The sequence below is a fragment of the Bradyrhizobium sp. ORS 86 genome (genome assembly GCF_045571475.1).
In the GTDB taxonomy this organism is placed as follows: domain Bacteria; phylum Pseudomonadota; class Alphaproteobacteria; order Rhizobiales; family Xanthobacteraceae; genus Bradyrhizobium.
Window position 1 is genome coordinate 5973139 of record NZ_CP120699.1, and the last position, 56943, is coordinate 6030081.

The 56943-nt window shown below is 64.6% G+C and carries 52 protein-coding genes and 1 other RNA gene (1 of these 53 only partly in view); 18 read left to right on the top strand and 35 right to left on the bottom strand.

Going from position 1 to position 56943, the window contains the following annotated elements:
• Together P6U25_RS27535 and P6U25_RS27540 are read right to left on the bottom strand one after the other, a co-directional pair.
• On the bottom strand, nt 1-530 hold the 5' portion of the coding sequence (locus P6U25_RS27535) for a hypothetical protein (protein WP_407147898.1). Its footprint begins 139 nt before the window's first position; 530 of the gene's 669 nt are visible here — the first part of the coding sequence; it begins with the start codon at nt 528-530; the stop codon falls past the left edge of the window.
• A 156-nt stretch (nt 531-686) separates the two neighbouring features.
• A complete protein-coding gene (locus tag P6U25_RS27540; protein ID WP_407147899.1) occupies nt 687-1523 on the bottom strand; it encodes a metal-dependent phosphohydrolase in 837 nt (278 codons plus the stop codon).
• Between the two features lie 228 nt (nt 1524-1751).
• Here P6U25_RS27540 and P6U25_RS27545 point away from each other — a divergent pair, with 228 nt between their 5' ends.
• The 3 genes from P6U25_RS27545 (at nt 1752) to P6U25_RS27555 (ending at nt 4469) form a co-directional block, all read left to right on the top strand.
• Nucleotides 1752-1967, top strand: coding sequence for a hypothetical protein (locus P6U25_RS27545; RefSeq protein ID WP_407147900.1), 216 nt, complete (start codon nt 1752-1754; stop codon nt 1965-1967).
• A 157-nt stretch (nt 1968-2124) separates the two neighbouring features.
• Nucleotides 2125-2913, top strand: coding sequence for an ATP-binding cassette domain-containing protein (locus tag P6U25_RS27550; protein WP_407147901.1), 789 nt, complete (start codon nt 2125-2127; stop codon nt 2911-2913).
• On the top strand, nt 2910-4469 hold the full coding sequence (locus tag P6U25_RS27555; RefSeq protein WP_407147902.1) for an ABC transporter permease/substrate-binding protein: 1560 nt from the start codon (nt 2910-2912) through the stop codon (nt 4467-4469). The genes P6U25_RS27550 and P6U25_RS27555 overlap by 4 nt, the downstream gene beginning before the upstream one ends.
• Before the next feature lie 14 nt (nt 4470-4483).
• Here the strand turns inward: P6U25_RS27555 and P6U25_RS27560 are convergent, their stop codons facing one another.
• The 5 genes from P6U25_RS27560 to P6U25_RS27580 all read right to left on the bottom strand — a co-directional run bounded on the left by P6U25_RS27560 (nt 4484) and on the right by P6U25_RS27580 (nt 10091).
• Nucleotides 4484-5446, bottom strand: a complete 963-nt coding sequence (locus P6U25_RS27560) for an ABC transporter permease (protein ID WP_407147903.1) — start codon at nt 5444-5446, stop codon at nt 4484-4486.
• On the bottom strand, nt 5436-6422 hold the full coding sequence (locus P6U25_RS27565; protein WP_407147904.1) for an ABC transporter ATP-binding protein: 987 nt from the start codon (nt 6420-6422) through the stop codon (nt 5436-5438). Before P6U25_RS27565 ends, P6U25_RS27560 begins: the two co-directional genes overlap by 11 nt.
• Complete coding sequence (locus P6U25_RS27570) at nt 6419-7585, bottom strand: NEW3 domain-containing protein (RefSeq protein WP_407147905.1); 1167 nt, start codon at nt 7583-7585, stop codon at nt 6419-6421. Before P6U25_RS27570 ends, P6U25_RS27565 begins: the two co-directional genes overlap by 4 nt.
• 257 nt (nt 7586-7842) lie before the next feature.
• A complete protein-coding gene (locus tag P6U25_RS27575) occupies nt 7843-9555 on the bottom strand; it encodes a sulfatase-like hydrolase/transferase (protein ID WP_407147906.1) in 1713 nt (570 codons plus the stop codon).
• Between the two features lie 302 nt (nt 9556-9857).
• Complete coding sequence (locus P6U25_RS27580) at nt 9858-10091, bottom strand: hypothetical protein (RefSeq protein ID WP_407147907.1); 234 nt, start codon at nt 10089-10091, stop codon at nt 9858-9860.
• A 267-nt stretch (nt 10092-10358) separates the two neighbouring features.
• On the opposite strand from P6U25_RS27580, the gene P6U25_RS27585 reads away from it, so the two are divergent.
• Nucleotides 10359-11402: an adenylate/guanylate cyclase domain-containing protein gene (locus tag P6U25_RS27585; RefSeq protein WP_407147908.1), complete on the top strand. Its 1044-nt coding sequence runs from the start codon at nt 10359-10361 to the stop codon at nt 11400-11402.
• 171 nt (nt 11403-11573) lie between these two features.
• Nucleotides 11574-12680, top strand: coding sequence for a DUF2336 domain-containing protein (locus P6U25_RS27590; RefSeq protein WP_407147909.1), 1107 nt, complete (start codon nt 11574-11576; stop codon nt 12678-12680).
• Between the two features lie 115 nt (nt 12681-12795).
• Here the strand turns inward: P6U25_RS27590 and ilvC are convergent, their stop codons facing one another.
• The 8 genes from ilvC to miaA all read right to left on the bottom strand — a co-directional run bounded on the left by ilvC (nt 12796) and on the right by miaA (nt 21092).
• Nucleotides 12796-13815, bottom strand: coding sequence for a ketol-acid reductoisomerase (ilvC, locus tag P6U25_RS27595; RefSeq protein WP_280976383.1), 1020 nt, complete (start codon nt 13813-13815; stop codon nt 12796-12798).
• A gap of 153 nt (nt 13816-13968) precedes the next feature.
• A complete protein-coding gene (locus P6U25_RS27600) occupies nt 13969-14577 on the bottom strand; it encodes a LysE family translocator (protein ID WP_407147910.1) in 609 nt (202 codons plus the stop codon).
• 7 nt (nt 14578-14584) lie between these two features.
• Nucleotides 14585-15478, bottom strand: coding sequence for an EamA family transporter (locus tag P6U25_RS27605; protein WP_407147911.1), 894 nt, complete (start codon nt 15476-15478; stop codon nt 14585-14587).
• A 43-nt stretch (nt 15479-15521) separates the two neighbouring features.
• On the bottom strand, nt 15522-16217 hold the full coding sequence (locus tag P6U25_RS27610) for a class I SAM-dependent methyltransferase (protein WP_407147912.1): 696 nt from the start codon (nt 16215-16217) through the stop codon (nt 15522-15524).
• A gap of 3 nt (nt 16218-16220) precedes the next feature.
• Complete coding sequence (gene ilvN / locus P6U25_RS27615; RefSeq protein WP_407147913.1) at nt 16221-16763, bottom strand: acetolactate synthase small subunit; 543 nt, start codon at nt 16761-16763, stop codon at nt 16221-16223.
• Between the two features lie 150 nt (nt 16764-16913).
• On the bottom strand, nt 16914-17897 hold the full coding sequence (locus tag P6U25_RS27620) for a threonine dehydratase (RefSeq protein ID WP_407147914.1): 984 nt from the start codon (nt 17895-17897) through the stop codon (nt 16914-16916).
• 152 nt (nt 17898-18049) lie between these two features.
• A complete protein-coding gene (locus P6U25_RS27625) occupies nt 18050-19825 on the bottom strand; it encodes an acetolactate synthase 3 large subunit (RefSeq protein WP_407147915.1) in 1776 nt (591 codons plus the stop codon).
• A 337-nt stretch (nt 19826-20162) separates the two neighbouring features.
• Nucleotides 20163-21092, bottom strand: a complete 930-nt coding sequence (gene miaA / locus P6U25_RS27630; protein ID WP_407152626.1) for a tRNA (adenosine(37)-N6)-dimethylallyltransferase MiaA — start codon at nt 21090-21092, stop codon at nt 20163-20165.
• Between miaA and serB the strand changes: the two genes are divergently transcribed.
• Complete coding sequence (serB, locus tag P6U25_RS27635; RefSeq protein ID WP_407147916.1) at nt 21091-21996, top strand: phosphoserine phosphatase SerB; 906 nt, start codon at nt 21091-21093, stop codon at nt 21994-21996. The two genes, miaA and serB, sit on opposite strands and share 2 nt — an antisense overlap.
• 139 nt (nt 21997-22135) lie before the next feature.
• Here serB and P6U25_RS27640 read toward each other — a convergent pair whose 3' ends face one another.
• The 12 genes from P6U25_RS27640 to P6U25_RS27695 all read right to left on the bottom strand — a co-directional run bounded on the left by P6U25_RS27640 (nt 22136) and on the right by P6U25_RS27695 (nt 32675).
• The gene (locus tag P6U25_RS27640; protein ID WP_407147917.1) at nt 22136-23632 is read right to left on the bottom strand and encodes a Do family serine endopeptidase; all 1497 of its coding nucleotides are present in this window, start codon (nt 23630-23632) and stop codon (nt 22136-22138) included.
• Nucleotides 23633-23876: 244 nt separating this feature from the next.
• The gene (locus P6U25_RS27645; RefSeq protein ID WP_407147918.1) at nt 23877-24077 is read right to left on the bottom strand and encodes a DUF2065 domain-containing protein; all 201 of its coding nucleotides are present in this window, start codon (nt 24075-24077) and stop codon (nt 23877-23879) included.
• Between the two features lie 77 nt (nt 24078-24154).
• A complete protein-coding gene (gene hflC, locus P6U25_RS27650) occupies nt 24155-25057 on the bottom strand; it encodes a protease modulator HflC (protein WP_407147919.1) in 903 nt (300 codons plus the stop codon).
• Nucleotides 25054-26193 (bottom strand): FtsH protease activity modulator HflK, encoded by a 1140-nt coding sequence (hflK, locus tag P6U25_RS27655; RefSeq protein ID WP_407147920.1) that lies wholly within the window; start codon nt 26191-26193, stop codon nt 25054-25056. The genes hflC and hflK overlap by 4 nt, the downstream gene beginning before the upstream one ends.
• A gap of 145 nt (nt 26194-26338) precedes the next feature.
• Nucleotides 26339-26851 (bottom strand): dihydrofolate reductase, encoded by a 513-nt coding sequence (locus tag P6U25_RS27660; protein ID WP_407147921.1) that lies wholly within the window; start codon nt 26849-26851, stop codon nt 26339-26341.
• A complete protein-coding gene (locus P6U25_RS27665) occupies nt 26851-27336 on the bottom strand; it encodes a GNAT family N-acetyltransferase (RefSeq protein ID WP_407147922.1) in 486 nt (161 codons plus the stop codon). Before P6U25_RS27665 ends, P6U25_RS27660 begins: the two co-directional genes overlap by 1 nt.
• Nucleotides 27337-27344: 8 nt before the next feature.
• Complete coding sequence (locus P6U25_RS27670) at nt 27345-28139, bottom strand: thymidylate synthase (RefSeq protein ID WP_407147923.1); 795 nt, start codon at nt 28137-28139, stop codon at nt 27345-27347.
• A 173-nt stretch (nt 28140-28312) separates the two neighbouring features.
• On the bottom strand, nt 28313-29293 hold the full coding sequence (locus P6U25_RS27675; protein WP_407147924.1) for a tripartite tricarboxylate transporter substrate-binding protein: 981 nt from the start codon (nt 29291-29293) through the stop codon (nt 28313-28315).
• 133 nt (nt 29294-29426) lie between these two features.
• Entirely contained in the window at nt 29427-30941 is a 1515-nt protein-coding gene (locus tag P6U25_RS27680) for a tripartite tricarboxylate transporter permease (protein ID WP_407147925.1), read from the bottom strand.
• Nucleotides 30942-30948: 7 nt separating this feature from the next.
• Nucleotides 30949-31449, bottom strand: a complete 501-nt coding sequence (locus P6U25_RS27685) for a tripartite tricarboxylate transporter TctB family protein (RefSeq protein WP_407147926.1) — start codon at nt 31447-31449, stop codon at nt 30949-30951.
• Nucleotides 31450-31533: 84 nt separating this feature from the next.
• Nucleotides 31534-32067, bottom strand: coding sequence for a chromate transporter (locus P6U25_RS27690; protein ID WP_407147927.1), 534 nt, complete (start codon nt 32065-32067; stop codon nt 31534-31536).
• Nucleotides 32064-32675: a chromate transporter gene (locus P6U25_RS27695; RefSeq protein ID WP_407147928.1), complete on the bottom strand. Its 612-nt coding sequence runs from the start codon at nt 32673-32675 to the stop codon at nt 32064-32066. The genes P6U25_RS27690 and P6U25_RS27695 overlap by 4 nt, the downstream gene beginning before the upstream one ends.
• Before the next feature lie 77 nt (nt 32676-32752).
• On the opposite strand from P6U25_RS27695, the gene ssrA reads away from it, so the two are divergent.
• From ssrA to P6U25_RS27725, 6 genes are all read left to right on the top strand, one after another.
• Nucleotides 32753-33107, top strand: a transfer-messenger RNA (tmRNA) gene (gene ssrA, locus P6U25_RS27700).
• A 141-nt stretch (nt 33108-33248) separates the two neighbouring features.
• A complete protein-coding gene (locus P6U25_RS27705; RefSeq protein ID WP_407147929.1) occupies nt 33249-33779 on the top strand; it encodes an SspB family protein in 531 nt (176 codons plus the stop codon).
• A gap of 165 nt (nt 33780-33944) precedes the next feature.
• Entirely contained in the window at nt 33945-35360 is a 1416-nt protein-coding gene (gene fumC / locus P6U25_RS27710; RefSeq protein WP_407147930.1) for a class II fumarate hydratase, read from the top strand.
• A 280-nt stretch (nt 35361-35640) separates the two neighbouring features.
• The gene (locus P6U25_RS27715) at nt 35641-35829 is read left to right on the top strand and encodes a DUF4169 family protein (protein WP_407147931.1); all 189 of its coding nucleotides are present in this window, start codon (nt 35641-35643) and stop codon (nt 35827-35829) included.
• On the top strand, nt 35826-36101 hold the full coding sequence (locus P6U25_RS27720) for a ribbon-helix-helix domain-containing protein (RefSeq protein WP_066499077.1): 276 nt from the start codon (nt 35826-35828) through the stop codon (nt 36099-36101). The genes P6U25_RS27715 and P6U25_RS27720 overlap by 4 nt, the downstream gene beginning before the upstream one ends.
• A 76-nt stretch (nt 36102-36177) precedes the next feature.
• Nucleotides 36178-36528 carry a VOC family protein gene (locus tag P6U25_RS27725; RefSeq protein WP_407147932.1) on the top strand — a complete coding sequence of 117 codons (351 nt, stop codon included), beginning with the start codon at nt 36178-36180 and terminating at the stop codon, nt 36526-36528.
• Nucleotides 36529-36586: 58 nt separating this feature from the next.
• On the opposite strand, the gene P6U25_RS27730 is transcribed toward P6U25_RS27725, so the two are convergent.
• On the bottom strand, nt 36587-40285 hold the full coding sequence (locus tag P6U25_RS27730; protein ID WP_407147933.1) for an AsmA-like C-terminal region-containing protein: 3699 nt from the start codon (nt 40283-40285) through the stop codon (nt 36587-36589).
• A gap of 201 nt (nt 40286-40486) precedes the next feature.
• Entirely contained in the window at nt 40487-41719 is a 1233-nt protein-coding gene (locus P6U25_RS27735; RefSeq protein ID WP_407147934.1) for a cytochrome P450, read from the bottom strand.
• A 149-nt stretch (nt 41720-41868) separates the two neighbouring features.
• Here P6U25_RS27735 and P6U25_RS27740 point away from each other — a divergent pair, with 149 nt between their 5' ends.
• On the top strand, nt 41869-42480 hold the full coding sequence (locus P6U25_RS27740; protein ID WP_407147935.1) for a TetR/AcrR family transcriptional regulator: 612 nt from the start codon (nt 41869-41871) through the stop codon (nt 42478-42480).
• 6 nt (nt 42481-42486) lie between these two features.
• On the opposite strand, the gene P6U25_RS27745 is transcribed toward P6U25_RS27740, so the two are convergent.
• A complete protein-coding gene (locus P6U25_RS27745; RefSeq protein WP_407147936.1) occupies nt 42487-43779 on the bottom strand; it encodes an MFS transporter in 1293 nt (430 codons plus the stop codon).
• Between the two features lie 254 nt (nt 43780-44033).
• On the opposite strand from P6U25_RS27745, the gene P6U25_RS27750 reads away from it, so the two are divergent.
• The 4 genes from P6U25_RS27750 to P6U25_RS27765 all read left to right on the top strand — a co-directional run bounded on the left by P6U25_RS27750 (nt 44034) and on the right by P6U25_RS27765 (nt 49465).
• Nucleotides 44034-44345 (top strand): hypothetical protein, encoded by a 312-nt coding sequence (locus P6U25_RS27750; RefSeq protein ID WP_407147937.1) that lies wholly within the window; start codon nt 44034-44036, stop codon nt 44343-44345.
• Complete coding sequence (locus tag P6U25_RS27755; protein WP_407147938.1) at nt 44338-46245, top strand: adenylate/guanylate cyclase domain-containing protein; 1908 nt, start codon at nt 44338-44340, stop codon at nt 46243-46245. Before P6U25_RS27750 ends, P6U25_RS27755 begins: the two co-directional genes overlap by 8 nt.
• Nucleotides 46246-46441: 196 nt before the next feature.
• Nucleotides 46442-47404, top strand: a complete 963-nt coding sequence (locus P6U25_RS27760; protein ID WP_407147939.1) for a phosphatase PAP2 family protein — start codon at nt 46442-46444, stop codon at nt 47402-47404.
• A 39-nt stretch (nt 47405-47443) separates the two neighbouring features.
• Nucleotides 47444-49465, top strand: a complete 2022-nt coding sequence (locus P6U25_RS27765) for a hypothetical protein (RefSeq protein WP_407147940.1) — start codon at nt 47444-47446, stop codon at nt 49463-49465.
• 26 nt (nt 49466-49491) lie between these two features.
• On the opposite strand, the gene P6U25_RS27770 is transcribed toward P6U25_RS27765, so the two are convergent.
• From P6U25_RS27770 to P6U25_RS27790, 5 genes are all read right to left on the bottom strand, one after another.
• The gene (locus tag P6U25_RS27770; RefSeq protein ID WP_407147941.1) at nt 49492-50235 is read right to left on the bottom strand and encodes an ABC transporter ATP-binding protein; all 744 of its coding nucleotides are present in this window, start codon (nt 50233-50235) and stop codon (nt 49492-49494) included.
• A complete protein-coding gene (locus tag P6U25_RS27775) occupies nt 50216-52015 on the bottom strand; it encodes an ABC transporter permease subunit (protein ID WP_407147942.1) in 1800 nt (599 codons plus the stop codon). Before P6U25_RS27775 ends, P6U25_RS27770 begins: the two co-directional genes overlap by 20 nt.
• Complete coding sequence (locus tag P6U25_RS27780; protein WP_407147943.1) at nt 52015-52872, bottom strand: branched-chain amino acid ABC transporter permease; 858 nt, start codon at nt 52870-52872, stop codon at nt 52015-52017. The genes P6U25_RS27775 and P6U25_RS27780 overlap by 1 nt, the downstream gene beginning before the upstream one ends.
• A 22-nt stretch (nt 52873-52894) precedes the next feature.
• Nucleotides 52895-54091, bottom strand: coding sequence for an ABC transporter substrate-binding protein (locus tag P6U25_RS27785; protein ID WP_407147944.1), 1197 nt, complete (start codon nt 54089-54091; stop codon nt 52895-52897).
• Between the two features lie 524 nt (nt 54092-54615).
• Nucleotides 54616-55587: a transposase gene (locus P6U25_RS27790; protein ID WP_407146425.1), complete on the bottom strand. Its 972-nt coding sequence runs from the start codon at nt 55585-55587 to the stop codon at nt 54616-54618.
• Nucleotides 55588-56153: 566 nt separating this feature from the next.
• On the opposite strand from P6U25_RS27790, the gene P6U25_RS27795 reads away from it, so the two are divergent.
• Nucleotides 56154-56885: a cytochrome c biogenesis CcdA family protein gene (locus P6U25_RS27795; RefSeq protein WP_407147945.1), complete on the top strand. Its 732-nt coding sequence runs from the start codon at nt 56154-56156 to the stop codon at nt 56883-56885.
• Nucleotides 56886-56943: the final 58 nt, after the last annotated feature.

The following is a 56943-nucleotide window of genomic DNA, read 5'->3' on the forward strand; positions in this document are numbered from 1 at the left end:
CGCTCGCTCGGCAGCGACGACTGGCGCAACCGGCGCAGCGTCATCGGCGAGCCGTCGGATTCGAAGCTCAGCTCGTATTTCTTGCCGCCACGGTCAGTGGCGGCGCAGGTGATGCTGGAGACCTGTCGCGTGACGAAGCTCCCGACCTGGCGGCACGAGCCGGTCGACATTTCCACCAGCGGCACCGGCAAGCCGTCGACCCGCGGCCGGTCGCTTGACTTCAGCAGCATGCGGTCGACCGCGAGCTCGAACACATTGTCCTGCGTCCGCGCCGCGCTCTCGCCGGAGAACGAGACGATGTGGCTCTTGTCGGTGGGATCGTCGAGCACGACGACGAATTCGGAACGGCCGCGCAGGGTATGGAAATAAGCCACCGCCTTGCAGGTGTAGCTGCGTCCGGCGATGTTGACGTTGCGGCAGGTGCCGGACATCAACGCGTACAGATCGACGTCGTAGACCGGACCGGCCGCGGCGAGAGCGGGCCAGCAGGCGATCGCGACCGCAATCAGCCGCGCGAACAGGGGTGTCATACTGGTTCGATCGAAAATGCGGCCGGCAGGCAGGTCCATGGTTCAGCGTCGCCGATTTGCACCATCAGTGCAACCAGTGAAAACGAGCACAAATGTGGACGTGGCAAGCGAACAGAGGCGAAAGTCGGCTCGCCAGCCGCCGATCTGGCTCCATGATCAGATTTGCGGGCCGGACAGCGTGACCTCGCGCTCGGCGCGGAAGATATTGCTGTAGAGATTGGCGATCCACTGCCGGCCGCTTGCGGTCATGTTGAGACTGTTGATGGCGCCCTGGATGTGCGGGGCCACCATGCTCCAGTAGAATTGGGGATAGCGATCCACGATGTCGGCCGGCGATTCATAGCCGAGCTGGCGATTCATGCCGACCTCCTCGAACTCATGGTAGAGCGCGTTGGCCTTCCTGATATAGTTGGGATCGCCGAGCTGACCGATGAAATCGGCGGCACGCACGATCGCCGCCTCGTCGTCATATTCCTGGCCTTCGAGCGCTGGAAAGCGGGTCCCCTCGATGTTGCGCGCGATCCGCTCGCGATCGATTGGAATGACGGCCGCGAGGCGATCGAGAACGTAGAGCTTAGAGCGGTCGACATGGTAGGGCATCAAGCCCGCATCCGACGACCCCCGGGGCAGTATTACCTTCTTGCCGCTCGCATCGATCACGTAACCATCCGGTCCATCCCCCTTCAGCAGGCCGCGGACATAGCCGATATCGTGGGTCAGGCAGGCAATGATCGTATGCGTGTAGTCCTCGGCAGTAACATGAGTGTGCAACGCGCGGCCGCGGATAATGTCATGACCGGCCAGCGTCACGAGCATCGTGTGTTCGACATTGTGATAGAGCGCATCGCTGTTGCCGATGCATTCCAGCGCAATGCGGGCCGCGGCGGGGAGGAGCTCGCCAAAGCGCGCCTGGGCGGCCCCGAACGTGCGGCTCACATGCGTCGCAAGAAACTTCTCCAGAGCGCGTGCTGCCAACTCAGGCAACGTCATCATCGATGTAGCCCCCGACCACGCAACGTTCCTCGTCGGCCCCGATCTCGCGTCGTAGTTGGATGAGAAGTATAGCGTATCCGCAGGCGGGCGGCTATGCGCCGCCTGATGTCGCGACCGCTTCGAGCGTACCTTCCCGGCCTTACTCATCGCGATGCCGCAGGCGCCGATAGTGGCATGAACCCTGCATGAGTCGGCTCAGACCGGGTTATCCCACCGATAAGGGCCGTTATGCTCGTCACGCTCGTCGCCATCCTCTGCAATGCCCAACTCTGCATGGAAAAGGTCGTCACCACCAGTGACCAATCCGGCATCACCATGAGCGCCTGCGCAGTCAATGCACAGATCGGCATCGCCGATTGGCTCGCCAAGGGCCCGTATCACGCGTGGCGCCTGCAAAGCTATAGGTGCACTATGGGCAAATACGTGCCCAAGAATGAAGTGTGATGTACTCACAGGTCCGCTGAGCCCAACCTGATTCGCAGTAACGTTGAACCGGGAAAGGCCGCCCTGTCCCGGGCGGCGCGGCTGTCCAAGGCGTGAGTCAAAGCCCTCTTTGGGTTATCACTGTCATTGACGACAATGAGACCTGAGGTCCTCCGGAATGCCTGCAACGCCGCTGATCGCCTACGCGCATGTCGGCAAGAGTTTTGACGGCGGCCGGGTGGTGGCCGTCGCCGACGTCTCCCTCGATGTGGCCGAGGGTGAATTCCTTGCGGTTGTCGGCAGCTCGGGCTCGGGCAAGAGCACGCTGCTCAGGCTTGCCAACCGGCTGATCGAGGCCGACCGCGGCCGGATCGCGGTCGATGGCGAGGACGTCAGCGATGTGGACCCGATCCTGCTGCGCCGCCGCATCGGTTATGTCTTTCAGAGCGGCGCATTGTTTCCGCATCTGACCGTCGCGGACAATATCGGCATCACGCCGAGACTGCTGGGCTGGCCCGCGGCAGACATCGCGGCGCGGGTCGACGAACTGCTCGACCTCGTGCGGCTCGACCGCGCGCAACATCGCGACCGCATGCCGCATGAACTTTCCGGCGGCCAGCGCCAGCGCGTCGGCGTGGCGCGCGCGCTCGCCGCCAAGCCGCGCATCGTGCTGATGGACGAGCCGTTCGGTTCGCTCGATCCCCTCACCCGCGATGCACTGGGTGAGGATTACCGCACCCTGCACCGCAGGCTCGGCCTGACCACGATCATGATCACCCACGACATGACGGAGGCGATCTTGCTGGCCGATCGTGTCGCGGTGATGCGGGCCGGCCGGCTGCTGGCACAGGGCACGCCGGCGGAGCTGTCGGCCAGCACCGATGCCTATGTCGGCGAGCTCCTGCATACGCCGCGGCGGCAGGCCGAGCGGCTGGGCGCGCTGCTGCCGCGGGACGGCGCGGCATGAGCCTGCTTGCCGATCCGCGCTGGAGTGAGGCGCTTGCGCATCTGCCGGACTATCTTGGCAACCATGTGCGGGTCAGCGTCACCGCGCTCGCGCTCGGGCTCATTGTCAGCCTGCCGCTGGCGATCGCCGCTCGCCGCCGGCCGATGCTGCGCGGCGCTTTGCTCGGGCTCGCCAGCGTCGTGCAGACCGTGCCGGGTCTCGCCTTGCTCGCGCTGTTCTATCCGCTGCTGCTCGCCCTCGCCGCGCTGACCGCCGGATGGCTCGGCTTCAGTTTTTCCGCCTTCGGCTTCCTGCCGGCGGTGCTGGCGCTCGCGCTCTATTCGATGCTGCCGGTGCTGCGCAACACCATCACGGGTCTGTCCGGCGTCGATCCGGAGATCGTGGAGGCGGCGCAGGGCGTCGGCATGACGGCGCGACAATCGCTGCTGATGGTCGAGCTGCCGCTCGCGCTGCCGGTGATGATGGCCGGGATCCGCACCGCTGCGGTGTGGGTGATCGGCACTGCGACGCTGTCGACGCCGATCGGCCAGACCAGCCTCGGCAACTACATCTTCGCAGGGTTGCAGACCCAGAACTGGGTGTTCGTGCTGTTCGGCTGCGTGGCCGCGGCGGTGCTTGCGCTCGCCGTCGACCAGTTGCTTGCGCTGATCGAGAATGGCCTGCGCAACCGCAGCCGGGCGCGGGCCGGGCTCGGCGGCCTCGGGATTGTGGCGCTGATCGTGGCGACGCTGGTGCCGGCGATCGCGCGGCCGCATGCGGGCTATGTCGTTGGCGCCAAGACCTTCACCGAGCAATATGTGCTTTCGGCGCTGATAGCCGAGCAGCTCCGGGCCGCGGGGCTGCCGGCCACGACGCGCGCCGGCCTCGGCTCCAACGTGATCTTCGATGCGCTCACGGCGGGCGACATCGACGTCTATGTCGATTATTCCGGCACGCTGTGGGCCAACCAGTTCCACAATAGCGACATCAGGCCGCGGGCCGAGCTGCTGGCCGCGCTCAAGAGCACGCTGGGGGCGCAGAACATCACGCTGCTCGGCGAGCTCGGTTTCGAGAATGCCTATGCGCTGGTGATGCCGCGCAAACGTGCCGCAGCGCTCGGCATCCACTCGATCTCGGATCTCGCGGCACGGGCGCCGACCATGTCGATCGCCGGCGACTATGAATTCTTCTCGCGGCCGGAATGGGCCGGCATCCAGAAAGCCTATGGCCTGTCGTTCCGTGCCCAGCGGCAGATGCAGCCGGACTTCATGTATGCGGCGGTCGCGTCCGGCGAGGTCGACGTGATCGCGGGCTACACCAGCGACGGCCTGATCGCGAAATACGACCTGGTCACGCTCGAGGACGACCGGCACGCGATCCCGCCCTACGACGCGATCGTGCTGCTGTCGCCAAAGCGGCGCGACGACGAGACGCTGAAATCGGCGCTGCAACCGCTGCTCGGCCGGATCGATATTGCTGAGATGCGCGAGGCCAACCTGCGTGCGTCGGGCAACGATGCCTCCTCGTCGCCCGACGCCGTGGCGCGCTGGTTAGGGGAGAAGATCAGGGCGCGCTGAGCAGTCCGCCCTCCTCAGGCGCGGACCTCTTGCCGCTGGAACAGGATGTAACCGGCGACGAACAGCACGATCGTGCAGGCGATCAGCCCCACCGTCTGCGGCCAGGCAATCATCACGCTCTCGCCGAAGGGCAGTGGCGCGCCCATCACGGCACCGCGCAACTGATCGAGGAACACCGGGCCGAGCGTGCGTGTCGTCGGCGACAGCACCGCGAGCATCGCTTCCCCGAACAAATCGTTCGGCGAGAACCGCTGCAGGAGCTGGGTCCAGATCGCGGTGTCCGGCGTGTCGAGGCCGAGCGCGGCAAAGCGCGGATCGGGCGGCGCGATCACCTGCGCGAACGCCGGCGCCAGCATCGGCCACAGCACGGTCAGGAACAGCCAGATGCCGAGCGCCACCAAGGCTGCGGTCGCCGGCGAGCGAAATACGATCGAGAGCAGCATGGCGAGCGACAGCCAGACGCCGGCATAGAAGATCGCGATCACCAGGAAGGCAAGCGAGCGGGCGATCTCCTCACCGCCCGGCGGCACGCCGAGGAAGATCAGGCCGAGCCCGATCACCATCAGCCACAGCGCCGTCAGGCTGATCGCGATCGTGGCAAGACCGGCGAGATATTTGCCGAGCAGCAGCGCATCGCGATAGATCGGCTGCGCCAGGATGCGCGACAGCGTGCGCCGGTTGTGCTCGCTGTTGACCAGGTCGAAGCCGAGCCCGATCGCCATCAGCGGGATCAGGAAGCCGAGGATGGCGACAAAGGACGGCAGCGGCGCACGGCTCACCGTGAACAGGCGCAGCAGCAGGAACGGATCCTCGGCGGTGTTCTGGCGCAGCGTATCGATCGCCTCATAAAGCGCCGCCATCGCAGTAAGCACGATCAGAAGCTCGAGCATCAGCATGCGGACGCTCGAGATATTGTCCGACAGCTCCTTGATGAAGACGGCGCCGGCGCCCTGGAATGCTGAACCTTCACGCCGCATCACGCACTCCTCCGGACTGCGATGCCTGGAAATAATGAGCGTAGATCGCTTCGAGGCTCGGTTCGTCGACCGAGAGCCGCCGCAACGCGCCGTTGGCCGCGACCACCGCGCGCGCCGCGTCGGGCCGCACGTCGCGGTCCGCGGTCATGCGGAAGCGGTCCTCGGCGATCGTCTCGACATTGCTGACGCCTGGGATCGCCGCCAGCCGCCGGGCGATGCCAGCGCCATCGGCCTCGACCTCGACCACGAAGCCCGCGCCGAGCACCTGCACCGCGAGCTCGGCCACCGAGCCCATCATCACGATCCGCCCCGTGCGGAACAGCGCGACGCGATCGCAGACACGCTGCACCTGATCGAGCATGTGCGACGACAGCAACACGGTGACGCCTTCGGCCTTCAATTCCCTGATCAGGTTGAGGAATTCGAGTGTCGCCTGCGGATCGAGGCCGGAGGTCGGCTCGTCGAGGATCGCGATCTCGGCGCGCTTGACGATGATCTCGGCAAGCCCGAGCCGCTGCCGCATGCCGCGCGAGAAGGTCGCGACGCGCTTGTTGGCGACATCGAGCAGACGCACGCGGGTGAGCGCGGCCACGATCCGCTGCGACCGTTCGGCGACCGACAGGCCCATCAGCTTGGCGACGTAGGCAAGGTTCTCGACCGCCGTCAGGTGGTCGTAGAACCCGACCGCATCGGGCAGATAGCCGACGCGCCGCTTCACCTGCAGCGGCGAGCGCGCCGGATCGAAGCCGAGCACGCTGACCCGGCCGCCCGAAATCTCGGTGAGGCCGAGCATCATCAGGATGGTCGTGGTCTTGCCGGCGCCGTTCGGACCGAGCAGCCCGAACACCTCGCCCTTGGCGATGTCGAAGTTGATGGCGTCCACGACACTGGTCTTGCCATAGCGCCTGGTGAGATCGCGCGCCGCGATGACGACGTCGGGCGACGCCGTACCGCCTTCGGGTTTCTGTTCGCTCATCGCCGTCCGAACCTTGCAACAGCACCAAGCATCAACAGCAGCGCGACGCCGATCACGCCGGCTCCCGCCATGCCCCACACCGTCGACGTGTTGACAGTGACGCGGAACTGGCTCGATGCGGTCTCGCCACGCGAGGTGGCCCGCATCGAGAGTTGGTAGTCGCCGGCGAGCGACTTGTCGCTCGGCGTCACCAGCGCCTGGACCTCGGCATCCTTGCCAGGCACCAGCCGCTCGATGGTGGTAGGCTGGAACGTCACCTTCCAGCCGCTCGGCGCGGTCGCGGCAAGCGCGATGTTCTCGGCCGGCGCGGTGCCGTTGTTGGTGACGACGATCGGGATCGTGCTCTGCTCCGCGGCGACCGCGCGCGCACTCAACAGCCCGTCACGACCCGAGAGCTGAAGCTGCGGCTGGCCGGCGATATCGAGCGCCACCTCGGTCTGCGCGGATGCATCCTCCGCATTGACCGTCACCTTGACCGGGAAATGCCCGGCATCGACCGCGCTCGGCGGACGAACCTTGAGCTTGATGTCCTTGGATTGGCCGGCCTCGATCGGGATCGAGGACAATTCCTGCGTGCCATAGGCCTCGGTGAACGAGGTCTCGAAGTTCGCGGGCGCCGCCGCGGCGAAGCTTGCCACGATGTTGCGGCCACTGTCGTTCTTGATGGTCAGCGTATAGTCGAAATTCGATTTCGGGCTGCCACGCAGTTCGGGCAGCTTCGACGACACCGACAGCTTCGCCGGCAATTCCTTGGCGAGGGCAACCGCGATCGGCAGCGTCGCCTCGCTGCCCTGCCCTTCGGCCTTGACGGTCAACGTCTGCTCGGCGAGCGAGCTGTTGGCGGGCACGTCGAGCCGAAGCTGCAGCGGCACGCTGGAGTCGGGCGCCGGCATCGCGGCGGCAACCGGCTGACCGCCGCCGAGCAACGTTGCGGTCCAGCCGCTCGGCACGCCTTCGATCGAGAGCTTGTAGCGCTGCGGACCGAGGCCGTAGTTCTGAAGACGCAGAGAGATGTTGGAGGTGGTACCGGGCCTGATGGTAACGGCCGGATAGTCCGTCATCATGTAGAGCCCCTTGATGTCGTGGGGCGGCTCTGCGGCGTAGGCTGAGGGAATGACAAATCCGAAGGCGACAGCAAGGCGCGCAAGGTCGAGCGCTCGCATGGGCAAACACTCCTGCAAGAGTAGCAAGATTGGCGGGGTTGACGCTGCGCGTTGATGAAGACCGTGGCAGCGGCGCGACCGATCATGGAAACAATCGTGACGAAATCTCGGCGAAGCAATTACAAATGAGTAATGCTGCGTGCGCGCCGGCGCGACCTTCGTCTAACGACGTTCGTCGAGCTCATGCCGCGATCACGAGATCATGAATTCATCGCGCTCGTACAGGATTCCGCTTCGCACCGTCCCGGGCATCGACCTCATAGTCCTTTGATCATGCCGGCATCGATCAGCAGCCGGTTGAAGCGGCGCGCCTCGGCGCCACCCTTGCAGGAATAGAACATGCCGCCGCAGCGGAGCATGATGGCCTTCTGCTCCTCGAACGACGGATCGAGCGGAATGCCGGCGGCCTCCTGGATCACCAGCGGCAGATAAGCCGCGTCGATCGTATCCATCACCGCGGGACTCTTCACCGGTTCGAAATTGATGGCGTCGATCGCGTAATAGGTTGCGTAGTAGCGCGGGTCATAATCCAGAAGCTTCTTGCCGATGCCAGCTTCGTCGAGCTCGGGATCAAGCAGTTGCGGCGAGAACTCCGGCTGATGGTCGCCATAGCGCACGATCAGAAACGGCTGCGCGGGAAACTTTTTCTTTAGCGCGGCCACGAAGCCGGCATAGTCGTTGGCGCTCATCGTCTGCCGGCGCAGATATTCGTCGACGAGCGGCATATTGCCGGGCCGCTTCCATGACGGCAGCAGGTCGGGACGGAATGTCGTCTCCCACGGGAAATGATTGGCGGCGAGGTAGACGAAGGTGAACAGCGGCGTACCCAGCGTCTTCTGCTCCGCCATCAGCTTCAGCGCCTTGCCGTAGAAGAAGCTGTCGGGCTCGACGTCCTTGGCGTGCAGGTCATGCGCATCGTAGAAATTCTGGATGCCGGTGGTCGTCTGGAAGCTGCGGGCGCTCATGAAGCCGCCATACGCGGGATAGAGCGAGAGCGTGTCGTAGCCGCAGCGGCGCAAGGCGAGCGGCAGACCGCGCTCGACCCGGCCCGACGCGATGCGGGTGACGAAGTAGGCGAAGCGGCCGAACGAGCGCGACGACAATCCCGCGAGCACATTGTACTCGGTGAACCAGCTTGGCCCGCCATTGCTCTCGGCCAGGAATTTCCGCTCGATCCCATCATAGGACTTGAACTGATTGCCATAGCCCGGCGGCACCTTCACGCCGGCAGCCGCGCGGATGTCGAAGCTCGACTCGTCATGGATCATGATGATGTTCGGCCGCCGTCCGGCGGGGTGGCAGGCATCGACCAGCGGTACCTTGAGCTCTTCGCTCGCGGCCGGATCCGATTCCATGAAGCCGTGGGCGATGAAATCGGACACCGACGTCACGCCGGAGCGCGCGAATTTCGACAGATAGCCGTCGTCGTAATAACCGCGCCAGGCCTCATCCGGCCAGGTGAAGGCATAGGCCGAAAGCGCCGCGGTGCAGGCAAGGCAGGCGGCCGCGGCTGGCAGCCGGCGGATGCGGAATGGGTCGAGCCACCACGACGCGTACATCAAAGGCAGCGTGACCAGCCCGGCGCCGACAATCGACCAGCGCAGGTTCGGGAAGATCGTGAGCAGAAACGTCGCGGTGTCGCGGTCGATCACCATCAGGTCGACGAAGTTCGCGGTCATCTGCACCACGTCGTGCTTGAACCGCGACAGCACCACAAGCACCATGACCAGCGCCAGGGATAGCACCGCCGACAGCGCCGGCCTGCGCAGCAGCGCGATGAACAGGAAATTCAGGATCCCCCAGGTGAGCAGGAAGCAGATCCGCGAGCCGAGATCGGTCTCGGTCTGCAGCATCACGATCAGCGCGCCGAGATGCGGCGCGACGACCGCCATCAGCCGCCAGATGCCAATCGCAATGAGGCCGCCGGCAAGTGCGGCGACAGAGGAATTCTGCTGTGGCGCGGGCGCCATGGGTGAGACGCAATACGATCCCGGCGCAATGCACGGCCTTGGCTGGCGAAGGCCAGGAGGCACACTGCACAGCCGGTACCTGCGCCGTGTCACAAAATCGTAATAGAATTGTCATGAACGCGCAATGAATTTGCCCCGAGCGAGCGGGCGTCGGTCTGGCGCGGCGCGCTCTCGACTTTCGCACCAGGTCACGCACCTTGCCTGCAGACAGATCGATGATCGCGGCGGCTCTCTGGTCGTCCGGCATCGCGACGCCCCGGGGGTGGCGCAAGCGGGTCAAGCCCCCAAGAGCGCCGCGCCGTTCACGCTAGATGGAACTTGCGGCCAAGCTGGCGATGCACCGACATGACGGCGCGATCAATGTCGCTGATCAGGCTATCGCCCAGCACCACGTTCGGAATCTCCCAGTTGCGGCCAACCCGGACATGCGGCAACGCGGCGACTGTCGGCACGTGCGCGGTCTCGCATCCGGGATGGGCGCGCAGCGCCTCTTCCGCAAGCAGGGTCAATTCGTCCTGGCTCTTTGCATCGGTCATGACGCCGGGTGGTGACTCCGGAAAGTGGCTCACTGATGACCAAGGTCTTCCAATTCCCCGGCGCGTCCCAATCCGCGGTCTCGGCGTTCAGGCATTCGACCATCTCGAACGTGCTCCCTCGCAGGACTGTTCTCGTCTCGCCGACCCGAATGCAGTTGGGCGTACATTGGCGCAACGGCAGCAACTCCCGTTGAGGGCCTCTCGCTCCATGACGTAACCGCTGGCCTTCCCGATCGACGCAGGATATCTCAAAGGCCTGGAGGGATCATGCGGCGGCGCACCGTGACGCCTGCGGTCGTTCTGGCCTTGTTTGGCCTGCTCGTCGGCGGGTTGTTTCGCTATGCCCTGGACGACCCCAACGAGGCCTCCGTCGGGAATTATCTGCGCAGCGCCCTCGAAGGCGCCGCCATCACCCTCATCATCTGGAGCACACATCTCTATCTGACCGCGCGCGGTGGCTTGTTGCGACGCCTGCCGCTTGCCGTCGAACTCATTGCGCGCTCGGTCATCCTGGCGGTCGTCGCCGCGGTCGCCGCGGTGCTGCTGGAGATCGTTCTGTACGAGCATCGGCTCGGGCCGAACTGGCTCCGCGAAACCTTCCTCAAGATCATCGGCGTCTCCCTGCTGTTGTCGATCCCGATCACGACAATCTACGAGTTGGTTCGCATGATCGGCGGACGCACCCTGCTCAATGTCGCGCTCGGACGCTATCGCCAGCCGGTGCGCGAGCAGCGTGTATTGCTGTTTCTCGACCTGATCGGCTCGACCACGCTCGCGGAAACCATGGGCGAGCTGCGCGTGCAGGAGCTCCTGACGCGCTTCTTCTTCGACATCGACGAAGCCATCGTAACGCATGGCGGAGAGGTTCACGCCTATGTCGGCGACGAGGTGATCGTGACATGGCCGGTCGTCACCGGGCAGTCGCCGCATCGCTGTCTCGACTGCGTGTTCGCCATTGAGGATCGCCTCGCCGAGGGCGCCGATCGCTACCTGAAGGAATTCGGCGTGGTGCCGGCGTTTCGCGCCGGGATGCACGCCGGACCGGTGGTCATCAGCGAATGCGGCGACTCGCGCCGGCAGGTCGCCTATTTCGGCGACACCGTGAACGTCACGGCGCGATTGCAGCAGCATTGCAAGGAGGCCAGCCGCCCGCTGCTGGTGTCGGGCGAGCTGCTTGCCCTGCTGCCGCGCCACGACTTCGTCATCGAGCCGCTCGGCGCCACCCGGCTGCGCGGACGCGCCGCGCCGATCGATGTGTTCGCCGTCGTGCGATCATCGTCCGCCGAGACGGCTCGACAGGCCGCATCCTAAAGAAACCATTAAAGCAGGTCCGCGGCGCCTCGAATGTCCGGGACATTGTTCGCTGCCCGTTAAGGATGCAATGCACCTGTATCGGCACAAGGTTCCAGCTTAACGCACGCGTAAGCTCGCCTGCTGCATGGTCCGCGCAGGTGTCATCCAACAACAACAGGCTGCCGATCAATGGCGCAACAGCCGGCACAATCGATCATTGCCGAACTCGAAGATGCAGTCCGGGACGGGACGACCGCAAAGCGCGTGCAGACGCTGCGGCGGGTCACCGACCTGTTCCTGAATGACGGCGACCGCCTCAACGACGAACAGGTCAAGGTGTTCGACGACGTGCTCTGCCTCCTGGTCGCACGCGTCGAGACGCGTGCGCGGGCCGAGCTCAGCAAGCGGCTGGCGCCGCTCGACTACGCGCCGTTCGAGGTGATTCAATATCTCGCCTGGGACGACGACATCAGCGTGGCCGGCGAGGTGCTGACGCATTCCAGCCGTCTCAGCCGCGAGGCGCTGCTCGAGATCGCCGGCACCAAGGGACAGGACCATCTATTCGCGATCTCCGCGCGGGAGAACCTGCCCGAGCCCGTCACCGATGTGATCATCAACCGTGGCGAAGACCGGGTGATCCGGCGCCTCGCCAAGAATGCCAGCGCGCGGTTCTCCGACGACGGCTATTCCAACATTGTCGCCCGCGCCGAGGGCGACGACGAGCTGATCGAGATCCTCGGCCTGCGCCTCGATCTTCCGGCCAAGCTGCTGCGCGACCTGCTGCGCCGCGCCAAGGATACGGTGCGTGCCCGCCTGCTGGCGATTGCGCCGCCTGCGGTGCGTGACGAAATCCAGAAGGTGTTGAATGACATCGCCCGGGAGGGAGCGGCCGCGCCCCGCCGCAACTACGGCGTGGCCGAAGAACTGGTCAAACTGATGAAGCAGTTGAACGAGCTCGACGACGCCGCGGTCTACAACTTCGCCGAGGCCGGCAAGTTCGACGAGGTCACCGTTTCGCTTGCCGTCCTCAACGATATGCCAATCGAGATGATCGAACGGCTGATGCTGGGTCCCCGTTCCGACTTGCTGCTGATCCCCTGCCGGTCCGCACGCCTGAACTGGCCAACGGTCGAAGCCATCCTGTGCAGGCGGCCGATGACGCATCCGATCGACGAGGTGACGCTCAAGGTCGCCGAACGGGATTACCGCCGGTTGTCGATGGAAACCGCGCAGCGCACGGTGCGGTTTTGGCAGCTCCACAACAGGCTCGAGAAGCAACCGGCGGCGGTCGGATAGCCGGCGTTAGATTTCGCGACTCCACAAACGAAAGGGTGGCCAGGCGCCAGACGCCTGTCCACCCTGCTGCTTTAGTGCGAAGGGTGGGCACATGTGCCCACCCTTCGATTTCGGCTTAGTTCTTGGTCTTGTCGACCAGCGCGCCCTTCTTGATCCAGGGCATCATGTCACGCAGCTTGGCGCCGACTTCCTCGATCGGATGCGCGGCGAGCTTGGCGCGGGTCGCCTTGAACGAAGTCTGGTTGACCTTGTTCTCCAGCATCCAGTCGCGCGCGAACTTGCCGGACTGGATGTCGTTGAGCACGCGCTTCATCTCCTTCTTGGTTTCGTCGGTGACGATGCGCGGACCGGTGACGTACTCGCCGTACTCGGCGGTGTTGGAGATCGAGTAGTTCATGTTGGCGATGCCGCCTTCATAGATCAGGTCGACGATCAGCTTCACTTCGTGCAGGCACTCGAAATAGGCCATCTCCGGCGCGTAGCCGGCCTCGACCAGCGTCTCGTAGCCGCCCTTGATCAGCTCGACCAGGCCGCCGCAGAGCACCACCTGCTCGCCGAACAAGTCGGTCTCGCACTCTTCCTTGAAGGTGGTCTCGATGATGCCGGCGCGGCCGCCGCCGATCGCCGAGGCGTAGGAGAGGCCGAGGTCATGCGCGTTGCCGGAGGAATCCTTGGCAATCGCGATCAGGCAGGGCACGCCGCCGCCACGCTGATATTCCGAGCGCACGGTGTGGCCGGGGCCCTTCGGCGCGATCATCAGCACGTCGAGATCGGGACGCGGATCGAGCAGGTTGAAGTGCACGTTGAGGCCGTGCGCGAACACGAGGGCGGCGCCCTTCTTCATGTTGTCGTGCAGGTGCTCGCGATAGATGTCGCCCTGCAGTTCGTCCGGGGTCAGCATCATCACGAGGTCGGCCCACTTGGCAGCCTCGGCGACTTCCATCACCTTGAAGCCTGCGTTCTCGGCCTTCTTGGCCGAGGCCGAACCCTTACGCAGCGCAATCGCCACTTCCTTGACGCCGGAATCCTTCAGGTTCAGCGCGTGGGCGTGACCCTGGCTGCCATAGCCGACGATGGCGACCTTCTTGCCCTTGATCAGGTTCAGGTCGGCATCGCGATCGTAGTAAACTCGCATCTTGGTTTTCCTCGTTTGCAAAAGTGGGCCGAAATCGGCCGATGGATCAGGCTATCGGAAGGACAAACCGCCGGCCGCCCGTGAATTTCCGGCGTTGTCTAGAGCATTTTTCCCGTCAGGGGAAACCCTCATCTCGCATGGCGCGGTGCGGCATCATGCGTCCATGAAGACCGGATAGAGCGAGGCCAGCAGCAGGATGGCCATCACCGCGTTGAAGATGCGGATCGCCAGGGGCGAGGTCAGGATCGGCCGTAGCGCGGTGCCGAACAGCGCCCATACGGTACAGGACACGGTCCCCAGGATCAGGCTCAGGGTGACCTGGATCGCGATGTTCCAGGGGAAGGCGGCAATCGCCGCGTAGGCCGTGATGGTGCCGATCACCATCACCCAGCCCTTGGCGTTGATCCACTGGAACATGGCCGCACCCCAGAAGGTCATCGGGCCGCGGCCTGCCGTCGCGTCCTTGTCGGCCGAGGGCGGCTCGGCCATGGCGATGACCGCGGCGAGATAGATCAGGTAGACGACGCCGCCATATTTCAGGATCGTCTGCAGTACCGGATAGGCGATGAAGACGGCGCCGAGCCCGACACCGACCGCGCCGACCATGAAGGCGAAGCCGACCGTGATGCCGGCGATATGCGGCAGCGTGCGGCGGAAGCCGTAGGTCAGCCCCGACGACAGCAGCATGATGTTGTTCGGACCCGGGGTGAAAAACATCACCACGGCGAACACCACGAAGGCGAGCATCAACGAATTCGACATGATCCCCTCACACGACCTCCGGCAGAGGCTTTTTGGGTAAGGTCTTGGGCCGTCGTGACAGCAGCATCACGGCGATGCCGCCGACGACAGTGATCATGCCCGCGAGCCGCAGCGGCCCGAACGTCTCGCCGAACACGATGCTTGAGGCCGCCGACCCGACGAACGGCACCAGCAGCGCGAACGGCACCACCTGCGCCGCCGGATGATCCCGCAGCAGCCGTCCCCAGAGCCAATAGGCGATGCTGGTCGAGATGGCGCCAACAAACAGCATCGAGATGATGCCGCGCGGCGACAGATGCGAGAGCGCCTGCCACACTGGCTGCGCCCCCAGCGTCAGCAGCGACAGGACGACTAGCGGCACCGCCGCGCACAGGCACAGCCAGGCGAACAGGTCGAACATCGGCGCGCCCTGCGCCGGCCGCAGCAGCAGGTTGCCGACTGCAAACGAGATCGGCGAGATCATCAGGATGGCGAAGGCCGCGACACTGAAGTCGTAGCCGACGGTGCCGCAGATCATCAGCAAGCCGACTCCGGCGATGGCAATGCCGATCGCCTGCATTCGGGACGGCAGCTCGCCGAACAGAAGCGCCGCAAAGCCGATGGTGAACAGCGCCTGGCTCTGCACGATCACGCTGGTGAGCCCGACCGGCACGCCATGGGCAATGGCGATGGACTGCGCCAGGAACTGGCCGAGAAACAGCGTGAAGCTGATGCCGATCAGGAGCAGCCACGAGACCTGCCTCGGCTTGGGCAGGAACAGGCACGGCACCGCCGCGATGCCGAAGCGCAACGCCGTCATCAATTCGGGCGGTAGTTCATCGAGCGCAATCCGGCTTGCGACGAATGCAAGTCCCCAGATCACCGCGACCATGACGGCGATGCCAACATCGGCCGGCTTCATTGTTGTTCTTCTTTTGGTTCGGTTTCGCTCGGTTGGTCGGGATCTAGATCTGTTCGTCCGGCTTCGGCTTGCGCAAGAGATAGGTGCCGTGCAACGGCGCGTGATAATCGGCGGAGACCAGTGTGAAGCCGGTCTCGGTCAGCATCCGCTCCATCACCCAGCCAAAGGTCGAATATTCGTCGCGCATGTGGGTCATCACGCTTTCGCGCTCGAAATCGTGGTTCTTGATCGAGAAATCGGCCCAGCCCTCGACGTCGCGCTCGACGCCGTCGGGCATGCTGACGAACACCATGTCGCGCAGGTAGAAGTTCGCGCCGGGCTTGAGCGCGTTGAAGATCCGCGACACCGCGACCGCCTTCCAGAAATCGGGCAGATGATGCAGCGTGAACTCGCTGACGATCAGGTCGTAGGAATTCGGCTGGTAGGCGAAGGAGAGCAACCCTGCTGGCTGGGTCCGGATCCGAGCCTTGCGGTCGCGCGCATAGATCTCGGCGAGCCCGAGCATCGCGGGCGAGATATCGATGGCGTCGACCTCTGCCCCCATCAGCGCCGCCTCGGTCGCCAGCACGCCGTTGCCGCAGCCGATGTCGGCAAGCCGCCAGCCCGGCTTGACGCCGAGCATAGTCAGCGCCTGACGGGCGCGGACATCGCTGTCCTCGCTGACGTCATAGATCGAGGCGACCGCGGTATCGAGGCCGACCCGCCGCCGTTGCGTGTAGTACCAGTCGCGCGCCAACATGATTCACATCCCTTCCGGCCCACGCGTGATGGCGGCCACCCCGGTTCGTGACACCTCGATCAGGCCCAGCGGGCGCATCAGGTCGATGAACTGATTGATCTTGGAGGAATTGCCCGTGATCTCGAACACGAAGCTCTCGGTCGTGGCGTCGATCACCCGGGCGCGGAACGCATCGGCCAGCCGCAGCGCCTCGACGCGGTGATCGCCGGTGCCCCTGACCTTGACCATCGCGAGCTCCCGCTCGATCGAGCGTCCCGTCAGCGTCATGTCGACGACGCGATAAACCGGGATCATGCGATCGAGCTGATGCTTGATCTGCTGGATCACCATCGGCGTCCCTGTCGTGACGATCGTGATCCGCGACAGATGCTTCTGGTTCTCGGTCTCCGACACCGTGAGACTGTCGATGTTATAGCCGCGGCCGGAGAATAGGCCGATCACGCGCGCGAGCACGCCGGGCTCGTTCTGCACGAGCACGGACAGCGTATGCGTCTCGTTGGGATCGTGGCGCTCTTCGAGGAAATAGGCGGATGCAGGTTGGTTCATTGTCGTTCCCTCAATCATTGCTCGTCATGCCCGCGAAAGCGGGCATCCAGTAATCACCGGCGCCTGCGGTTCCCATGACCGCCGCGGCGTACTGGATCGTCCAGTCAAGCCGGACGATGACAGCGGAGTTCTTGGCTGGCGCTCGCATCATCATGCGACCACCCTTCGGGCCGACGGCACATCCGCCATGACCCACTTACCAAACAGATCGAAATCGATGTTGCCGCCGGTCAGGATCAGACCAACCCGCTTGCCGGCGAGCCCGCCTTTTTCCTGCAACGCCGCAGCGAGTGCGGCCGCGCCGGCGCCCTCGGCGAGATTGTGGGTGTCGGTCCAGTAGGCGCGGATCGCCTGCCCGACCTCGTCGTCGGTGACCTGCACGATGCGGGACGTGCCCTTGCGGATCAGCGCGAACGCGTCCGCATCCGGAATCCGCGTCGCCATGCCGTCGGCGCGCGTGTTGCTGGTCGCGGTGGTCACGATCTTTCCGGCGGCGAACGACAGCGCGTAGGACGGCGCTTCGGTCGACTGCACGCCGACGATCTCGGTCTTCAGGCCCAGCAGGTCGCGCGCCATGATGCAACCGCAGATGCCGGAGCCCTGCCCGATTGGCACGTAGAGAATGTCGAGATCGGGCGCAGAACGAAACAGTTCGAGCGCGTAGGTCGCAACGCCGAGCACCAGGTCCGGGTGAAACGACGGCACCATGTGGAGGCCGGCGAACTGCGCGCGGCGCTCGGCCTCTTCGCGCGCGGCCTGAAAGTCCTCGCCATGCTCGACCAGTTCGGCGCCGAACGCGCGCATTGCGCGGTTCTTCTCCACCGAATTGCTCCGCGGCACGTAAATCACCGCCGGCACGCCGTGTCGACCAGCGGCGAAGGCTAGGCTCTGGCCGTGATTGCCGCGCGTCGCCGAGATGATGCCGGGCACGTCGGGCCGCTCGCGCTTGAGCCGCTCGATATAGACCAGACCGCCGCGCACCTTGAAGGCGCCGATCGGCGTGTGGTTCTCATGTTTGACCACAACGCGCGTGCCGAGCCGCTCGGCGAGCAGCGGCCAGGCATGGACTGGCGTCGGCGGCACCGCAGTGCCGACGATCCGATGCGCACGCTCGAGCTCGTTGAGGTCAAACATCGTGGCTTCCCGTCTATCTTCCCTCACTCATGTCATCCCCGCGAAAGTGGGGATCCAGTCTTCCAGAGACGTCCGAGATCGATCGAGACGCCGCGGCGCACTGGATCGCCCGATCAGCCGGGCGATGACAGTGGAATTTGTGGCCAGCATCATCACACCAGCGCCTTGCCGCCGGCGAACGCGCTCGCGGTGGCGTCGCTGGTCGCCTCTTCCGGCAGCAGCATCTCGTTGTGCGCCTTGCCCGACGGGATCATCGGGAAGCAATTCTCCAATGCCGCGACCCGACAGTCGAACAACACCGGGCGCTTGATCGAGATCATTTCCTTGATCGCGCCGTCGAGATCGGACGGCTTGGTCGCCCGCAGGCCGACGCCGCCATAGGCCTCGGCGAGCTTGACGAAATCAGGCAACGCCTCGGAGTAGGAGTGCGACAGGCGGTTGCCGTGCAGAAGCTGCTGCCACTGCCGCACCATGCCCATGTACTGGTTGTTCAGGATGAAGATCTTGATCGGCAGCTCGTACTGCACCGCCGTCGACATCTCCTGGATCGTCATCTGCACGGAGGCGTCGCCGGCGATGTCGATCACAAGGCTGTCGCGATGCGCCACCTGCACGCCGACCGCCGCCGGCAGGCCGTAGCCCATGGTGCCGAGACCACCGGAGGTCATCCAGCGGTGCGGCTCCTCGAAGCCGAAGAACTGCGCGGCCCACATCTGATGCTGACCGACCTCGGTCGTGATATAGGTATCCTTGCCGCGGGTCAGCTCGAACAGGCGCTGGATCGCGTATTGCGGCAGGATGATATCGTTGTTCTTCTTGTAGGACAGCGAATTGCGCGCGCGCCACAGCGCGATCTGCTGCCACCACGCCTTGATATCGGGCTTCTTCGCCTCCGCCTTGAACGCCTGCAGGAGGTCGCCGAGCACGTTGGCGGCATCACCGATGATCGGCACGTCGACGCGGATGTTCTTGTTGATCGACGACGGATCGATATCAATGTGGATCTTCTTCGATCCCGGCGAGAACGCATCGACGCGGCCGGTGATGCGGTCGTCGAAGCGCGCGCCGACGCACAGCATGATGTCGCAATCATGCATGGTCATGTTGGCTTCGTAGGTCCCGTGCATGCCGAGCATGCCGAGCCAGTTCGGCCCGGAGGCCGGATAGGCTCCCAAGCCCATCAGCGTCGAGGTGATCGGGAAGCCCGTCGTCTCGACCAGTTGGCGCAACAGCTTGGAGGCTTCCGGCCCCGAATTGATCACGCCGCCGCCGCTGTAGATCACCGGACGCTTGGCGGACGCCAGCATCGCGATCGCCTTGCGGATCTGCGTCGCGTCGCCCTTCACCTGCGGCGTGTAGGAGACATGCACATCCGCCTTGCGCGGCGGATGATAGGTGCCGGTGGCGAACTGCACGTCCTTCGGCACATCGACCAGCACCGGACCGGGCCGGCCGGAGGTCGCCACGTAGAAGGCTTCGTGCAGCACCTTGGCGAGATCGTTGACGTCGCGCACCAGCCAGTTGTGCTTGGTGGAAGGACGGGTAATGCCGACCGTGTCGCACTCTTGGAAGGCATCGTTGCCGATCAGATGCGTCGGCACCTGGCCGGTGATGCAGACCAGCGGGATCGAATCCATCAGCGCGTCGGTCAGCGGCGTCACCATGTTGGTGGCGCCGGGACCCGACGTCACCAGCACCACGCCCGGCTTGCCGGTGGAGCGGGCATAGCCCTCGGCGGCATGGCCGGCGCCCTGCTCGTGGCGCACCAGGATGTGCTCGACCTCGCTCTGCTGGAAGATCTCGTCGTAAATCGGAAGTACCGCGCCGCCGGGATAGCCGAAGACATGCTGCACGCCGTGATCGATGAGTGCGCGCACGATCATCGCGGCGCCGGTCATCTGATTGGGATCGTGGCTCTTGTCGGTCATGGTTCGCTCCGGATGCGCTTGATTCTGCGCGACTTTTGTCAGTTCTCGTGATTCTGCTTCAGGAAATAAAAAAGGGCCCGAGAGGCCCCATGCACACCGCCTGTCTTTAGGATGGCCGCTAGCCATCCCCGGCGGTGTGCCTGGGTACGACGGCGATAAGGAGTTTGCTAATAATGTTGCGCACTGGACTGCTCAGGCTTCCCAAAGGTTGCGCGAACATAACGGCCAAAGCCCGAATGTCAAGGCAAGGCAGATACTTTCGCGATTTCTGCAGTGTAACGGGGTTCCTGTCGCTCCGCGAGTGTTTTTGCGCAGCGAAACATGCATGGCTGATTGGCTAGGAGATCGCCGCAAGCAGCCAGTCGCGCGCCGCCTCCGGCCTGATCCAGGCGAATTCCGGAAGCTGGTGGCGGAACCAGGTGAACTGGCGCTTGGCGTAATGGCGCGTGTCAGCCCGGCCGATCTCGGCAGCCTCCTCCCGGCTGATTTCCCCTTTTAGGTGCCGGATCAGCACCGGCACACCATGAGCCTTCATCGCCGGCAACAGCGGATCGAGCCCGCGTGCTGCCAGCGCAGCGACCTCGTCGAGCGCGCCGGAATCGAGCATCGCGCCGAACCGCGCATCGATCCGCGCATAGAGGGTCTCCCGCTCCGGCGCGAGAAACAGCGCGCGGAATTCACCCGGTGGCAGCAGCGGCGGCAGGCCCTCGCGGTGCCAGTCGGGTAGCGGCCGCCCGGTCGCCTCGACCACCTCGAGCGCGCGCGCGATCCGGGTGCGATCGCGCGGCTTCAGTCGCGCGGCAGACACGGGGTCGCGCTGCGCCAGTTCGGCATGCAGCGCCTCGACACCGTCACGCTCGAGCCGCGCGCGGACGCCTTCGCGCACCGCGTCCGGGATCGGCGGCACCGCCGAGAGCCCCTGCGTCAGGGCCTTGAAATACAGGCCGGAGCCGCCGACGAAGATCGGCAGGCGGCCCTGCGCTCGCGCCTCGCCGAGCGTCTTGGCCGCATCACCGACCCAGGCGCCGGCGGAGAAATTCACGCCGGCATCGACATGGCCGTAGAGTCGATGCGGAACCTGAGCCTCCTCCTCCGCGGTCGGCCGCGCCGTAATGATCCTGAGGTCGCGATAGACCTGCATGGAGTCGGCATTGATCACGACCCCACCGGTTCTTTGCGCAAGTTCGAGCGCCAGCGCCGACTTGCCGCTGGCGGTCGGCCCTGCGATAAGCACGGCCCTGTCCAACAATCCCGAATGCGCCTGCATGTCCCTCGTTGCCACGCTGATCTGCAATCCCGCAAGCCCCGCACTCGACTCCACCATCGTCGACGGCGCGCGGGCCGTGCTGCCCTCTCCGGGGCCGGCGCAGTGGCTGTTCAACGAGGTCGCCGTCGACATTCCCTTCGAAAGCCAGGACACCGGCAAGGACGACATCAAGGCGATCGAAGCCCGCTTGCGCGAAGCGCGCGTCGACCTGCCGATCGACATTGTGGTGCAGCCTCGGATCGCCCGGCGCAAGAAGCTTTTTCTGGCCGACATGGATTCCACCATGATCGGGCAGGAATGCATCGACGAACTGGCCGATTTCGCCGGGCTAAAGGCCCATGTGGCTGATATCACCGAGCGTGCGATGCGCGGCGAGATCGAGTTCGAGTCGGCGCTGCGCGAGCGCGTGGCGCTGCTCAAAGGCCTGCCGGTCGGCGCGGTCGACGAGGTGTTGGAAAAGCATATCACCCTGACACCGGGCGGCCGCGCGCTGGTCGGGACCATGCGCGCGCACGGCGCCTACACCTGCCTGATCTCGGGCGGCTTCACGCTGTTCAGCAACGTGGTCGCCGCCAAGGTCGGCTTCCAGGAGAACCGGGCCAACCAGCTCCGGGTCGAGGACGGCAAGCTGACCGGCGAGGTGGTCGAACCGATCCTCGGCCGCGCCACCAAGCTCGCCACGCTGGTCGAGCTGATGGAATCCTTCGATCTCGACGACATCGACACGCTGGTGGTCGGCGACGGCGCCAACGATCTCGGCATGATCCAGGCGGCGGGCCTCGGGGTCGCCTATCACGCCAAGCCGGCGGTGGCTGCCGCAGCAGCGGCGCGGATCGATCACGGCGATCTCACCGCGCTGCTCTATGCGCAGGGCTATCGCCGCGACGAATTCGTGGAGGGGTAGCCTCTCAATGGCTGTCGTCACCCGCGCAGGCGGGTGACCCAGTATTCCAGAGACGCCGGTTAATGATCGGGAGGCCGCGGCGTACTGGATCCCCCGCCTTCGCGGGGGATGACAGTGAGAGGTGAGGTCCCAGCGTCCGTTATTGCACGCTCAGCGCGACGAAGCGCAGCTCGCCGTCGCCGTTGGAGACGAGCAACAGCACCGACTTCTTGCCGTCCTTCTTCAGCTTGTCGATCCGGCTCTTGATGTCGGCGGCGCTCGAGACTGTTTCCTGCGCCACCTCGACGATGACGTCGCCGGCCGACAGACGCTTGTCGGCGGCGTCGGAGGCACCATCGACGCCGGTGATGATGACGCCCTTCACGCTGTCCTTGATCTTGTACTTGCTGCGCAGATCCTTGCTCAGCGATGCCAGGTCGAGGCCCAGCGCCTTCTGCGTCACCGGCTTCTCGGCGGTGTCGTCCTTCGGCTTGGCATTGGCCTGCTGAACCTTCTCGGTGTCCTGGAGGCGACCGAGGGTGACCTTGTGGGTCTCCTCGTTGCCCTTGCGGATGACGACGACGTCGACCTCCTTGCCGACCGCGGTATCGGCAACGATCCGGGAGAGATCCTTGGGGTCCTTCACGTCCTTGCCGTCGAACTTAACGACGACGTCGCCGGGCTCGATGCCGGCCGGCTTGGCCGGGCCCTTGTCGTCGATACCTGCGACCAGGGCGCCACGCGCCGGCTTGATGTTGAGGCTGTCGGCGATTTCGTCGGTGACCTGCTGGATGCGCACACCGAGCCAACCGCGGCGCAGCTCGCCGTATTTCTCCAGTTGATCGACGACGCCGGCCACCGTCTTCGACGGCACCGCGAAGCCGAGACCGATCGAGCCGCCGGTCGGCGAGATGATCAGCGTGTTGACGCCGATCACTTCGCCATCGAGGTTGAACAGCGGACCGCCGGAATTGCCGCGGTTGATGGCGGCATCGGTCTGGATGTAGCTGTCATACGGCCCCTGGCTGATGTCGCGGTTCTTGGCCGAGACGATGCCCGCGGTCACGGTGCCGCCGAGGCTGAACGGGTTGCCGATCGCGACCACCCAATCGCCGAGGCGGATCTTGTCGCTGTCGCCGAACTTGACCGCGGTGAGCGGCTTTGGCGGCTTGAACTTCAGGACGGCAAGGTCGGTCTTCTTGTCGACGCCGACGATCTCGGCCTTGACCTTGGTGCCGTCGTTGAGAATGACGTTGATCTCGTCGGCATCAGCGATGACGTGGTTGTTGGTGACGACGATGCCCGACGTATCGACGATGAATCCGGAGCCGAGCGAGTTGGTCTTGCGCGGCTGGAACTCGCCACCCTTGTCGCCGCCCTTGCCGGGCGGTCCGCGGCGGTTCTTGAAGAAGTCGTCGAAAAACTCCTCAAAAGGCGAGCCCGGCGGCAGTTGCGGCATCGCGCCGCCCTTGGCCTCGATCGTCTGCGAAGTCGAGATGTTGACGACGGCATCGATCACCTTCTCGGCGATGTCGGCAATGCCTTCGGGACCGCGCGCGAACGCCGGCACGGAGCTCAGCATGCTTGCAGCACCGATCGAGATCGCAGCCCCCATCAGGCGGAGGCGGCGGCTCAGGGCTGGTCTGGCAGCGGTCATGTCGGAATTTCTCCAGGCAAATAGATCAAAATCGTTAGTCACAGACTGCGCCCGAACGGGCGCGCGGCGCAAGCATCTCAGCCTGCCATTTCGGCGAAAAACCGGACGCGAGAGGCTCACGATTACGTACAGCCTTTGTCGTCGTTCCAGATGGTCCGACAAGTGGCAGCGAGGACGCAATTGCACCCTTTGGGGAGCCTCGAAGTTCCCCGGCCCCGTCCGCGTCAGGAAGGACGATTGACGTTTATCGTCGTACCAGCCAGATCAGAATCAGCCCGCCGACCGCCGAACCGAGGCCGACGACACGCAGGATGTTATCAGGAGTCTCCAGCGCGCTCTTCATGGCCCGGCGCATCCAGGCCGGACTGGCGGCAAACAGGATGCCTTCAAGCACGAACAGGATTCCCAAGCCGATGAGGAAGTCGCCGAACGCTATGGACCTCATCGGATCGCAGCCTCCCGCTTCATGGTTGTTGTTCTGTGACGGCGGCGACGCGTCGCTCGCATCGCCGCCTGGTGGCATTATTGTTTCGGAGCGGCGGCCGCCTCAGGCGGCTTGCCGTTTGCGCTGCTGAAATACTTGAAGAACTCCGAATCCGGCCGCAACAGGAAACGCGTGTCGCTGGACTTCAGGCCATTCTCATAGGCCGTCATCGAGCGATAGAATGCGAAGAAGTCCTGATCCTTGCTGTAGGCCTCGGCGAACAAGCGGTTGCGCTCGGCGTCGCCGGCGCCGCGCGTCTGCTCGGCGGTCGAATTGGCCTCGGCGATGATCACGGTTGCCTCGCGATCGGCCTTGGAGCGGATCTCCTGCCCCTTCTGCCCGCCTTGTGCGCGGAACTCGGCCGCCTCGCGCTGGCGTTCGGTCTGCATGCGCTGATAGACCGCCTGGCTATTCTGCTCCGGCAGATCGGCGCGGCGGATGCGCACGTCGACGACCTGGATGCCGTAGCCATCGGCCTCCTTGTCGAGCTGATCGCGAATCCGCGACATCAGCCTCTCACGCTCGTCGCGGACCACCGCGATGAAGTTGACCTCACCGAGCACGCGGCGCAGCGACGCGTTCAACAGCGTGGTGAGCTGCAGGTTGGCGGCCTGGATCGAGCCGACGCTGGTGTAGAAGCGCAGTGCATCCTTGATGCGATAGCGGGCGAAGGCATCGACCACCAGCCGCTTCTGATCCGACGCGATGACTTCCTGCGACGGGTTTTCGAGATCGAGGATACGCTTGTCGATCGAGATGACGCTGTCGGTGAACGGAACCTTGAAGTTCAGACCCGGCTCGGTGACGATGGCCACCGGCCTGCCGAACCGGACCACGAGCGCCTGCTCGGTCTGCTGCACGGTGAACATCGAGCTGTAGGCAACGATGATCACGACGAACAGCACGACCAGGGCCGCAATGCCCGCAACGGGGGACCTCATCGCGAACCTCCCTGCTGCTGGCCGGTCGCGGCCGGCGCCGCCGGACGCCGCGTCGTCAGTTCACCCAGGGGAAGATACGGCACGATGTTCTGGCCCTTGTCGCCGTCGTAAACCAGCTTGTCGGCGCCACCGAGCACACGCTCCATGGTCTCGAGATAGATGCGTTCGCGCGTCACGTTGGGGGCCTTCTTGTACTCTTCATAGACCTTCAGGAAGCGCGCACTCTGGCCTCTCGCCTCGGCGACCGCCTGTTCCTTGTAACCTTCGGCGGCCTGAATGATCTGCGCGGCACGGCCGCGCGCCTCGGGCACGACGCGGTTGGCGTAGGTCTGCGCCTCGTTCTGCGCGCGCTCGAGATCGGCGCGCGCCGCCTGCACGTCGCGGAATGAATCGATGACCTGCGCCGGCGGGTCGACCTTCTGCATCTGCACCTGCGCAACCTGGATACCGGCGCCGTAGCTGTCGAGCGTCTTCTGCATCAGTTCCTGCACGGTCGTTTCGGTCTGGGTTCGCGCGCCGGTAAGGATCGGCTGAATCTCGGAGCGGCCGATCACCTCGCGCATCGCGCTCTCGGCCACCGCCTTCACAGTGCCCTCGGGGTTCTGAATGTTGAACAGGAATGCGCCGGCCCCACCCGGCTTGATGCGCCACAGCACGGTGAAATCGACGTCGACGATGTTCTCGTCGCCGGTCAGCATCAGGCTCTCCTCTGGCACGTCACGCATGGTGCGGCCGCGCCGGGCGGGATCATCAATCAAGGTCATGCCGATCGAGGTCGTATTCACGCGCAGCGCCTTCGGCAGCAGCACGGTCTCGATCGGATACGGCAGGTGATATCTCAGGCCCGGCTGTGCGTCGCGTACATACTTGCCGAAACGCAGCACGACACCGAGCTCTTCGGACTGAACACGGAAGATGCCGGTCGCGAACCAGATCGCCAGCGCGGCGGCCAGGATCAGCGCGACGCCCACGCCGCTGAAATGGCCACCGGGCAACCATTGCTGCAACCGGTCCTGGCCGCGGCGCAGCAGATCCTCAAGATCCGGCGGCCTCGGCCCGACCGATTGCGGACCAGAGCCCCATGGCCCTTTCGGACCCGAGCCCCACGGCCCCCCGCCCTGATTTTTCCACGGCATCAAACATCTCCTCGGCAAGTCCGGACGGGGACGCCCGGGCTCGAATGTCCGGCCCGGTTATAGGGGACCGTCGGGGCCCTTACAACGCAAGCTTCCTGGCGGGACGAGCTATGCCCCGGGGCATATTTGTCAATGCAAACATTGGTTAACCTCGGCCGCGCCGACGATATGTCACATAGGAGAAGTCGGCGCTGTCGTCAGGCCCGGCCGGATTTCGCACACGCGCGACCTCTTCCCACGCCTTCGCGTCGATGATGTCAAGCCGCGTGTCACCCTCGGGCCTGGCATGGACTTCGGTGACCTCGAGACGGTCGGCGACGTCCATCCACAGTGCATAGATCTCGGCGCCGCCGATGACGGCGATCTCAGTGGCCAAACGCCGCAGTGCGTCGCCATGCGCAATCGCGCGCGCGTTCTCAAACGATGTCGTCACGACGGCGCCTCGTGCCTGATAGTTGGCATCGCGCGTCACCACGATGTTGGTACGTCCCGGAAGCGGCCTGCGCAGCGATTCAAATGTCTTGCGCCCCATGACGACCGGCTTGTTCAACGTGATCGCCTTGAAGCGTTGCTGGTCGGACTTCAGCCGCCACGGAATTGCGTTGTCGCTCCCGATCACGCCGTTCTCGGCGACCGCAACGACGAGCACGATCTCCATCAACGCGCTCCCTTCGCCAGCGTGGCGAGCGCCGTGTCCGAGACGCGGCAGATCGTCCATTCGTCCATCAGCTCGGCACCGAGCGATTTGTAGAACGCGATCGACGGCGCGTTCCAGTCGAGCACGGCCCATTGCAGCCGCGACCAGCTATTGGCGAGACACTCCTTGGCGAGTTGGGCAAGCAGCGCCTTGCCGATGCCTTTGCCGCGCAGCGCCGGGCGCACGAACAGATCCTCCAGATAGATGCCGTGGCTGCCGCCGAAGGTGGAGAAGTTGACGAACCAGACCGCAAAGCCGGCGGGCTCGCCGTTCCACTCCGCGATGTCGCAGAACAACCGCGGATTGGGGCCGAACAGCGCGTCGGCAATGTCGGCCTCGCTGGCGCGAACCTCGTGCAGCAGCTTTTCGTATTCGGCGAGTTCGCGGACCAGGGAGAAGACCAGTCCGGCCTCATCGGGCCGCGCGCGGCGGATGGCGAGAGACATTCAATGCCTCAAACGGCGACTTCGGCCTTGATGTGGGGATGCGGGTCGTACCCTTCGAGTTTGAAGTCCTCGTAGCGGAACGCGAAGATGTCCGTCACGTCGGGATTGATCCGCATCGTCGGCAGCGGCCGCGTCGGCCGGGTCAGTTGCAACCGCGCCTGCTCGAGATGGTTCGAGTAGAGGTGCGCATCGCCGAGCGAATGCACGAAGTCGCCGGGCTTGAGGCCCGTCACCTGCGCGACCATCATGGTCAGCAACGCGTAGGAGGCGATGTTGAAGGGCACACCGAGAAAGACGTCGCCGGAGCGCTGATAGAGCTGGCACGACAATTTGCCATTGGCGACATAGAACTGGAACAAGCAGTGGCACGGCGGCAGCGCCATCTTGTCCACCTCGGCCGGATTCCAGGCGCTGACAATCAGCCGCCGCGAGTCCGGGTTGCGCTTGATCATCTCGATGACGTTGGCAATCTGGTCAATGCTGCGTCCATCCGGCGCGGGCCATGAGCGCCACTGCGAGCCATAGACCGGCCCGAGATCGCCGTTGGCATCGGCCCATTCGTCCCAGATGGTGACGCCGTTGTCGTTGAGATATTTGATGTTGGTGTCGCCGGCGAGGAACCACAATAGCTCGTGCACAATCGCCTTCAGCGGCAGCCGCTTGGTCGTCAGCATCGGAAAGCCGGCCGACAGGTTGAAGCGCATCTGGTGGCCGAAGATCGACAGCGTGCCCGTGCCGGTGCGGTCGTGCTTCTCCGCGCCATCGGCGAGGATGCGTTCGAGCAGATCGTGGTACTGGTTCATGGCGTCTGTTTCGGCTTTCGAGGAAACAGCGAACTTAACGGCCGAAGCCGCCGGCCGACACGCTGATTCGGCCGAATACACTGATTATACCCCGAAAAGTGAGCACTCCGGGTCAAACGACAAGGGGCGGAACTCACGTCCCGCCCCTGCCCTATCCACTTGATCGCGTTGGCTTAAGTTGCCGGCTTGAGCACCGGCGTCCACTTCGCGATCTCGTTTTTGACGAGGGTCGCGAGCGCTTCCGGCGTGCGATTGGCCGGTGCCGGGATCACGCTGCCAAGTTCCAGCAACCGCTTGCGGACCGCCTCGTCGTCGAGCGCCTTCGTGGCCGCCGCGCTCAGCGTCGCGATGACCGAGGGCGGCGTGCCCTTCGGCGCGAAGATCGCGTTCCACGCTTGGGCTTGGTAGCTCGGAAGGCCGGCTTCCGCCGTGGTCGGCACATTGGGCAGCGACGGGTTGCGCTCGGGCGTTGCGATTGCATAGGCCTTGATAGTGCCGGCGTTGATCTGCGGCACCGCATTGACGATCTGGTCGCACATGTAATCGACCTGGCCCGCCACCAGCGCATTCATCGCGGGGCCGGTGCCGTTGAAGGGAACTCCGACCGGCTTGACGTCGAGGATCGAGTTCAACAGTTCGCACGACGCGTGCGAGACCGAGCCGACGCCGGCATGCGCGGCGTTGACCTTCTCGGCATTGGCTTTCACGTAAGCCACGAACTCCTTGAGGTCCTTCGGCGGAAAATCCTTGCGCGCCAGGATCAGGATCGGCGTGCCCGCGAGCAGCGCGACCGGCTCGAAATCCTTTTCCGGATGATAGGCGAGTTTCGGGTAGAGCGGCACGGAGGCGGCGTGCGTGCCCATGTGTCCGGTGATCAGCGTGTAGCCGTCATTGGCAGCGCGCGCGGCGCGCGTGGTCGCGGTGGTACCGCCGGCGCCGACCGCATTCTCGATGACGATGCTCTGTCCCAATGTCTGCGCCATGTTGGCGGTAACGATGCGCGCGATGACATCGGTCGGACCGCCGGCCGCGAACGGCACGATCATGGTGATTGTGCGCGTCGGATAGTTCTGCGCCGCGGCCGGCGCGGCAACCACGCACAGCGAGCCCAGCGCGGCAAGGCATGCGCCCGCGATCGAGCGAACGGACATCATCTCGAATCCCCCCTGGGAACGTCCAAGCAACAAAAATGCCGGCCCAATCGGGCCGGCATTCTCATTTCATGAAGCTGCATCGAAAGTCTACTCGACTTCCGCCTGCGGCGCGCCGACGCAGGCGGACGTGCGATCAGCTCTCCGATTCCACGAACACCTCGTCGCGCTTGGCGCGCAGCGCCGGCAACACCGCCAGCACCAGCAGGCCGCCTGCGATCGCAAGCAACACTGCCGACAGCGGCCGCGAGATGAACACGCTCCAGTCGCCGCGCGAGATCAGAAGTGCGCGACGCAGGTTCTCCTCCATCAGCGGTCCGAGCACCATGCCGAGCAGCAGCGGCGCCGGCTCGAAATCGTGCTTGATCAGCCAGTAGCCGACCAGGCCGAACACCCCGGCCAGGATGACGTCGACCGGCGCATTGTTCACGGAGTAGATGCCGATCGAGCAGAAGATCACGATCGACGGAAACATCAGCCGATACGGCACCCGCAGCAGGCGGACCCAGATGCCGACCAGCGGCAGGTTGATGATGATCAGCATGAGATTGCCGATCCACATCGAGGCGATCATGCCCCAGACCAGATCGGGCTGCTTCTGCATCACCTGCGGGCCCGGCACGATGCCGTGGATGGTCATCGCGCCGACCATCAGCGCCATCACCGCATTCGGCGGAATGCCGAGCGTGAGCAGCGGGATGAACGAGGTCTGCGCCGCGGCATTGTTGGCGCTCTCCGGCGCCGCCACGCCTTCGATCGCGCCGCGGCCGAAGCGCGACGGGTTCTTCGCGAGCTTCTTCTCCAGCGTATAGGCTGCGAACGAGGCGATCACGGCGCCGCCGCCCGGCAGAATGCCGAGAATCGAGCCGAGCACGGTGCCGCGCAGGATCGCGGGCGTGGAATCCGAGATGTCCTTCCGCGTCGGCATCAAGCCGGTGATCTTCTGCTGCACCAGATTGCGGTTCATCTCGGCGCCGTGGTCGAGGTTGCGAATGATCTCCGCGAAGCCGAACACGCCCATCGCCACCGTCGCAAAGCCGAGGCCGTCGGCAAGCTCGGGAATGTTGAATGCCATGCGCGAGGCGCCGGTCTCGATGTCGGATCCGACCATCGAGAGCAACAGGCCGAACACGATCATCGCGATCGCCTTCAGCACCGAGCCCTTGGCCAGTACCACCGCGAAGATCAGGCCGAGCACCATCAGCGAGAAGTATTCAGCCGGACCGAATGCCAGCGCGAGTTTGGTCAGCGGCGCACCGAGCACGGCAATCAGCACGGTGGCAACGCAGCCGGCGAAGAACGAGCCGATCGCGGCGATCGCGAGCGCCGGGCCGGCGCGGCCCTGCTTGGCCATCTGGTGGCCGTCGAGGGCAGTCACGACGGAGGTCGCTTCACCGGGAATGTTGACCAGGATCGAGGTGGTCGAGCCGCCATATTGGGCGCCGTAATAGATGCCGGCGAGCATGATCAGCGCACCGACCGGCGGCAGGCCGAACGTGATCGGCAGCAGCATCGCGACGGTCGCGATGGTTCCGATGCCCGGCAGCACACCGACCAGCGTGCCGACCAGCGCACCGATCAGACACATCAGGAGGTTGATCGGCGAGAACGCGACGGCAAAGCCGTGTGCGAGATTAGCGAAGAGGTCCATCACGTCCTCACTGGATCAGGAAGCGCGGGAACATCGGCATCGGCAGTCCCAGCACGTAAGGGAAAAGGAGCGCGCAGCCGAGCGTCAGGCACGCGCCGACGATGATCGCCTCGAGCCACCTCGTCTCGTGCGAGCCGAGCGCCGCGATCAGGAAGCTCGAGAAGGCCGAGACGACGAGCCCGAGCGGCCGGATCGCCATCGCGAAGAACAGGATCGACAGCACCACAAACAGCGGGCCGCGCCACGAATAGGCCGCGATGGCCGGACCATCCTTGAGGATTCCCATCAGCGCAACGCCGGCGCCAAGCAGCAACAGCAGCACCGCGAAGATGCGCGGCGCGGTGCCGGCGCCGAACGAGAAGCCGTGCATGCCCTGGAGATCGCTGGACGCCCACAGCGCAAACACGGCGAGCGCCATCAAGGCGATGCCGCCGACAAAGTCCTGCGGTCCACGCACCCATTTCGGCAAGATGGAATGGACTGGCGCCCGACTCGGCGTGTCACTCATGATTTCGCTCCCCGGCAGGGTATTCCCGCCCGATCTGATTGGATGGCTTGTGTTGCTGACCCGACGCCTTGCTAGCGATTTTCGTCAGACAACGCCAGCGAAACCAAGAATGCCGCCGGCAAGCAATATCCAAAGCGGATTGACCCGGGTCGCGAAGGCAAGCGTAGCTGCGACAATTGTGATCAGGGCAGCGACCCAACTTTGGTCTGATGTCTGCGCCACGATCAGTCCGCTCGCCGCCATCAGTCCGATCGACAGCGGAACCAGCGCGGCCTGCAGAATCGCGGGCCAGCTTGCATGACGCGAGCGTTCGAGGAAGCGGCTGACATAATAGGCAAGCAGTGCGGTCGGCCCGCACATCGCAACGGTGGCCGCCAATGCACCTGCGACCCCTGCGACAGAATAGCCTATCAGCGTCACGATCAGCACGTTCGGACCCGGCGACAATTGCGAGATCGCAAAGACATCGGCGAACTGCTTGTCGGTCATCCAGTGATGCACGTCGACCGCGGCACGGTGCATTTCCGGAATCGCGGAATTGGCGCCGCCGACTGCAAACAGCGACATCAGGCCGAAGGTCCAGATCAGCGTCGCCGTCGGATTGGGATCTGCGCTCATGCGTTCACCCTGCGGCGCGTCAGGATCGTGATTGCAAGGCTGAGTGGAATCGCGACCAGCAACACGATCTGCATCGGCCATCGCACCAGCCCGATTGCGGTGAACACCGCGGCCATCACGACAAGGCCGACCACGTCGCGCCGCTTGAGCAACGGCATCATCATCTTGAAGACGACGGCGAACAGCAGTCCGACGGCCGCGCAGGACACGCCGGCCAGCGTGCGGCGCAGTGCATCGATCTCGCCGTAGCGCGCGTAGAGCGCGGCGAGCATCGTCGCGATCACGAGCGGCGGGCCGACCAGGCCGGCGAAGGCGGCGAGCCCGCCCGCGATGCCGCGAAACCGCGAGCCGAACACCACCGACAGGTTGACGATGTTCGGACCGGGAAGGAAATGGCAGAGCGCAAAGGTCTCGTTGAATTCCTCCGCCGTCATCCAGCGGTGCTGCTCGACGATGCCCCGCCGGGCCCAGACCAGCACCCCGCCGAAGCCGGCGAGCGACATTTTGGCAAAGGCAAGGAACAGCTCGAGCAGGCCGGGCTCGCTGGGCTGACATGGCAGAGAGGCATCCGGCGCCGGCACGGCGACCGGAGGGGAATCCGGAGGCATGGCCGGAATCTAGAACGGCCTCCGGGCGCCGGCCAACCCCAATCTGGCCGGTTTTCACACCTGAAAGGCCTGAATCGCCTCTGTTTTTCTCCGATCCCGCCGCCTATATTGGGGGTGCCGGTTCGCCGGCTATGGAAATAAATGACCGTCGCAATAAACCATTCGGACCCGGGGGCGGTACCCGGCGCCTCCACCAAAGCCCATCCTAAGGTGGCTTTTGGCGGGGGCGAAATAGGATCGACGAGGGCGTAAAGGGCGTGTTTTTTCTCGGTATGGTTCCGCCGACATCGGGCCATTGCAATAGTTGCCAACGACAACTTTGCTCCGGTTGCTCAGGCTGCGTAAGGCAGTTTGAAAGACCATCTTAAAGTCCTAGTGGGTTAAGCTCCGCTAGGCGGGGTCCGGAGGCACCTGGCAACAGAAGCCTCCACTTCATTTTCGGCCGCGTGCATCCGCGCGCATTGCCAACCGCCTGCTGATTTCCGGCTCCCGGCGGGGTAGCATGGCCCAAAAGGGCGAGTCGGACGGCTCCGCTCCCCTGAACCGGCCGTTTTCGAAAGCAACAGGATTACCATGGCGACCGATCACATCCGATATGACGTGCTGGCGCGGGACGCGCTGCGCGGGGTGCTGCGCCAGGTCCTGGCCGACGCCGCCGAACATGGCCTACCCGGTGAGCATCATTTCTACATCACCTTCCTGTCGACCGCCGCCGGGGTGAAGCTGTCGCCGCGGTTGCTCGCGCAATATCCGGAGGAGATGACGATCATCCTGCAGCACCAGTTCTGGGACCTGGTGGTGACGGAGGATCGGTTCGAGGTCGGCCTGTCGTTCGGTGGAATCCCGGAACGGCTGACTGTGCCGTTCGCGGCCGTGACGCGCTTCCTCGATCCGTCTGCGCCGTTCGACCTGCAGTTCGATGCCTCGGATGCTGTGGCCGAGGCCGCTCCATCCCAACTGCCGGCCGCTCCGCCAGTGAGCCCCGTTCCCGCGTCACCTGCCCGCGCTGCGGCCGAAACCAAGACCGCCGAGGCCGAGGAAGAGCCGGCAAAGCCTAGCGAAGGCGCCGAGGTGGTCCGGCTCGACCGCTTCCGCAAGAAATAATCCAGACACAGACTGGTCCTGGACCCTGTAGGATGCCTGCGAAGACCGGGATGACGGATCGTCATCGCGGATTATCTCCTGCGTGAGCATGACCTCGCGCCGATGCTTCGCGAAAGCCGGTGTCGATAGCCGGCTCATGCGCTGACGACGCAATGGAAAGCATCAATGGCCCGATCGACCAGACCATCCAAGGCAACCACCCGCAGCGAGACCGACAGCTTCGGTCCGATCGACGTTCCCGCCGACCGCTACTGGGGCGCGCAGACCGAGCGCTCGCGGCAGAATTTCAAAATCGGCCACGACCGGATGCCGATCGCGATCATCCATGCGCTCGGCATCGTCAAGCTCGCAGCCGCGATGACCAATCGCGAGCTCGGCCTGCTCGATGCGCGCCGCGCCGGCGCCATCATCCGCGCCGCCAAGGAAGTTGTCGAAGGTAAGCTCGACGATCATTTCCCACTGGTGGTCTGGCAGACCGGCTCGGGCACGCAGACCAACATGAACCTCAACGAGGTGATCGCCAATCGCGCCAACCAGATGCTCGGCGGCGAGCTTGGCGCCAAGAAGCCGGTCCATCCGAACGATCACGTCAATATGAGCCAGTCGTCGAACGATTCATTTCCGACCGCGATGCACATCGCGGCCGCGACGCGGATCATTGCCGACCTCATCCCCGCTTTGACTGAACTACATCGCGAGTTGCGCAAGAAGGAAAAGGCGTTCGCCAAAATCGTCAAGATCGGACGCACGCACACCCAGGACGCGACGCCGCTGACGCTCGGCCAGGAATTCTCCGGCTATGCCGCGCAGGTCGAGAGCGGCATCGCGCGGCTGCGCGTGGCGGTGAAGGATCTGTTTCCGCTGGCGCAGGGCGGCACTGCGGTCGGCACCGGGCTGAACTCGAAGCCGAAATTCGCCAGGATCTTCGCCAGGCACGTCGCTGAGATCACCAGGCTTCCGTTCACCAGCGCCGCGAACAAGTTCGAGGCGCTCGCTTCGAACGACGCCTATGTGCTGGTGCACGGCGCCATCAACTCGGTGGCGACCGGCCTGTTCAAGATCGCCAACGACATCCGCTTCCTCGGTTCGGGTCCGCGCTCGGGTCTCGGCGAACTGATCCTTCCCGAGAATGAGCCGGGCTCGTCGATCATGCCGGGAAAAGTGAACCCGACCCAGTGCGAGGCGGTCACCATGGTCTGCTGCCAGGTGTTCGGCAATCAGACCGCGATCACGATCGCCGGCAGCCAGGGCCATTTCGAGCTGAACGTGTACAAGCCGGTTTTGGCATACTGTATGATAAATTCCATTCAACTGCTGTCCGACGTTATTAGGTCGTTCACCGAGCATTGCGTTGTCGGCATACGCGCAGACGAAAAGCGCATCAGCGAATTGATGCAGCGTTCGCTGATGCTGGTGACGGCGCTCGCGCCGAAGATCGGCTACGACAACGCGGCCAAGGTCGCGAAGGCGGCGCATGCGCGCGGAACGACGTTGAAGGAAGAAGCCTTGCGGCTTGGCTTTGTATCTGCAGATGAATTTGATCGCCTCGTGCAGCCGGACAAAATGACACATCCGGGATAGGTGAGCGTCGACGAGCCCGCAAAATTGCGGTCGGCGCGGGTGATATAATTATGAAACATAACGCCTAAAGACTAAGGCAGGTGATCTATCAGCTCTGCGCTGACGCATGGTACAGCAATCAGACGTCAAGTTTTCGCAGAGCGAAACCGATTCTTTGGTGCTATCACGAAGCATCAAAACGGGGATTCTGGATGGATATCGAGCCAGGCGCACACCGCGACCACTCTTGCTTTCGTCACGATGCATCACCAATTCGGATGAAGGGACGATGAGGACGAGCATGGGCGACGTGGTCAACTTGAAACGATTCAGAAAGCGCAACGAGCGCGAACAAGCAGCGAAGCAGGCCGACGCCAACCGTGCGCTATTTGGTCGCACCAAGGCCGAACGCGCACGTGACGAGTTTCTCGCCGAGCGCAGTGCCAGCCTGCTCGATCAGCATCACATCGACGGCGGAGAAGCATCATGAAGTCTCCGGTCGTCAAACGCTCGATCGTCGTTGCCGGACACAAGACCAGCGTCAGCCTCGAAGAGGCGTTCTGGAACGGCATGAAGGAGATTTCCGGCCTCCGAAACATGACGCTGTCGGAACTGGTCGGCGAGATCGACAGCAATCGCCAGCAGGGCAATCTTTCCTCGGCGATCCGGCTCTTCGTGCTGGATTATTTCCGCTCGCGCGCCACGCCGGCGGTGCCGGCAGACGTCAGGCCGCAACAGGTCGATACGCGCCAGCAGGCCTGATGGTTGCTCCGGTCTCCGCGGCTGGATCGCTGCCGTGCTATGCAGCAGGCGATCCTGTCGCGGCGCGGACACCAGCATGAAAGTCAAACGCATCGTTGCCAACATCGCCACCGCCGACGTGACAGCGGCGGCGCGATTCTACCGGGATATCCTCGGGCTCGAACCGCTGATGGATTTCGGTTGGATTGCGACCTACGGCTCATCCGAAACGATGCGGGTTCAAATCAGTATCGCATCCGAAGGTGGCTCCGGCGCGCCGGTCCCCGATCTCTCGATCGAAGTCGACGATCTCGACGAGGCGCTCCGTCGCGTGACAACGGCCCGCATCCCGATCGAATACGGACCCGCGGACGAGCCATGGGGCGTGCGGCGGTTCTTCGTCCGCGATCCCTTCGGCCGGCTGGTCAATATCCTCCAGCATCATTAAGCCACCGCATTCTCGCTCCGAGCGAAGGCCGCCTCGCGTCGCGAAACGCGCGCTGGGCCTAGTTCTGCATTGCTGGCCGCTGCGGCGGATTGGCAACCTGTGGCGTCAGCGACAATGGCGGCCGCAGCTTTGGCTTGGCTGTGCCGGGCGGTGGCTTGATCTCGATCGGCGGCGGCAGCGGCGCGACCTGCGGCTGCCCTGCGGTCGGCGCCGACGGCGCAACAGCAGGTGCCGTCGCGACCGGAGGAATGGCCGGCGAATGCGGCGGCGCACCGGTCTTCGGCTTCGGCGCCACCGCGCGGCGCGGAACGCGACCGAGCAGCGGCACATCCGCAGGCGACGATGCCGCCGGATTGGCATTCGGAGCGGCGGGTTGCGGAATCGCCGCGGGCACGGGGTCCGGTGGTGGTGGCGGTTCGCCGCGCTCGATTGCGTCAAGCCGCCGCGTCTCGCGATCGATCGCGCGCACCGCAAGCCAGGACGACAGCGCCGCAATGTCGATACTGCGCGTCAGTCCGTCGGGCGTGCCCATCGCAAACAACTGGATTTCCGGACGGCTGCTGGCCGTGCCGATTTGCGTTGGCGCCAGCGCGGCACGGATGTCGGCCTGGTCGGCCGGAATGTCGTAGCCGCCCGATACGGTGGCATTGGCGCCGTTGGCCGCGAGCGTCGTGGCGCCGACGCGGATGCGGCCGTCGCGGATGTTGAACGGAATTTGCGCCGACGCGATCGACAGCGCTCCGCCCGCGAGCACCGGCTCGACGATCTGCTTCAGCCGCGCATCATCGGTCGCCTGCCCGCTGTCGCTGGCGCGGATCGCGACATCGAACGCCCGCGGATCGAGGCCTGGGAGGTTCATCCCCTCCAGCGTCACCGCGCCGCTGCCGGAGAGCGCACCCGTGAGCGCCGAGGTGCTGCGGCCCTGCGTCAGCAGTGTCATCTGCATCGAGACACGGCCCTTCGGCATCGCAAGACTGCGATAGCGCAGCGCCGAGCCGTCGATGCCGGAAAATCGAACGTTCGCGTTCAGCGCCAGTCCGTTGACGCCCTGCCGCGCATCGATGCTGGCGGTTGCTTCGCCGCCGCCGATCTTGCCCGTGATGCCGTCGAAGGTCAGCGACTGTCCATCGGCCCTGAGCGTGCCGCTGACCGGCTGCAGCACGGCGCCGCCGGGCAGCAGGCCGCGCAACGCCTCGAACGTCACCTTGCCGCGCCAGCCCTTGGTCAATCCTGCGCCGAGTGGCGCCGTCGCATCATGGCCGGCAGCGCCGATCACGGTCGCAAAGATCGGCGCCAGCGTGATTTGATCAAGACCGAGCTCGCCCTCGACGCTCTTTTCGTCGGCGAGCGTCAACGCGAGATGGCCGCGCAGCCGCGAGCCCGCAACGATGCTGTCGAGGTCGTCCAAGGTCAGCTTGTCGCCGGCAAGTGTCACCCGCGACGATAGCCGAATATTTCCGGCCTGATCCGATGATTTCAGATCGAGCAGCGGACTGATGTCGGCGCTGCGGACGCGAAGATTGACGCTCGATTTGGCATTCGTCGCCCATGGCTCCGCAGTGCCTTCAGCGTCCGCATCGAGCCCCGCGCCCCAGAGCCTGGCCTTCAGGCGCAACGGCGCGCGCCACGCGCCGCTCACCGTGCCCTCGAACTGCGCCGGCCCAGCGCCCGCTTCAATCGCATGGTCAAGTCCAAGCAGCGCCAGCAGCGCACTGCCCTCACCGGCCGAGAATTTGGCCTCGGCGGCCATGTCGCTGCGGCCGAGCGCGTCGAGGTCGAGCTTTTGAATCGCGGCGACCGGCGGCGTTGCCGATATCACCGTGCGTCCCTTGACCTGCGGCGCATCGAGATCGAGCGTCGCCTGCGCGGTGGTCTTGTCGGCAGCCTGCCCCTTGCCCTTGCCGAGATCGAGCGCAAGCTTCGCATGGACCGGACCCGCGTCCGCCCCGAGCACGCCGAGCCGCGCCGCGAGCGATGGCGCGAACGGCTGAACCATCGCGGTGATCCGGCCGAGCGACGCAGCCGTTGCGTCGATCGCCAGCTTGCCGGTCGAGTTGACCCGGTCGAAGTTGCCGCTGCTATCCAGCGTGACGTTGTCGGCCTGGCCGATCTTCAGTCGGTCGAGCACGATGTCCCTGGGGCTGTAGGCGACCGTTGCCAGCAGCGGCCGGAATTCCTGGCCCGCGGAGATCGCGCGCCCGACGTCGAGCGACAATCGGGCCTCGTCGGGCCATTCGGCCTGTGGCCCGAGCAGCGAACGGACGAAAGCCGCGGCCGCATCGACATCGAGCCGCGCGGCCTTCAACTGCGCCTCGACCTTCGCACCGCGCGCCGCGTCACGATGCGAAAACGCGACGCGGCCTTCGACGGTACTCCCCTCGATCTCCGCCCTCATGGCATCGATCGCAAAGCCGGCCGGTGACACCGAGACGTCGCCGCGCAGCCGCAATGGTTTCTGGCTGCGATAGGCGATGTCGCCGCGCCCCTGCAGCCAGACCATCAGGGCATCGGGATCGGACGATTCGATATCGAGCGCGGTCTTGAATCCGTTCGGCGTGCCGCTTTGCGCGCCGCCGCCGCTCATCGAGACTTGCGTGGACCCCGGCGCGCGAAACTCCAGCCGGCGCACCATCCACGACTTGGCGTCCGACTGCAGCTCCGCCGAAACGTCCTGCAGGGGACGGCCACCGAGCATGATCTGCTCCGACGCCAGCTCGATCTGTGCTGGAATCGGGCTCTGCGGAAGGCCCGAGACCACCACGCGCAACGTCGGCAACACACGTGGCGGTTCGGCGTTGCTGTCACTGCCATCCTTAGCGACGAGCTTGTCGGCATCGAGTTGCCGCGCCGAGAGCGAGGCACGCAGCAGCGGCTCGGCGCCAAAACGGATATCGCCGTTGCCTGCAAACTTCAGCGCACGGTCCTCGGCGCCGTAGCTCACCTCGACCTGGTCGAAGCGTGCGGCGGAATGGTCGGCCTTGACCTTGCCCGCGATCCGCCACGGCGGCTCATCGCTCCTGCCGCGCTGGCTCGGTGCGCTCGCGAGCGCCACGGTGCCCTCGAACCGCGGCGCGCGAGCCTCGAAGGTGAGGACGCCGTCGAGGTCGGCCGACAGCGGCCGCTGGCCGGGATCGATGCTGACATGCAGGCGAATGCCATTGCCGTCAGGCAACTGCCCCGACGACACCCGGAATGGATAGCGGTTTCCGCCGGACATGAAGTTGCCGTCGCCACGAATCGCGCCGGCAAGCGAGCGGACGTCGCCGCTGAACGCCACATCGCTCAGTTCGAGCGTGCTGCGGCTCGCCGCGTCATGCAGGGCAATGCGCCCGGTGAGGTTGAGACGATCGATCGTGAGCGATGCCAGATTGAAGGTCCCGCTCGATACCGGCCATTCGATTCGCCCCTTGGGATCGAGTCCGACATCGAGCGACACGCCGTTGATGGTGAGGTCGGTCGCGCGCCATTCGCCGCGCATCAGGGAGCTCAGGCTGAACTCGACGTCGAGCTTGCCGGCGCGGACCTTGCCGAGATCATTGGCGCCGCCGACGGTGACATTGTTCAGCCGCAGCGAAGGGGCCGGCAGCAGACGCGCCTCAAGGCCGCCGGCAACACGAACCGGCGCGCCGATGATCTTCGTCGCCTCCTCCTCGAACTGCGGCCTGAACTGGTTCCAATCGACGAAATATGGACCGACCAGCGCGGCCACCAGTGCAAGGATGAATGCGATTGCCAGGCCGAGCAGCGTCGTCTGCACGGTGTCTCCCTTTGAGCTGGCTCCGCTTGCGGCCCACCGATGCCGAACCTGAGCCGGAGCAGCCCAATATATAGAGACAAGTATGGCGAAGTCACAGCGCCTTTGCAGCTGCGACGGCAGGCACGAGGCGAATTTCCGCTCAACGGCGCGTGCAGCACCTGCGATTGCGGCGGATCGCGGCCCGCCGCGAAAAGCGACAGATCACCAGCTCGCAGGCAACCGCTTCAGCCCGCGGAGCACGAAGGTCGGCCGCCATTCCGGATTCTCCGCATCATCGAGCCGCAGCTCCGGAATCCGGCGCAGCAGGGTCGAGATCGCGATCTCGGCCTCGATCCGGGCCAGTTGGGCGCCGAGGCAGAAATGGATGCCGCCGCCAAACGACAGCGGCTTGACGTTCGGCCGCTGGATGTCGAGCCGCTCCGGATGGTCGGGATAAACAGCCGGATCATGATTGGCCGAGCCGAGCAGGCAGAGCACGCTCTCGCCCTTCGGGATGCGCTTGCCGCCGAGATCCTCGATATCCTCGAGCGCAACCCGGCCGGTCAACTGCACCGAGGAATCGTAGCGCAGGAACTCCTCGATCGCGTTGGTGATCAGGCCGGGATTGCGCTTGAGCAGCGCGAGCTGATCCGGATTGCGATGCAGGGCCAACAGCCCATTGCCGATCAGGTTCACCGTGGTCTCGTGGCCGGCACCGAACAGCAGGATGATGTTGGCCGTGAGCTCCTCGTTGGTGAGCTTATGTCCATCCTCCTCGGCCTGCACCAATTGCGTGATGAGGTCGTCGCCGGGTTGCTTGCGGCGCAGCTCGAACAGTTGGTGGAAATACATCGCCGCCATCACGTTGCCGGCGTTGCCCTGCTTGATCTCCTCCGGCGACAACGGCACCGGATCGAGCAGGCGGCCGCCATCGCGCGAGCCCTTGTAGAAGGCCTCGCGCTGCTCCTCGGGGATTCCGAGCATGTCGCAGATGATCGTAACCGGCAGGCGGAAGGCGAAATCCTCGATCAGGTCCATCTTCCCTTGCGGAATGATGCGGTCGAGCGTCTCGTCGACGACTTGCTGGATGCGCGGGCGCATGTCCTCGACCCGGCGCGCGGTGAAGGCCTTGACGACCAAGCCGCGCAGGCGGGTGTGATCCGGCGGATCCTGCTGCAGCATCCAGTGGCTCATGCTGCGGAAGACCGGTTCCTTCATGATGTCAGGACCGTAGCGGCGGATGGTGCGATCGACAAAATCCTTGCCGAAGCGCTTGTCGCGCAGCACGAGGCTCACCTCGGCGTGACGGCTGGCGACGAAGGCGCCGTGCGCGTTGACGTGCATCGGGTCCATGGTCCGCAGCCGCTCGTAGTGCGGATATGGATTGCGAATGAATTCGGGCGCCAGTGGATTGAAGAGCGGTTCGCTGCGCGCGGACTGAACATGCTCGTTCATGGTGACCTCGTTCGCTTGTCGCGCCGGTGTCGGCACCGTGGCGCGTCTTGGTGTCATCCTCAGGGCCGGACCATTGCGGCGGGCTGCTTGTTATCTATGCAACTCGATACACTCTTGTATCGAGTTGCATTCTGCCCTAACCTGCGCCGATGTCAAGGGTTCGAACCAGGCCGACACGCGACGACACCTGCGAGAAGCTGTTCGAGGCGGCGGCGCAGGTGTTCGAGGAACAAGGAATTGGCGGCGCCAGCATCGAGGCGATTGCGGCCGCGGCCGGTTTCACACGCGGCGCGTTCTATTCGAACTTCAAGAGCAAGGACGAACTGATTATCGCGATGCTCGAGGATCATGTCGAGCAGTCGATCCGGCGTAATCTCGACCTGCTCACCCGGCACAGAACTCTTCCGGACTACCTCGAAGCACTCAGGACGATGGATCGCAGCCGGCAGGATCCGCTCGGCCGCTCGCCTCTGTTGCATATGGAGATGATCCTGTTCGTGGCGCGTGCGGAGAAGCGCCGGCCCGAGCTTGCCAAACGCCTGCGCGCGCGGCGCAAGCTGATCGCTGATATCGTTGTCACCACGCTGAGGAACTCCGGCAGGAACGGCGTGCACAATCCGGAATGGACCGCTGCGATCGTGCTGGCGCTGGAAGACGGGTTCCGCCTGCACCGCCTGATCGACCCGGACACCACGCCGGCCGACAGCTTCCTGCGCGCGATCACCGATCTGCAGCGCGCGATCGGCATCCCGCCGGCCTGATTCCGCTCAAGCCTCGCTTGCGATCCTGTGCATCTGTCCGGCGACGGCGCGCACCTTGCCGGGCGCCGCTTGCCAGATCGCGATCGCCGACAGCAGGCTCATGACGACCCCGAGCGTGAAGCCGGCGGTGTAACTACCCGAGAGATCGTAGAGCTGCCCGGTCGCCCAGGGTCCCGCGGCGCCGCCGGCCAGCGCGGCCAGCATGATGGTGCCGAAGATGCTGCCGTAGTGCTTGCCCTGGAAGATCTCCAGCACCACCGGCCCCATCACGGAGGTGAGGCCGTAGCCGAGCGCGCCTTGCGTGAACACCATGAGATAGATCAGCGGCATGGCCGGCCAGTATCGCAGCGCCACCAGCGCGGCAAAGCAGATCACGAAGCCGAAGCAGGAGATCGCCCATACCCATTCGCGGCCGATGCGATCGGACAAATGCCCGAGCCAGATCTGGCCGGGAATGCCGAGCAGGCTGACGACGCCGAGCGCCCAGACCCCGACGTTCGAGCTGAAGCCGATGTCGAGCAGAAATTTGGTCTGGTGCACCTGCACCGCGTACCAGATGTACAGGCCGCAGAAATAGCCGACCGCGATCCACCAGAACCGCGCGGTGCGCAGCGCGCGAGGCAACGTCCAATCGGTGCCGGCCCAGAGCGGATCGACGATGTTCGATGCCGGCTTGGCCGACGTCGCCGTCGGCGCGGCATCGCCGTCCGGCTGCAGCCCGATGTCCTCGGGCCGCTTGTGCAGCAACAGGTTGATCGGCGCGAGCACGACCAGCACCAGGATTCCCATCGCCGTGCAGGCGGTGCGCCAGCCGGTCTGCTCGATCATGTGCTGCACCCACGGCAGCAGCGTCACCGAGCCGATGCCGACGCCGGCGAAAGCGAGCCCGATCGCCAGCCCGCGGCGGCGGATGAACCAGTTCGGTACGAACAGCGACTGACCGGAATAGCCGAGGCAGACGCTGCCGGCCCCGACCAGGACGCCGATCGTGAGATAGAGATGCCAGGGCTGCGTAGTCAGCGGCGCCAGCAACAACCCTGCGCCCATCAAAGCAACGCCGAGCTCCATGACCGCGCGTGGCCCGCGACGGTCCATCATCCGCCCGATCAGCGGACTTGCGATGCCCGACGCCACGAAGCCGAACGAAAACGCCCCGGCAGTGACGCCGCGCTCCCAACCGAACTCGCTGATGATCGGAGGATAGAATAGCGAGAACGCGGTGCGCGCATTGACGCCGATCGCCATGGTGACGAACGTCACCGCGACGATGATCCAGCCGTAGAAGAAGGGAAGTCGCATTGTGTTACCTGCGCCGGTCGCAAAGGCCTATTTGAGCTGCAGTCATAGGCACCTTGTTGCGTGCATCATAGCCGCGGACCGGAGAACCCGTCCTCAAGTACGGAGCGCCACGGGGTGCGACAGACAGACAGCACACCCGAGGCGATCATGCCTTCCTTTGTGGCCTTGATGGAGATATTGTTTCTCCATTGCGACTTGTTCTTCGTACAGCCTTTTACGGTAGTATCAATAAATTTTGTAGAAGTATCAATAAAATGACCCCATCGGTGCCGGAAGTTCGACGACGTCTTGCGGCAATCCTTGCAGCAGACGTGGTTGCCTATACACGTTTGATGGAGGCGCATGAGGAGAACACCCACGCGCGGCTCTTGAAGCTGCGTGCGGAAATCCTTGACCCTGGTGTTACCCGGCAGAACGGCAGAATCGTCAAGAACACTGGTGATGGCTTCCTCGCGACGTTCGATCGACGTGTGCAAGGTCGGACGCCGGCTCGGGGTTCGCTACGTCCACTGCGGATGCGTGCAGAGGACGATGACGGCGGGATCGCGAAGGTCGCTTATGAGTGATGACAAGGCGGACAAGAGCGATGGACGAGCCGTCCGGAACGAGCAATCCGATCTTCGGGCCGCAAGCGGCGGACTCGTGCGACAAGAAGCCGTCGTGCTGCTCGTCGATCTCGTGGAGTCGGTGCGGCTCATGCGCCAACATGAGACCGATAGCATACGCCGCTGGACCGACTTCGTTCAGATCGTAACCACCCGAATTCTACCTCGCTATCACGGCGTCATGGTGAAAAGCCTTGGCGACGGATTGATGGCTCGCTTCGAGGCTGTGCACGATGCTGTGGCTGCGGCAGCGGAAATGCATCGCACGCTCGCGGCGCAAAATGCAGGTATCCCCGAGGATCGTCAGTTTCACCTGCGTGCAGGGATCAATTCCGCCATCGCTTGGAGCGATGGTATCGATATCTACGGGACGGGCGTGAACCTGGCAGCCCGACTGGCGACGCTCGCCGGTCCGGGTGAAACGATTGCCAGCGCGGCCGCGCACGAACGATTAGCTGCCGCGTTAGCAAGCCTTGCAAATCCAGGCGAAACCATCGGCAGCGCGGCGGCGCGCGACGAGCTTACGCACGGGGTGGATGCGCTGTGCGAAGATTTGGGCGAATGCATTCTCAAGCACTTTGACAAGCCGGTGCGCGCGTATCGCGTTGGTCCAGCAAGTCCGCATCCTAGCCTCACCGCTCGGCGCGATTATGGGACGCCCATGGAACCGACGATCGCCATTATTCCCTTCAATGCGCGCAACGACGCGCCTGCACATTTCGACGTCGGCAATCTTATTGCCGACAGCGTGATCTGGCGATTGTCAAAGTCTCCGAATTTGAAAGTCATCTCACGCCTATCGACCAACGTATTTCGCGGTCGGATGAGCGACGTCGCCGAAGTTTCAGCCCATCTCGGCGCGACCTATATTCTAAGCGGGGGCTATGTCGTGGACGCGGGCCGGATTTTGGTGACATCGGAGCTTTCCGCCGCGCGCACCAACCAGGTCGTCTGGACCGATCGAATGAAAGGAGACATTGCGGACTTGCTGCAGCCAGAAAGCGAACTGGCCCAGCGCATCGCAAGCGCGGTATATCTATCGGTCTTTGAGGCCGAAGTCGAGCACGTTCTGACCCAGCCGTTGCCAACGCTGGAAAGCTATTCGCTGCTACTTGGCAGCATCCGGCTGATGCATCGCTCCAGCAAGGAAGAATTTCTTCAGACCCGCAAGATCCTCGACGAACTGATTGATCGGCACAGCCGGATTGCGGCGCCGCGCGCCTGGCTCGCCAACTGGTACATCCTGCGTGTGACGCGCGGATGGTCGGAGGACCGCAAGCGCGAGGCGGCTGAAGCCCTGAACGCCAGCCACGCTGCACTGGACCGCGACCCCTCGGACGCCCTTGCTCTGGCGACCGAGGGGTTCGTTCACTGCCATCTGCTGAACGATCTGGATACCGCCCGCAAGCGATGCGATCAGGCCGTCGATGCGAACCCGAGCCATGCGCTTGGCTGGTTGTATCGCGGCACGGTGAACGCTTTCAATGGTGAGGGCGAAGCTGCCGTCGCGGCAACGCGACGAGCATTGGAACTCTCGCCGCTTGATCCACAGCGCTACTACTTCGAGTCGCTCGGTGCCACGGCTGAACTTTCCGCACATCACCATGAGGAAGCCGAGCGGCTTGCGCGTTCATCCTTGATACACAACCGCATGCACCCCTCTACCTGGCGTGTGCTCACGATCGCGCTCGTCTCGCAAGGGCGGATAGACGAGGCGCGCGCCGCATTGGCCAGCATGCGCAAGCTTGAGCCGGCATTGACCGTCGAACGATACATCGCGCGCATCCCGAATGCGCAACTCGAGACAGGCAGGTGGTGGGCCCGCTGCCTGGAAATGGCAGGTTTACCAACGACGAGCTGATTTCATCCAGACAGACTTTATCCATAGGGAGGCGGCAATGGCACAGTTAGGCGGTGCGGGAGGTGCAGGCGGCGCAGGTGGTGCGGGCGGAGCCGGTGGGGCCGGCGGCGCTGGCGGGGCCGGTGGCGCTGGAGGAGCCGGCGGAGCTGGCGGATCGTTCCTTGGAACGATGGCTGACGCCTACGCCAATTCAATCATGGTCGATGCGCTGATCTTGGGACGCGAAGGTACGATCGTCCCCGAGCACCATTGCTACGCGCCGCCGCTGCCGGGGATCGATGACAGACAGCAATTGGAGCGCTGGGAGCCGTGGGTTCGCGCCTACATCGCGATCGGCGAGATGATGCAAGGGATCACGCTTCGCAAAGCGCCGGCCGGTCACGCTTTCCAGGTCCTATCGTCCGCATCCCTGATCGCAGAGGTCGGGCGTCCAAAGCGGACGACCTTCGAGAAGCAGATCCCGCTGGTGCTGAGCTGGGCCGAACTACGCTCCGAGCGCGCCACTGAGATCATGGCGCAGATCGACGCGCAATACGCGTTCTGGTCGTCGATCGTCTACCTGCACCCCGACCGCACCCGGCGCACCTTCGAACTCATCAACCTCGTGCTGCAATTTTGTGTCTACGTAGAAATGCGGTTCAAGCATGCGATGGGCTGTTTTCGCCCGGTCGAATACAATGCCGAAGTGCAACCGATGATCACGACCCCCGGTCACGGCAGCTTCCCGATGGGGCATGCAACGCAGGCTTACGCGGTGGTCCAGGTCTTGAAATCGTTGCTGGGGCTCAATCCGGCGAAACCACGGCACAAGATGGTGATCGACCAGCTCGAGCGCCAGGCGGCACGCATCGCGACCAACCGTGTAATCGCCGGGGTCCACTTTCCCGTCGACAGCATGGCAGGACGCATGCTGGGTATTGCGCTTGGTGAATACTTCGTTGGGCGTTGCAAGTCAGGCCACAAATTCCGGCGCCGCAAATTCCTCGCCGCCGGAATCGACAACGCGCCGCACACCGATTTCAATCCGTTCAGCATGAGCCAAAGCATCCACGGCAGCGCATTCTATGCTGAAGCCGCCGGCGCGAATATCGTGAAGTCCAACTTGATGGAGCATCTCTGGGACGCCGCGCAATACGAGTGGATGGGCAGATTCCCATAGGCGAGACGGTGTCCTGCAACCCGAAGCGGAGGATGCTCCATGCCCAAGTACGACCTGCCGAAATGCTTTGGCCCGTATCTCCGGTACGCGATCTCGACCCATTTCAGGAATTTCGAGTTCTTCGACGAGAGGAAACGACATAGGCTGTTTTTCCTCGCGGAATTCAAGCAGGCCGATCTGACAACTGCGTTTCAGCGAAAGATGACGAAGGCTCGATTCTATGTCGAGTTCGGCCCGTCGGTCGCCAGCACGCGATATGTCACGCTGCGCACCGAAACGGCGGCGGTGCTCGACCCGGCCGCGTTTTCGATTTGGAACGAGTACGTCTCCAGGGTGGAGCTCTCGCTGCCGGTGAAGCCTTCGACGCCGGTATTCAGGAAGCGACAGATGATCGGTCGCACCGGGCAAGGCAAGCGATCACCACGTGCCGTCCTTGTCGGCATACTTGACGATGGTTGCCCGTTCGCTGCCGCGCAGTTCCTCGAGCATACGGCACAAGCCGGCATGACCACGCGGGTGCGTGCCATCTGGGACCAGAATCAGGGCCGGCAACCGGTGCCCGTCAGGGATAGCGCCGGCAACCAATGCCTGTTCGGGCAGCTACTGCAGGACTTCAACTACGGCCTCGAATTCCAGCGCGCGTCCGACGCGCCCGGCGTGCCCCAGCGACAAATCGGTCTCGACGAATGGATCGAACTGCACCTAGCTCCGGCAGGCAGCATCGACGAAGACCGCTGCTATGCGGATGCAGGCTTCACCAGCCTAACAGGTCGATTGTCCCACGGCGCACATGTGATGGACGTGCTTGCGGGTCGTGTTCCGACCTCGTCACGGATCGGTCCCGCAAGCGACCGCCGCGATCCGCCGAGTTGGCTCGCCGACACGGATCCTGCATCGAGCGCCGACCTGGTGTTCGTGCAATTCCCCGAAGGCTGCATCCAGGATGCGACCGGTGTTTGGCTCAAGGCCTATGTCCTTGACGGCATCCAGTACATCCTCTCGCATGCCGAGCCGAACAAGACCGAGCGCGTCATCGTCAATCTCAGCTACGGTCCGACCACCGGACCGCACGATGGCACGTCGGAATTGGAGGCGGCATTGACCGCGCTGGTGACCGAATTCAATGGCACCAACGGAAAGCCGCAACTCGACATCGTGTTGGCGGCGGGCAATGCTTACCTGAGCGAGGGCCACGTCGGCTTCGTGCGCGACAACGCGCAACCTGATCATATTGAATGGTCCTGGCGTCTTCCGCCTGACAATTCCGTGCTGTGCTTTTCGGAACTGTGGATGAAGACCGCCGACGCAGGCGATGTCGACGTCACCCTTACCTCGCCGAGCGGTGTCGTCTACGCGCCGACGGCCCCGCTCTCCTCCTCGTCCCCCGTTCCGCCCGCAGGCATCGACATCCCGCTCGTCTGGGGCGACGATACGATGTGGCGGCTTCAGGTCGAACCCACCGTCGTCGCGCCGAACATCGTTGCCGCCGAACATGGCGACTGGACCATCAAGGTCTCCGGCATCCCTGCTTCCGCCGAGCTTCACGCCTATGTGGCGCGCAGCGACCCCAACATGGGCGTGGTGTCCGGCGCCAAGCTTTCCTATTTCGTCGACCCAACCTGGGAACGAACCCGATCAGCGGAGGCCGGCTGCATCCGCCGCGAGGGAGAGTTCGACAAGAGCGGGTCACTGGTCCGTCGAGACGGCACCCTCAATGGGATCGCGACCGCCGAGGATACGAACGTACACGTAGCCGGCGGCTACATTCTGTCCAACGGGCGCAAGTCGCCCTATTCGTCTGCCGGTCCCGCGCGAGGCGGGCCGCGCCCGCTTCGCCGCGGCCCGGATTTCGTGCTACCCGGCGACGACTCCTACGCACTCTCTGGCGTGCGCGCCGGAGTCAACCGGAGCGGCTCGGTATTCAGGCTCACGGGAACCAGCGCCGCGGCGCCTCAATTCGCGCGTGAGGTCACCGACGCGATCCCGCCGCATCCAACCAGAGTCCCCAATAGTCCAACGGAAATTGCGAAGCGGGGTGGAGGCAACCTGGACGCTCCATAGCGTGCATCGGCGGCCAATTCTCACGCCTACCCCAGCGGATGGCTTTCGTGGCCGAAATAGGCGCGTTCGAGCCGGTGCGCCAGGTCGCTTTCGCTGGTCGCCGCCTCCAGCGCGATCGCGCCCTGCACCAGGGCGTAGACCCGATCGGCCGCCGCCAGCGCCTTTTCCAGCAGTTGCTCGACCAACAGCACCGACGTGCCCTGTTCGCGCAGGCGAGCGATGACGTTGAGCACGCGATCGACCAGCACCGGCGACAGCCCGGCGGAGGGCTCGTCCAGCATCAACAGCCGGGGACGGCGGACCAGGCCCTGCGCCACCGTCAGCATCTGCTGCTGGCCGCCCGACAGCGCGCCGCCGCGCTCGTGACGTTTTGCGGCGATCTCCGGGAAGAACGACAGCGCCTCCTCGACCCGCACGGCGCGTTCGGCGCGCGGCAGGTCGTAGCCGGCGAGCAGCAGATTGTCGGTGACGGAAATCTGCGTGAACACGCGATGCCCCTCGATCACATGCACGAGCCCGGCGCGCGCAGCCTCGCGCGGCGTGGTGTTGGTGACGTCGTGCCCGCCGAACCGGACCTGCCCGGCGCTGATCGGCAACAACCCCGACATCGCGCGCAGCAACGTGGTCTTGCCGGCGCCGTTGGGACCGAGCAGCGCGACCACCTCGCCGGCCGCGATTGTGAGATCGATGCCGTGCAACACGCGGATTTTTCCGTAGCCGGATTGCAGCGCGCTCACCGTGAGCAGGGGTTCAGCCGCCGAGATAAGCACTGACAACCTCCTTGTGGGTGCGGATCTCCGCCGGCGTTCCTGCGGCCAGCGTGCGGCCGAGATTGAGCACGGTGACCTGGTGGCAGATGTCGAAGATCAGGTCGGCATGATGCTCGACCAGCAGGACGCCGGTGCCGCGCCCGCAAACCGCCTTGATCAGGGTGGCGAGCCGCGCGATCTCGTCGTTGGACAGGCCCGCCGCCGGCTCGTCGAGCAGCAGGAAATCCGGATCGAGCATCAGCGCCCGCGCGATCTCGATGAAGCGCAATTCGCTGTGCTGCAGGCGATCGGCTCTGATATCGGCGAGCGCCTCGAGGCCGACGACGCCGAGCAGCGCCTGCGCCTTCGCCTCGAGCAGGCGCTCGTCCGCGCCGTTGCGCGGCAAGGCGAGCATCGCCTCGAGGAAGCTCGCCCTGCCCTCGATCGAACCGCCGATCATGACGTTTTGCAGCACCGAGGCCTCGCCGATCACGCGCGGCGTCTGGAAGGTGCGCGCGATGCCGCACGCCGCGCGCAGCACCGGCCGGCCCGCCGGCAGCACGTCGTCGCCGAGCGTCATGGTGCCGGCCTTGGCGGCGTAATAGCCCGAGATCACGTTCAGCGTCGTGGTCTTGCCGCTGCCGTTCGGGCCGATCAGGCCATGGATCTGCCCCGGCGCGACGTCCAGATCGAGGCCGTCGATTGCCTTCACATTGCCGAAGCTCAGCGCGATGCCGCGCAGCTTCAGCGTCTTGCCGCCGGCGGGCCGGCGCACGATGTCCGCAAGCGCCGCCGGGCGCGGCACGATGGCGCGATTGCTGGCGAGCGGGCGGCGGTTCTTGAAATCGAGCAGCGCCGCAATGCCGCCCGGCATCACCAGCACGATCACGAGCAGCAGCACCGCATAGAGGAAGGTCGACCACGACGCCAGTGGCGCGGCAATCTCCGGCAGCACGGTCAGGATGATGGTGCCGAGCAGCGGCCCCAGGATCGAGCCGCGGCCGCCGATCAGGATGGCGATGAAGAACAACACCGAGAGATCGAAGGTGAAGGCATCCGGCGTGATGTAGGTCTGCAAGGTCGCGAACAGCCCGCCCGCGATTGCGGCGAGCGCGCCGGCGAACAGGAAGATCGCGATCAGCATCCTCGGCTTGGATATGCCGGTAGCCTCGGCGGCGACCTCGGCGTCGCGCACCGCGATCAGGGCGCGGCCGAACCGGCTGCGCGCGATGTTGGCGCTCATCCAGGTGGCGACCGCCGCAAACGCGATGCACAGGCCGTAGAAGCCCCACGGCGTGTTGAACGGCGCCGGGAATTCCGGGCCGGCGATGCCGATGCCGCCGCCGGTGACGCTCTGCCACGCCAGCGCGATCTGGGTCACGATGGTCGCAAAGCCGAGCGTCGACATGGCGAAGTAGAAGGTGCGCAGGCGCAACGCCGGCAGGCCGACGATGACGCCGAAGACCGCCCCGATCAGGCCGGCGATCGGCAGCGCCGCGAATACCGGAAGGGCCGTCATCACATTGCCCGCGACCAGCACGCTGGTGGCGTAGGCGCCGAGCGTCAGCAGCGCGACGTAACCGATCGCGAGATGGCCGGCGAAGCCGACGACCAGGTTGAGGCCGGAGACCAGCACCCAGTAGATCGCCATGCGGGTGCCGATCAGCGCCCAATAGTCGTTGCTGACGAACGGGAGCAGCGTAGCCAGCACCAGGATGCCGAGGAACGGCGCGATATGCGGCAACGCCGCACGCCATGTGCCGCCTTCGGTTCGAAGCGGAGATGCGGTGACTGCGGTCATCACACTCTCCGCGCGGTCGAGGCGCCGAACAGGCCCTGCGGCGCAGCGAGTAGCACGACGATGAACAGCGTGAACACCGCGACCGATGAGAAGATGCCGCCGACCAGGAAGTTCGCCGCCTGCTGGAACAGCCCGAGCGCCAGCCCGCCGATGATCGCTCCGCGATTGTTGCCGAGCCCGCCGAGCGCCACCGGCACGAAGCCGTAGAAGTTCAACAGCGCACCGTTGGCGAAGAACGCGAGCAGCAACTGCCCGCCGGAGTAGCCCGCGATGCCGCCGACCACGCCGGCCAGCGCATAGCTCGCGACGCGCAGATTGCGCTCCGGCAGGCCGAGCGCGCGCGCCGCGAAATTATCTTCGGCAATGGCGAGGAAAGCGCGGCCGACCAGCGTGCGGCGGTAGAGATATTCGAGACCGATGATGGTGATGGCGCAGGCTACGACCGGCAGCCAGAACTTCTCGTCGAGGACGCCCTCGCCCACGCCGACGATGCGCGGAAACGGCTGCGGCTCGGTGCCCCATTTGATCGCCGCGACCTGCTGGATCATCAGCGCAACCGCCAAGGTCGAGAGCACGTAGAGATGCTGGTCGAGGCTTTTCAGCACCGGCCGCACCGCGACGAACTCGGTGACGATGCCGATGACCGCGCAGCAGGCAAGCGTCAGCAGGAAGCCGATGGCGACCGGCAGGCCGAGCTTCAGCGTGAACATCGAGCCGAACACGCCGCCCAGCATGGCAAGTTGGCCGGCGGTGAAGCTCATCACCCGCGAAGTCGAGAACATCGTGTTGTAGGTGACGCCGACCAGCGCGTAGATCGCGCCGGCCGCGAGACCGGATGCTAGGATGGAGGCGAGCATCGGCAGCGCCCTCGCCCGCGCTTCAAGTGTATCCCGGCGCCAGCGCGAAAGTGCCGTTCTTCGCGGTTGAGGCCTCCGACATCACGATCTCGTCGGTCTTGTAGCCGTTGTGCTCGGTCGGCGAGAAATGGTAGTTGCCGAAATAGCCGGGATAGTCCGACAGCGTGTTCCAGTATTTGACAATCCCGGCGCCATCCGTCGAACCGCTTTCCTGCACCGCCTTGGCGATCAGCTCGATGCAGTCGATGCCGCCGGCGACCCACCACAGCAGCGTATCGTTCAGCGCGACGTTGGCCTTGGCGAGGCGTGCGACCAGATCCTCGCTCTTCGGCGGCAGCCTGCCGGCACTGTCATAGCTGCAACTCTTGTAGCCGACCGCATAGACCTTCTTCCAGTTCTCCGGCTTGGCGACGAGGCCGGCGAGCTCGCCCGACGCCATCGAGGGATGCCCGACGAAGGGAACGTCCCAGTTCATCGTGGCGCGGGTGTTGAACATCCGCGCTTCCATGCCGGTCGAAACGCTCCACACCACGATCGCCTCGGCGCCCGCGTTCTTGGCCCGCAGCATGTCGGGTGTCATGTCGGGCTGTGTCGAATCGACATTGGCCTGGTAGACCACCTCGGCGCCGTCCTTCTTGAAGGCTGCGACCGAGGCGCCCACGGCGGTGACGCCATAACCCGTGGTGTCGCCGATCACGGCGACCTTCTTCACCTTGAGGATCTTCAGGCAATAGTTGCGCACGGCATCGTCCCACTGGCTGTTCGACGGCGCGATGCGGAACGCGTTCGGGAACTTGACCGGATCGATCAGGCTCTCGACGACGCAAGGGTGCAGATCCGGCATCTTGGCGCGCGCCATGATCGGCGTGGTCGCCAGCGCCTCGCCCGAATTCAGCGGTCCCCAGATCGCGTGAACCTTGGCCGCGCTGATCAGCTCCTGCGTGGCGTTCACCGCCTTAGTCGGATCGCCCTGGGTGTCGCGCATCACGAGCTCGATCTTGCGGCCCTTCACCCCACCGGCACCGTTGATCGCGTCGACGGCGAAGTTGACACCGCGATTGAAGCCGACCGTCGGCGCCGAGCTCGGGCCGGTGATCGCCGCGAGGCAGCCGATCTTGATCGGTTCCGACTGTGCAATGGCTGGAGCTGGGAAGGAGAACGATGCGGCGCCGAATGCGCCGGCGCTGCCCAACAAGACGTCACGGCGTGAAACGGCCATGTGATGCACTCCCTCTTTGCGGCGTCCGTCGTTTGGATGCGGAACGTCCGTTCATTCGTTGTCCGCAAGCTCCAGGGCTGCGGTTTGGTGAAACCAAGTTGAGCCGGATGCGAAGCGCTTGTCCAGCCCCAGGGAACGGGAAGGGAGTTGTGCGGAACGCATGCGAAAAAGTCCGGCTCGTTGCCAGACCGATTTGCGCTTGGCTGATTGAGTGTCGGCCGCGATGCGATTGCAAGGGTGGCGCACGTAGAAGCCATACCCACGGCTTGTGCTGTGAACGGGGCTCGTCGGTCTAGCGCCGCGCAACAATGAACATTTGGGGTAATGGGTCCCGGCCTTCGCCCATAGGCGTTAAGGTAAGCGGACCATGGTTTGATAGCGTCGGGTTTTCCTCGGCGGCTCGCGAAGATGGCGCTGGAGAATGGGGAGAGATTGGCGGAGACGAGCCATTGCGGGTTGCGGAATGACGGCCTGCAAGAGTGAGACGATGAGCTGACGGAGCAATCGCCAGGCGCCAGGACTGGTCAGGCGGCTTCCGCCAAGCGGGGAGAGTCCTCGAGTTCGTCGACGAGCGGCTCGAGCAATAGAATCATCAGCAGATGAGCAAGGATATGCGATCTGGCGGATCGCTCGTTAGTTCCCGGCGGCCCCTTCAAACCAACCAGGCTCTTCAGCCGCTTGAAGCCCAGCTCGATCCGCCAGCGCAGGCGGTAGAGGGCGAGAATGTCATCCGTGGTGAAGTCATCTGGCGCAAGTGAGGTCACCAGGATGACCCAATCGGCGGCCTGCAGCGTTTTATTGGAGAGCTGATGGCCGCCCTTCTGTGCGGTCCGGCGCGCCTTGCGCCGCGCCTCGGCAGCGGCCTGTTGCGGCTTCTTGACGGCGACCAGACGCATGGCGAGCGGCGTGCCGCGCTTGGGTTTGATCCAGATCGGACAATCGAGGAGGCCTCGTTCCGCCGCCTTGCGCAGTTCGGCGATCAGATTGAATGCACAGCCCTTACCATCGAGCCAGCGTGCGCTCTTCCAACCCGCTCGAATGACGAAGTCTGCGCCGGCCTGGATCAATGTTGCCATGCGCTCCGGCTGCAAATAGGCCCGATCGGCAAGACGGATCTCGCCCGCAACCGCCGGAATCCGGTCGAGCCTCTCGCCGTCCTGTTGATCGGTCAGTTCGAAGTGGCCAAAACGCTCTTGCGGAAGATCGAACGCGCTGTGAATGCGCCACACCTCGTTCTTCTTCCTGCCATTCAACCCCTTCTTCGGCACCGTCGTGGCATCGATGATGCGGATCAGGCGACCTCGGCCGGCCCTCGGAGCTGCGGCAGCGAGTGCCTGCCCGATCAGGAGCGCCAGCCAATCCCCGCACTGGCGCAAGCGGTACAACAGAGCCACGCTCGAAACATCGACAAGACCGACCGACGTCGCCCATGCCGCCGTCAATCGAAATCCCCGTTCACCAAGGCAATACGCCAGGATCAACCGCAGCAAGTCCACGGCATTGCGTATCTCGCGCGGACGCACGAAAGCCTTCGTCTCCCGTGCGGTCCGATCGAGCGCTGCGGCCCCTCCAAGCCGGGTTACGATCCCCGCCCAGTCGCGATCGCCAGTGCTTCATATCTCATGCCATGCTGGAATCACGAACCATCCCGCACCGCAAGCCTAACTTAACGCCTATGGGCCTTCGCCGGGACGACGCTGGGATAATCTCGCTCAATGCCTCACGCCGTCATTGCGAGGGAGCGCAAGCGACGAAGGAATCCATGCTTCCGCGTATGCCGCGCGATGGGTTGCTTCGAGTAACTCAGTGATTGGTGCGTCAGGGACGCACCGACGGACAGGTTCCCTCCCCCTCGTGTCCGCCGAAGCCTTGGCGAAGGCGGATGAGGGGGAGGAAGCCAGAAGAGCGTGCTCACCTCACGCGAGTGCCGGGAGCGATCCGCGCCGCGGTGCAAGCTCCGCACACGGGTCTGTGACCATAGTTGAAGAGGCATGCGACGAAACTTCTGGATTGTTGGCCGCGTACACGCCAAGACAGGATAACCACCCTCGAAGGTTCATTGATGCACGACGTCTCGATTCCGGCAGCCCTGATCGCCGGCCTTGTCAGCTTCCTGTCGCCCTGCGTGCTGCCGCTGGTGCCACCGTATCTGATCTATCTGACCGGCGCGACCATCGAGCAGGTCAACGAGAGCGGCGACACGGCGACCTCCAAGCGCGCGGTGATGATGGCGGCGCTGATGTTCGTGCTCGGCTTCTCCACCGTGTTCGTCGCGCTCGGCGCCAGCGCCTCCTTCGTCGGCAGCCTGATACGCGCCTGGTCGGCGGAGCTGTCGATCCTGGCCGGCATCGTGATCATCATCATGGGTCTGCACTTTCTCGGCGTGACCCGGATCGCCCTCTTGATGCGCGAAGGACGGCTGACTGCGCCCAAGCCGGTCGGGCTGTGGGGCGCCTATGTCATGGGCCTGGCCTTCGCGTTCGGCTGGACGCCGTGCATCGGGCCGATCCTGGCGGCGATCCTCTCGATCGCGGCCTCCACCGCCACCGTAACCAAGGGCGCCGCGCTGCTCGCGGTCTATTCCGCCGGTCTCGGCATCCCCTTCCTGCTCGCGGCCTTCATGGTGGAGCAGTTCTCGTCACTGTTCGCGCGGATGAAGGGCCATCTCGACACCGTCGAGCGCGTGATGGGGGTCCTGATGGTGGTCACCGGCATCGGCTTCCTGACCGGCGCCGTCTCCAGCGTCAGCGTCTGGCTGCTCGAGACTTTCCCGGCGCTGCAAAATATCGGCTAGGCCACCCAGCTCCTCGTGTGAGCAGCGAACGCGGCTCGGGGCACGCACAACTCCGCTG

Bases quoted from the DNA above. Each gene is read 5' to 3' on its own strand.
- P6U25_RS27555 (WP_407147902.1), top strand. From the start codon at position 2,910: ATGAGCCTGCTTGCCGATCCGCGCTGGAGTGAGGCGCTTGCGCATCTG.
- P6U25_RS27765 (WP_407147940.1), top strand. From the start codon at position 47,444: ATGCCCAAGTACGACCTGCCGAAATGCTTTGGCCCGTATCTCCGGTAC.
- P6U25_RS27580 (WP_407147907.1), bottom strand. From the start codon at position 10,091: ATGACCGATGCAAAGAGCCAGGACGAATTGACCCTGCTTGCGGAAGAG.
- P6U25_RS27585 (WP_407147908.1), top strand. From the start codon at position 10,359: ATGCGGCGGCGCACCGTGACGCCTGCGGTCGTTCTGGCCTTGTTTGGC.
- P6U25_RS27745 (WP_407147936.1), bottom strand. From the start codon at position 43,779: ATGCGACTTCCCTTCTTCTACGGCTGGATCATCGTCGCGGTGACGTTC.
- P6U25_RS27665 (WP_407147922.1), bottom strand. From the start codon at position 27,336: ATGTCTCTCGCCATCCGCCGCGCGCGGCCCGATGAGGCCGGACTGGTC.
- serB (WP_407147916.1), top strand. From the start codon at position 21,091: ATGTCCCTCGTTGCCACGCTGATCTGCAATCCCGCAAGCCCCGCACTC.
- P6U25_RS27600 (WP_407147910.1), bottom strand. From the start codon at position 14,577: ATGTCGAATTCGTTGATGCTCGCCTTCGTGGTGTTCGCCGTGGTGATG.
- miaA (WP_407152626.1), bottom strand. From the start codon at position 21,092: ATGCAGGCGCATTCGGGATTGTTGGACAGGGCCGTGCTTATCGCAGGG.
- P6U25_RS27605 (WP_407147911.1), bottom strand. From the start codon at position 15,478: ATGAAGCCGGCCGATGTTGGCATCGCCGTCATGGTCGCGGTGATCTGG.
- P6U25_RS27620 (WP_407147914.1), bottom strand. From the start codon at position 17,897: ATGTTTGACCTCAACGAGCTCGAGCGTGCGCATCGGATCGTCGGCACT.
- P6U25_RS27625 (WP_407147915.1), bottom strand. From the start codon at position 19,825: ATGACCGACAAGAGCCACGATCCCAATCAGATGACCGGCGCCGCGATG.
- P6U25_RS27575 (WP_407147906.1), bottom strand. From the start codon at position 9,555: ATGGCGCCCGCGCCACAGCAGAATTCCTCTGTCGCCGCACTTGCCGGC.
- P6U25_RS27705 (WP_407147929.1), top strand. From the start codon at position 33,249: ATGGCGACCGATCACATCCGATATGACGTGCTGGCGCGGGACGCGCTG.
- P6U25_RS27645 (WP_407147918.1), bottom strand. From the start codon at position 24,077: ATGAGGTCCATAGCGTTCGGCGACTTCCTCATCGGCTTGGGAATCCTG.
- P6U25_RS27750 (WP_407147937.1), top strand. From the start codon at position 44,034: ATGACCCCATCGGTGCCGGAAGTTCGACGACGTCTTGCGGCAATCCTT.
- P6U25_RS27570 (WP_407147905.1), bottom strand. From the start codon at position 7,585: ATGCGAGCGCTCGACCTTGCGCGCCTTGCTGTCGCCTTCGGATTTGTC.
- P6U25_RS27725 (WP_407147932.1), top strand. From the start codon at position 36,178: ATGAAAGTCAAACGCATCGTTGCCAACATCGCCACCGCCGACGTGACA.
- hflC (WP_407147919.1), bottom strand. From the start codon at position 25,057: ATGAGGTCCCCCGTTGCGGGCATTGCGGCCCTGGTCGTGCTGTTCGTC.
- P6U25_RS27695 (WP_407147928.1), bottom strand. From the start codon at position 32,675: ATGCCTCCGGATTCCCCTCCGGTCGCCGTGCCGGCGCCGGATGCCTCT.
- P6U25_RS27735 (WP_407147934.1), bottom strand. From the start codon at position 41,719: ATGAACGAGCATGTTCAGTCCGCGCGCAGCGAACCGCTCTTCAATCCA.
- P6U25_RS27610 (WP_407147912.1), bottom strand. From the start codon at position 16,217: ATGTTGGCGCGCGACTGGTACTACACGCAACGGCGGCGGGTCGGCCTC.
- P6U25_RS27640 (WP_407147917.1), bottom strand. From the start codon at position 23,632: ATGACCGCTGCCAGACCAGCCCTGAGCCGCCGCCTCCGCCTGATGGGG.
- P6U25_RS27660 (WP_407147921.1), bottom strand. From the start codon at position 26,851: ATGGAGATCGTGCTCGTCGTTGCGGTCGCCGAGAACGGCGTGATCGGG.
- hflK (WP_407147920.1), bottom strand. From the start codon at position 26,193: ATGCCGTGGAAAAATCAGGGCGGGGGGCCGTGGGGCTCGGGTCCGAAA.
- P6U25_RS27680 (WP_407147925.1), bottom strand. From the start codon at position 30,941: ATGGACCTCTTCGCTAATCTCGCACACGGCTTTGCCGTCGCGTTCTCG.
- P6U25_RS27590 (WP_407147909.1), top strand. From the start codon at position 11,574: ATGGCGCAACAGCCGGCACAATCGATCATTGCCGAACTCGAAGATGCA.
- P6U25_RS27685 (WP_407147926.1), bottom strand. From the start codon at position 31,449: ATGAGTGACACGCCGAGTCGGGCGCCAGTCCATTCCATCTTGCCGAAA.
- P6U25_RS27775 (WP_407147942.1), bottom strand. From the start codon at position 52,015: ATGACCGCAGTCACCGCATCTCCGCTTCGAACCGAAGGCGGCACATGG.
- P6U25_RS27720 (WP_066499077.1), top strand. From the start codon at position 35,826: ATGAAGTCTCCGGTCGTCAAACGCTCGATCGTCGTTGCCGGACACAAG.
- P6U25_RS27670 (WP_407147923.1), bottom strand. From the start codon at position 28,139: ATGAACCAGTACCACGATCTGCTCGAACGCATCCTCGCCGATGGCGCG.
- ilvN (WP_407147913.1), bottom strand. From the start codon at position 16,763: ATGAACCAACCTGCATCCGCCTATTTCCTCGAAGAGCGCCACGATCCC.
- fumC (WP_407147930.1), top strand. From the start codon at position 33,945: ATGGCCCGATCGACCAGACCATCCAAGGCAACCACCCGCAGCGAGACC.
- ilvC (WP_280976383.1), bottom strand. From the start codon at position 13,815: ATGCGAGTTTACTACGATCGCGATGCCGACCTGAACCTGATCAAGGGC.
- P6U25_RS27780 (WP_407147943.1), bottom strand. From the start codon at position 52,872: ATGCTCGCCTCCATCCTAGCATCCGGTCTCGCGGCCGGCGCGATCTAC.
- P6U25_RS27740 (WP_407147935.1), top strand. From the start codon at position 41,869: ATGTCAAGGGTTCGAACCAGGCCGACACGCGACGACACCTGCGAGAAG.
- P6U25_RS27560 (WP_407147903.1), bottom strand. From the start codon at position 5,446: ATGCGGCGTGAAGGTTCAGCATTCCAGGGCGCCGGCGCCGTCTTCATC.
- P6U25_RS27540 (WP_407147899.1), bottom strand. From the start codon at position 1,523: ATGATGACGTTGCCTGAGTTGGCAGCACGCGCTCTGGAGAAGTTTCTT.
- P6U25_RS27785 (WP_407147944.1), bottom strand. From the start codon at position 54,091: ATGGCCGTTTCACGCCGTGACGTCTTGTTGGGCAGCGCCGGCGCATTC.
- P6U25_RS27690 (WP_407147927.1), bottom strand. From the start codon at position 32,067: ATGAGCGCAGATCCCAATCCGACGGCGACGCTGATCTGGACCTTCGGC.
- P6U25_RS27565 (WP_407147904.1), bottom strand. From the start codon at position 6,422: ATGAGCGAACAGAAACCCGAAGGCGGTACGGCGTCGCCCGACGTCGTC.
- P6U25_RS27550 (WP_407147901.1), top strand. From the start codon at position 2,125: ATGCCTGCAACGCCGCTGATCGCCTACGCGCATGTCGGCAAGAGTTTT.
- P6U25_RS27755 (WP_407147938.1), top strand. From the start codon at position 44,338: ATGAGTGATGACAAGGCGGACAAGAGCGATGGACGAGCCGTCCGGAAC.
- P6U25_RS27715 (WP_407147931.1), top strand. From the start codon at position 35,641: ATGGGCGACGTGGTCAACTTGAAACGATTCAGAAAGCGCAACGAGCGC.
- P6U25_RS27760 (WP_407147939.1), top strand. From the start codon at position 46,442: ATGGTCGATGCGCTGATCTTGGGACGCGAAGGTACGATCGTCCCCGAG.
- P6U25_RS27545 (WP_407147900.1), top strand. From the start codon at position 1,752: ATGCTCGTCACGCTCGTCGCCATCCTCTGCAATGCCCAACTCTGCATG.
- P6U25_RS27675 (WP_407147924.1), bottom strand. From the start codon at position 29,293: ATGATGTCCGTTCGCTCGATCGCGGGCGCATGCCTTGCCGCGCTGGGC.
- P6U25_RS27795 (WP_407147945.1), top strand. From the start codon at position 56,154: ATGCACGACGTCTCGATTCCGGCAGCCCTGATCGCCGGCCTTGTCAGC.